Origin of the sequence: Pseudomonas sp. SR18 (assembly GCF_023701505.1) — a bacterium.
GTDB lineage: Bacteria > Pseudomonadota > Gammaproteobacteria > Pseudomonadales > Pseudomonadaceae > Aquipseudomonas > Aquipseudomonas cyclaminis.
Map to the genome: position 1 here is coordinate 287571 of NZ_JAMQAU010000003.1, position 55917 is coordinate 343487.

The 55917-nt window shown below is 60.3% G+C and carries 55 protein-coding genes and 2 pseudogenes (1 of these 57 cut by a window edge); 31 read left to right on the forward strand and 26 right to left on the reverse strand.

Features of this window, described 5'->3' with window-relative positions; genetic code table 11:
* The first annotated feature begins 69 nt into the window (after positions 1 to 69).
* Complete coding sequence (locus NDJ82_RS07235) at positions 70 to 1515, forward strand: mechanosensitive ion channel family protein (RefSeq protein ID WP_191948042.1); 1446 nt, start codon at positions 70 to 72, stop codon at positions 1513 to 1515.
* 66 nt (positions 1516 to 1581) lie between these two features.
* On the opposite strand, the gene lra1 is transcribed toward NDJ82_RS07235, so the two are convergent.
* The 8 genes from lra1 to NDJ82_RS07275 all read right to left on the reverse strand — a co-directional run bounded on the left by lra1 (position 1582) and on the right by NDJ82_RS07275 (position 9496).
* Positions 1582 to 2352, reverse strand: a complete 771-nt coding sequence (gene lra1 / locus NDJ82_RS07240; RefSeq protein WP_122307856.1) for an L-rhamnose 1-dehydrogenase Lra1 — start codon at positions 2350 to 2352, stop codon at positions 1582 to 1584.
* Between the two features lie 28 nt (positions 2353 to 2380).
* Positions 2381 to 3439, reverse strand: coding sequence for an L-rhamnose/proton symporter RhaT (gene rhaT / locus NDJ82_RS07245; protein ID WP_099583148.1), 1059 nt, complete (start codon positions 3437 to 3439; stop codon positions 2381 to 2383).
* A gap of 40 nt (positions 3440 to 3479) precedes the next feature.
* Positions 3480 to 3800, reverse strand: coding sequence for an L-rhamnose mutarotase (rhaM, locus tag NDJ82_RS07250; RefSeq protein ID WP_250925202.1), 321 nt, complete (start codon positions 3798 to 3800; stop codon positions 3480 to 3482).
* Positions 3800 to 4675: an amidohydrolase family protein gene (locus NDJ82_RS07255; RefSeq protein WP_158878311.1), complete on the reverse strand. Its 876-nt coding sequence runs from the start codon at positions 4673 to 4675 to the stop codon at positions 3800 to 3802. Before NDJ82_RS07255 ends, rhaM begins: the two co-directional genes overlap by 1 nt.
* Positions 4676 to 4744: 69 nt before the next feature.
* Positions 4745 to 6178 carry an aldehyde dehydrogenase gene (aldA, locus tag NDJ82_RS07260; protein WP_112195440.1) on the reverse strand — a complete coding sequence of 478 codons (1434 nt, stop codon included), beginning with the start codon at positions 6176 to 6178 and terminating at the stop codon, positions 4745 to 4747.
* 10 nt (positions 6179 to 6188) lie between these two features.
* Positions 6189 to 6989, reverse strand: coding sequence for an aldolase/citrate lyase family protein (locus NDJ82_RS07265; RefSeq protein ID WP_112195438.1), 801 nt, complete (start codon positions 6987 to 6989; stop codon positions 6189 to 6191).
* Positions 6990 to 6999: 10 nt separating this feature from the next.
* Positions 7000 to 8184 carry an L-rhamnonate dehydratase gene (gene rhmD, locus NDJ82_RS07270; RefSeq protein WP_158878308.1) on the reverse strand — a complete coding sequence of 395 codons (1185 nt, stop codon included), beginning with the start codon at positions 8182 to 8184 and terminating at the stop codon, positions 7000 to 7002.
* A 16-nt stretch (positions 8185 to 8200) separates the two neighbouring features.
* Positions 8201 to 9496 carry an MFS transporter gene (locus tag NDJ82_RS07275; RefSeq protein ID WP_250925203.1) on the reverse strand — a complete coding sequence of 432 codons (1296 nt, stop codon included), beginning with the start codon at positions 9494 to 9496 and terminating at the stop codon, positions 8201 to 8203.
* Positions 9497 to 9611: 115 nt separating this feature from the next.
* Here NDJ82_RS07275 and NDJ82_RS07280 point away from each other — a divergent pair, with 115 nt between their 5' ends.
* From NDJ82_RS07280 to NDJ82_RS07295, 4 genes are all read left to right on the forward strand, one after another.
* Positions 9612 to 10553 (forward strand): LysR family transcriptional regulator, encoded by a 942-nt coding sequence (locus NDJ82_RS07280; protein WP_250925204.1) that lies wholly within the window; start codon positions 9612 to 9614, stop codon positions 10551 to 10553.
* A 92-nt stretch (positions 10554 to 10645) separates the two neighbouring features.
* Positions 10646 to 11164, forward strand: coding sequence for a sigma-70 family RNA polymerase sigma factor (locus tag NDJ82_RS07285; protein ID WP_099583140.1), 519 nt, complete (start codon positions 10646 to 10648; stop codon positions 11162 to 11164).
* Entirely contained in the window at positions 11161 to 12069 is a 909-nt protein-coding gene (locus tag NDJ82_RS07290) for a FecR domain-containing protein (protein ID WP_099583139.1), read from the forward strand. The genes NDJ82_RS07285 and NDJ82_RS07290 overlap by 4 nt, the downstream gene beginning before the upstream one ends.
* 152 nt (positions 12070 to 12221) lie before the next feature.
* Complete coding sequence (locus NDJ82_RS07295) at positions 12222 to 12437, forward strand: TOBE domain-containing protein (RefSeq protein ID WP_003173733.1); 216 nt, start codon at positions 12222 to 12224, stop codon at positions 12435 to 12437.
* Positions 12438 to 12482: 45 nt separating this feature from the next.
* Here the strand turns inward: NDJ82_RS07295 and NDJ82_RS07300 are convergent, their stop codons facing one another.
* Entirely contained in the window at positions 12483 to 13628 is a 1146-nt protein-coding gene (locus NDJ82_RS07300; RefSeq protein ID WP_250925205.1) for a MalY/PatB family protein, read from the reverse strand.
* Between the two features lie 217 nt (positions 13629 to 13845).
* Here NDJ82_RS07300 and ggt point away from each other — a divergent pair, with 217 nt between their 5' ends.
* Positions 13846 to 15570 (forward strand): gamma-glutamyltransferase, encoded by a 1725-nt coding sequence (ggt, locus tag NDJ82_RS07305; RefSeq protein ID WP_191958383.1) that lies wholly within the window; start codon positions 13846 to 13848, stop codon positions 15568 to 15570.
* Positions 15571 to 16123: 553 nt separating this feature from the next.
* Here the strand turns inward: ggt and NDJ82_RS07310 are convergent.
* The 3 genes from NDJ82_RS07310 to NDJ82_RS07320 all read right to left on the reverse strand — a co-directional run bounded on the left by NDJ82_RS07310 (position 16124) and on the right by NDJ82_RS07320 (position 18960).
* The gene (locus NDJ82_RS07310; RefSeq protein WP_112195426.1) at positions 16124 to 16648 is read right to left on the reverse strand and encodes an AAA family ATPase; all 525 of its coding nucleotides are present in this window, start codon (positions 16646 to 16648) and stop codon (positions 16124 to 16126) included.
* Positions 16645 to 17208, reverse strand: coding sequence for a nicotinamide riboside transporter PnuC (gene pnuC, locus NDJ82_RS07315; protein WP_032891136.1), 564 nt, complete (start codon positions 17206 to 17208; stop codon positions 16645 to 16647). The genes NDJ82_RS07310 and pnuC overlap by 4 nt, the downstream gene beginning before the upstream one ends.
* A 117-nt stretch (positions 17209 to 17325) precedes the next feature.
* The gene (locus NDJ82_RS07320) at positions 17326 to 18960 is read right to left on the reverse strand and encodes a methyl-accepting chemotaxis protein (protein WP_099583134.1); all 1635 of its coding nucleotides are present in this window, start codon (positions 18958 to 18960) and stop codon (positions 17326 to 17328) included.
* Between the two features lie 232 nt (positions 18961 to 19192).
* On the opposite strand from NDJ82_RS07320, the gene NDJ82_RS07325 reads away from it, so the two are divergent.
* Positions 19193 to 20023 (forward strand): undecaprenyl-diphosphate phosphatase, encoded by an 831-nt coding sequence (locus NDJ82_RS07325; RefSeq protein WP_191958385.1) that lies wholly within the window; start codon positions 19193 to 19195, stop codon positions 20021 to 20023.
* The gene (locus NDJ82_RS07330) at positions 20020 to 20403 is read left to right on the forward strand and encodes a DUF1294 domain-containing protein (protein WP_122305684.1); all 384 of its coding nucleotides are present in this window, start codon (positions 20020 to 20022) and stop codon (positions 20401 to 20403) included. The genes NDJ82_RS07325 and NDJ82_RS07330 overlap by 4 nt, the downstream gene beginning before the upstream one ends.
* On the opposite strand, the gene NDJ82_RS07335 is transcribed toward NDJ82_RS07330, so the two are convergent.
* Positions 20392 to 20748 (reverse strand): MmcQ/YjbR family DNA-binding protein, encoded by a 357-nt coding sequence (locus tag NDJ82_RS07335; protein WP_158878304.1) that lies wholly within the window; start codon positions 20746 to 20748, stop codon positions 20392 to 20394. The two genes, NDJ82_RS07330 and NDJ82_RS07335, sit on opposite strands and share 12 nt — an antisense overlap.
* Positions 20745 to 21653 (reverse strand): LysR substrate-binding domain-containing protein, encoded by a 909-nt coding sequence (locus NDJ82_RS07340; protein ID WP_250925206.1) that lies wholly within the window; start codon positions 21651 to 21653, stop codon positions 20745 to 20747. Before NDJ82_RS07340 ends, NDJ82_RS07335 begins: the two co-directional genes overlap by 4 nt.
* A 125-nt stretch (positions 21654 to 21778) precedes the next feature.
* Between NDJ82_RS07340 and NDJ82_RS07345 the strand changes: the two genes are divergently transcribed.
* The gene (locus tag NDJ82_RS07345) at positions 21779 to 22390 is read left to right on the forward strand and encodes an FMN-dependent NADH-azoreductase (protein ID WP_112195420.1); all 612 of its coding nucleotides are present in this window, start codon (positions 21779 to 21781) and stop codon (positions 22388 to 22390) included.
* A 211-nt stretch (positions 22391 to 22601) separates the two neighbouring features.
* Positions 22602 to 23639 carry an alpha/beta hydrolase family protein gene (locus NDJ82_RS07350; RefSeq protein WP_112195418.1) on the forward strand — a complete coding sequence of 346 codons (1038 nt, stop codon included), beginning with the start codon at positions 22602 to 22604 and terminating at the stop codon, positions 23637 to 23639.
* Here NDJ82_RS07350 and NDJ82_RS07355 read toward each other — a convergent pair.
* Entirely contained in the window at positions 23633 to 24808 is a 1176-nt protein-coding gene (locus NDJ82_RS07355; RefSeq protein ID WP_250925207.1) for an MFS transporter, read from the reverse strand. The genes NDJ82_RS07350 and NDJ82_RS07355 overlap by 7 nt on opposite strands.
* A gap of 163 nt (positions 24809 to 24971) precedes the next feature.
* Complete coding sequence (locus tag NDJ82_RS07360) at positions 24972 to 26558, reverse strand: ABC-F family ATPase (RefSeq protein ID WP_081797888.1); 1587 nt, start codon at positions 26556 to 26558, stop codon at positions 24972 to 24974.
* A 328-nt stretch (positions 26559 to 26886) separates the two neighbouring features.
* Between NDJ82_RS07360 and NDJ82_RS07365 the strand changes: the two genes are divergently transcribed.
* Positions 26887 to 27084 (forward strand): hypothetical protein, encoded by a 198-nt coding sequence (locus NDJ82_RS07365; protein ID WP_099583126.1) that lies wholly within the window; start codon positions 26887 to 26889, stop codon positions 27082 to 27084.
* A gap of 49 nt (positions 27085 to 27133) precedes the next feature.
* Here NDJ82_RS07365 and NDJ82_RS07370 read toward each other — a convergent pair whose 3' ends face one another.
* A complete protein-coding gene (locus NDJ82_RS07370; protein WP_250925208.1) occupies positions 27134 to 28372 on the reverse strand; it encodes an MFS transporter in 1239 nt (412 codons plus the stop codon).
* Positions 28373 to 28530: 158 nt separating this feature from the next.
* On the opposite strand from NDJ82_RS07370, the gene NDJ82_RS07375 reads away from it, so the two are divergent.
* Positions 28531 to 29343 (forward strand): class I SAM-dependent methyltransferase, encoded by an 813-nt coding sequence (locus NDJ82_RS07375; RefSeq protein ID WP_250925209.1) that lies wholly within the window; start codon positions 28531 to 28533, stop codon positions 29341 to 29343.
* A 138-nt stretch (positions 29344 to 29481) separates the two neighbouring features.
* On the opposite strand, the gene NDJ82_RS07380 is transcribed toward NDJ82_RS07375, so the two are convergent.
* Positions 29482 to 29868, reverse strand: coding sequence for a TIGR03067 domain-containing protein (locus NDJ82_RS07380; RefSeq protein ID WP_250925210.1), 387 nt, complete (start codon positions 29866 to 29868; stop codon positions 29482 to 29484).
* Positions 29869 to 30211: 343 nt separating this feature from the next.
* Here NDJ82_RS07380 and NDJ82_RS07385 point away from each other — a divergent pair, with 343 nt between their 5' ends.
* Together NDJ82_RS07385 and lpxO are read left to right on the forward strand one after the other, a co-directional pair.
* Positions 30212 to 31528 (forward strand): Wzz/FepE/Etk N-terminal domain-containing protein, encoded by a 1317-nt coding sequence (locus NDJ82_RS07385; protein ID WP_158878332.1) that lies wholly within the window; start codon positions 30212 to 30214, stop codon positions 31526 to 31528.
* Positions 31529 to 31778: 250 nt separating this feature from the next.
* The gene (gene lpxO / locus NDJ82_RS07390; RefSeq protein WP_250925211.1) at positions 31779 to 32678 is read left to right on the forward strand and encodes a lipid A hydroxylase LpxO; all 900 of its coding nucleotides are present in this window, start codon (positions 31779 to 31781) and stop codon (positions 32676 to 32678) included.
* Between the two features lie 18 nt (positions 32679 to 32696).
* Here the strand turns inward: lpxO and ligD are convergent, their stop codons facing one another.
* Together ligD and ku are read right to left on the reverse strand one after the other, a co-directional pair.
* The gene (ligD, locus tag NDJ82_RS07395; RefSeq protein WP_250925212.1) at positions 32697 to 35168 is read right to left on the reverse strand and encodes a DNA ligase D; all 2472 of its coding nucleotides are present in this window, start codon (positions 35166 to 35168) and stop codon (positions 32697 to 32699) included.
* 24 nt (positions 35169 to 35192) lie between these two features.
* A complete protein-coding gene (gene ku / locus NDJ82_RS07400; protein ID WP_099583120.1) occupies positions 35193 to 36020 on the reverse strand; it encodes a non-homologous end joining protein Ku in 828 nt (275 codons plus the stop codon).
* A 184-nt stretch (positions 36021 to 36204) separates the two neighbouring features.
* On the opposite strand from ku, the gene NDJ82_RS07405 reads away from it, so the two are divergent.
* The 15 genes and pseudogenes from NDJ82_RS07405 to NDJ82_RS07470 all read left to right on the forward strand — a co-directional run bounded on the left by NDJ82_RS07405 (position 36205) and on the right by NDJ82_RS07470 (position 49558).
* The gene (locus NDJ82_RS07405) at positions 36205 to 36519 is read left to right on the forward strand and encodes a hypothetical protein (protein ID WP_099583119.1); all 315 of its coding nucleotides are present in this window, start codon (positions 36205 to 36207) and stop codon (positions 36517 to 36519) included.
* Between the two features lie 11 nt (positions 36520 to 36530).
* Complete coding sequence (locus NDJ82_RS07410) at positions 36531 to 37679, forward strand: PQQ-dependent sugar dehydrogenase (protein ID WP_250925213.1); 1149 nt, start codon at positions 36531 to 36533, stop codon at positions 37677 to 37679.
* Between the two features lie 178 nt (positions 37680 to 37857).
* Entirely contained in the window at positions 37858 to 39267 is a 1410-nt protein-coding gene (gene gabP / locus NDJ82_RS07415; RefSeq protein WP_250925214.1) for a GABA permease, read from the forward strand.
* Positions 39264 to 40340, forward strand: a complete 1077-nt coding sequence (gene gbdR / locus NDJ82_RS07420) for a choline metabolism transcriptional regulator GbdR (protein WP_112195404.1) — start codon at positions 39264 to 39266, stop codon at positions 40338 to 40340. Before gabP ends, gbdR begins: the two co-directional genes overlap by 4 nt.
* Positions 40341 to 41307: 967 nt before the next feature.
* Positions 41308 to 41640: pseudogene (locus tag NDJ82_RS27635) on the forward strand (HAMP domain-containing protein); the annotation flags it as partial.
* Between the two features lie 99 nt (positions 41641 to 41739).
* Positions 41740 to 42498: a methyl-accepting chemotaxis protein gene (locus NDJ82_RS27640; RefSeq protein ID WP_425375722.1), complete on the forward strand. Its 759-nt coding sequence runs from the start codon at positions 41740 to 41742 to the stop codon at positions 42496 to 42498.
* 17 nt (positions 42499 to 42515) lie between these two features.
* Complete coding sequence (locus NDJ82_RS07430) at positions 42516 to 43436, forward strand: substrate-binding domain-containing protein (RefSeq protein ID WP_250925215.1); 921 nt, start codon at positions 42516 to 42518, stop codon at positions 43434 to 43436.
* A 165-nt stretch (positions 43437 to 43601) separates the two neighbouring features.
* Entirely contained in the window at positions 43602 to 44108 is a 507-nt protein-coding gene (locus NDJ82_RS07435) for a CinA family protein (protein WP_158878294.1), read from the forward strand.
* Positions 44108 to 44626 carry a hypothetical protein gene (locus tag NDJ82_RS07440; RefSeq protein WP_250925216.1) on the forward strand — a complete coding sequence of 173 codons (519 nt, stop codon included), beginning with the start codon at positions 44108 to 44110 and terminating at the stop codon, positions 44624 to 44626. The genes NDJ82_RS07435 and NDJ82_RS07440 overlap by 1 nt, the downstream gene beginning before the upstream one ends.
* A 7-nt stretch (positions 44627 to 44633) precedes the next feature.
* Positions 44634 to 45080, forward strand: coding sequence for a DUF421 domain-containing protein (locus NDJ82_RS07445; protein ID WP_054070289.1), 447 nt, complete (start codon positions 44634 to 44636; stop codon positions 45078 to 45080).
* A gap of 95 nt (positions 45081 to 45175) precedes the next feature.
* Positions 45176 to 45403: a PLD nuclease N-terminal domain-containing protein gene (locus NDJ82_RS07450; protein ID WP_112195388.1), complete on the forward strand. Its 228-nt coding sequence runs from the start codon at positions 45176 to 45178 to the stop codon at positions 45401 to 45403.
* A 22-nt stretch (positions 45404 to 45425) separates the two neighbouring features.
* The gene (locus NDJ82_RS07455) at positions 45426 to 46355 is read left to right on the forward strand and encodes a ZIP family metal transporter (protein WP_250925217.1); all 930 of its coding nucleotides are present in this window, start codon (positions 45426 to 45428) and stop codon (positions 46353 to 46355) included.
* 9 nt (positions 46356 to 46364) lie between these two features.
* Positions 46365 to 46631: pseudogene (locus tag NDJ82_RS07460) on the forward strand (M42 family peptidase); the annotation flags it as partial.
* A 331-nt stretch (positions 46632 to 46962) separates the two neighbouring features.
* Positions 46963 to 47847: a manganese catalase family protein gene (locus NDJ82_RS07465; protein WP_112195384.1), complete on the forward strand. Its 885-nt coding sequence runs from the start codon at positions 46963 to 46965 to the stop codon at positions 47845 to 47847.
* Positions 47848 to 47956: 109 nt separating this feature from the next.
* Positions 47957 to 49558: a histidine kinase famiy protein gene (locus tag NDJ82_RS07470; protein ID WP_284738562.1), complete on the forward strand. Its 1602-nt coding sequence runs from the start codon at positions 47957 to 47959 to the stop codon at positions 49556 to 49558.
* Between the two features lie 194 nt (positions 49559 to 49752).
* Here NDJ82_RS07470 and cyoD read toward each other — a convergent pair whose 3' ends face one another.
* The 4 genes from cyoD to cyoA are packed head-to-tail and all read right to left on the reverse strand — an operon-like array spanning position 49753 to position 53610.
* Positions 49753 to 50091 (reverse strand): cytochrome o ubiquinol oxidase subunit IV, encoded by a 339-nt coding sequence (gene cyoD / locus NDJ82_RS07475; RefSeq protein ID WP_250925218.1) that lies wholly within the window; start codon positions 50089 to 50091, stop codon positions 49753 to 49755.
* Between the two features lies 1 nt (position 50092).
* Positions 50093 to 50707: a cytochrome o ubiquinol oxidase subunit III gene (gene cyoC, locus NDJ82_RS07480; RefSeq protein ID WP_250925219.1), complete on the reverse strand. Its 615-nt coding sequence runs from the start codon at positions 50705 to 50707 to the stop codon at positions 50093 to 50095.
* A gap of 3 nt (positions 50708 to 50710) precedes the next feature.
* A complete protein-coding gene (gene cyoB / locus NDJ82_RS07485; protein ID WP_158878290.1) occupies positions 50711 to 52684 on the reverse strand; it encodes a cytochrome o ubiquinol oxidase subunit I in 1974 nt (657 codons plus the stop codon).
* 2 nt (positions 52685 to 52686) lie between these two features.
* Positions 52687 to 53610: a ubiquinol oxidase subunit II gene (cyoA, locus tag NDJ82_RS07490; protein ID WP_250925220.1), complete on the reverse strand. Its 924-nt coding sequence runs from the start codon at positions 53608 to 53610 to the stop codon at positions 52687 to 52689.
* A gap of 419 nt (positions 53611 to 54029) precedes the next feature.
* Between cyoA and NDJ82_RS07495 the strand changes: the two genes are divergently transcribed.
* Together NDJ82_RS07495 and NDJ82_RS07500 are read left to right on the forward strand one after the other, a co-directional pair.
* A complete protein-coding gene (locus tag NDJ82_RS07495) occupies positions 54030 to 54344 on the forward strand; it encodes a hypothetical protein (protein WP_250925221.1) in 315 nt (104 codons plus the stop codon).
* 365 nt (positions 54345 to 54709) lie between these two features.
* Entirely contained in the window at positions 54710 to 54979 is a 270-nt protein-coding gene (locus NDJ82_RS07500) for a DUF6555 family protein (RefSeq protein ID WP_099583095.1), read from the forward strand.
* Between the two features lie 48 nt (positions 54980 to 55027).
* Here the strand turns inward: NDJ82_RS07500 and NDJ82_RS07505 are convergent, their stop codons facing one another.
* A complete protein-coding gene (locus NDJ82_RS07505; protein WP_099583093.1) occupies positions 55028 to 55243 on the reverse strand; it encodes a hypothetical protein in 216 nt (71 codons plus the stop codon).
* A 137-nt stretch (positions 55244 to 55380) separates the two neighbouring features.
* Positions 55381 to 55917 carry the 3' portion of an ATP-dependent Clp protease proteolytic subunit gene (locus tag NDJ82_RS07510; RefSeq protein WP_099583091.1) on the reverse strand. The gene runs 15 nt beyond the window's last position, so only the last 537 of its 552 coding nucleotides appear in the window; the start codon falls outside the window, past its right edge; its stop codon occupies positions 55381 to 55383.

The following is a 55917-nucleotide window of genomic DNA, read 5'->3' on the forward strand; positions in this document are numbered from 1 at the left end:
TTTTCGCGCCCTATACCCGCCACCCCCATTTCATGCGATCTTCCCGTCATTCGCCCTGGAGTCGCCTGGATGCCCTCATTTATCTCCGATCACCCGATGCTCTGCGCCCTGGCGCTGATCCTCATCGACATCGCCGTGTGGCGGCTTATCTCCGCCAACCTCGCCAATTGGAAGCTCGCGGCGCGGTTGGTGATCTTCGCTGTCTTCAGTGCCGTGCTGTTCAACGACGGCATGAATCCCATGCTCGTCGCGCCCTATGCCGACAACACCGCGTTGCACATGGCTGCCACGGCGTTGCAGATTGGTTGGTGGTTGTTCGCTGCGCGTACGCTGACGGTGTTGCTCGGGGCGTTGATGATGCAGCGGGTCGGGCATACCGGGCGGTTGTTGCAGGATTTGATGGGCGCGGTGATTTTCCTGATTGCGATCATCGCGGCGCTGGCCTACGTGCTCGACTTGCCAGTCAAAGGCGTGCTTGCGACGTCCGGCGCGGTGGCGATCATTGTCGGCCTGGCGTTGCAAAGCACGTTGAGCGATGTGTTTTCCGGGATCGTGCTCAACACCACCAAGCCCTATCAACTGGATGACTGGATTTCCATCGACGGCACCGAAGGCCGGGTCACCGATATCGACTGGCGCGCCACGCGCCTGCAAACCTCCCAGGGCAGCATGGCGGTGATTCCCAACTCCCTGGCGGCGAAGGCCAAGATCATCAACTTCTCGCGCCCGGCGGACATGTTCGGCCTGGCAGTCAGCTTGCAGGTCAGCCCCCATGCGCGCCCGCAAACGGTGATCGAAGCGCTGGAGCGTGCCATGCAGGGGTGCCGGCCGTTGTTGGCCAAGCCCGCGCCGAGTGTGGCGTTCAAGACTTCCGCGAGCGGTGGCGTGGAGTATGAAATCAGCGGCTTCGTGCCGGCCATGCCCCTCAAGCGCGAAGTGCGCAACCAACTCTACGACCTGGCGTTCCGGCACCTGCAAGCGGCGGGTGTGAGCCTGCTGTCTCCTGGCGAAAGCGCGACCCCGGTGCCAACTTCCCGAGCACGGGCGTTGCTGGACAGTTCTTCGATTTTCTCGACCCTGCGCCAGGAGGAAAAAGACACCTTCAGCCAGAACATGACCCTGCACAGTTACCGCTCCGGCGAGATGATTTTGCCGGCGGGGGAGGTCAGCGATCATTTGTTTATCGTGGAGTCGGGTGTGGTGTCGGTGATGCTGATCAAGGGCGGCCATACCTTCGAGGCCGGGCGCATGGGCCCTGGAGAGGTCATCGGCGAAGCGGGGATTTTGACCGATCAGGCCGCGTTGGCGGACTTCACCGCCAAGACGTTCTGCACCCTGTACCGCATTGAAAAGGAATACCTGACGCCGTGCCTGGACGCACGACACGACATCGCCGACGCCATGAAAACCCTGCTGGACTTCCGCTTGCACGCGGCCCAGGCCCTGACCCAGGACGCGCCCGTGGTGCCGGTCAAGAAGGGCTTTCTACAGTGGCTGCGCAAGCGCGGTCTTTGACAGACCGCACAGGCACACAGAGATCCCCTGTGGGAGAGGGCTGTGATGTTTGAGGGAGAGCGGGGGTTACTGCAGGTTTACGTAAAGGCCGCCATCGACGAGCAACGAAGCGCCGGTGACGTAGCGCGCCATATCCGAAGCCAGGAACACAATCGGCCCAGCCACATCATCCGGCTCACCCAACCGCCCCAACGGCGTACGCGAGGTCATGTAGGCGAGTTTTTCTTCGTCGGCCAGGTCGTCCTTGTTGATGTCGGTGGCGATGGTCCCCGGCAGTACCGAGTTGCAACGAATGCCATAGGGCCCCAGTGCAATGGCGCAGGACTGCATCAACGAATGCAGCCCGGCCTTGGTTGGCGTGTAGTGGGTTTGCATGCCGCCGCCCACCAGCGCGCTGATGGAGCTGACCGCGATGATCGCGCCGCCACGGCCCTGGTTTTTCATCTGGTTGGCCGCCGCCTGCACGGCGAAGTAGGCGCCGTTGAGGTTGGTGTTGACGGTTTTCAGGTAGACCTCGCGCGGCATGTCGAGGAACGAGTGGAACGGGCAGATCCCGGCGTTGTTGACGAACACGTCGACGCTGCCGAACGCCTTCACCGCGCCAGCCACCAGCTTGTCGCCGGTGTCCGGGTCGGCGGCATCGCCACCCACTTCGATGGCCGCACCGCCAAACGCCTTGATCTCTTCGATCAGCGAATACGCCGCCTCGGTGCCCTGGCCGCTGCCACTGTGGCCGATCACCACGCGGGCGCCCTGGCGTGCACATTCACGGGCGGCGGCGCGGCCGATGCCACGGGAGGCGCCGGTGATGATCACGGTTTTGTCTGCAAGCAACATAAAAACACTCCTTCAAAAATAGGCGGCGTCAGCCGAGGTAATTACCGTAACCGACCATGGCGATGGCGCCGAGGATCACTGCGATACCGGCCACCAGCACGCCCTTGTTCGCGGCGCTGGTGCCGTGCCATTCGCGGAAATACAGGCCCCAGCAGTTGGACACGATGATGATGAATGACATGTGCAGCACCCACGAACTGGCGTCGTTCTGCAGGCGGCTTTCGCCCATGCCGTAGAAAAAGAATTGCAGAAACCACAGCGTGCCGGCGATGGCCACCAACAGGTAATTGCCCAGCAATGGCGTGCTGCGATCGAAATAGTTATGGAAGCTGCGGTTGCGCCAGTTCAGCCACAGGCACCAGATGCCGTTGGTGGTCAGCCCGCCCCACATGATCACCATAAAGGTCACGTTGTTCTGGAACAGGCTGTTGGCGCCGTGCTCCACAGCCGCAGCGGCCAGCGGGCGGCCGGCAGAAATGCCGTAGCTGAAACACGCACTGAGCACCCCGGAAATCACCGCCACCAGCATGCCCTTGCCCAGGGAAAACTCGCTGACACTGGCGAACTTCACCGCCTCGGACACTTCCCGTTCCTTGATCAGCCCAGCCTTGCCGCACACCGCTATACCCACCAGCGACACCGCCACGCCCCACAACACCCAGTGCCCGCCCTGAGAGGCCAGCATCGAAGTCAGGGTGCCTTCGGTGGCATCGGTGAACAGGTCGCGGTACAGCGCCGGCATCAGCGCGCCGAGGGCCGAGGTCAGGCCCATGATCAGCGACATGCCCAGGGACAGCCCGAGGTAGCGCATGGTCAAGCCGAAGGTCAGCCCGCCGATGCCCCACAACACGCCGAACAGATAGGTCCACAGCAGGGTGCTGGTGTCGGCGTTGCGCAGGATGTCTACCCAGCCCGGCACCGTCAGTTGCGCCGCGATCAACGGCACGATCAGCCAGGACACCAGGCCGCCGGTGATCCAATAACTTTCCCAGGCCCAGCCGCGGACCTTCTTGTAGGGGATGTAGAAACTGCCGGAGGCGAAGCCGCCGATAAAGTGCAGAATCACACCAAGGAGAATGATTTCCACGTAGTCGAATCCTTTTTATTGTTGTTGTGCATCGGTGGGTTCAGGGCCGGGACAGGTGGAACATGGGCAGCAAATCGACGCTGGCCGGCGAGGCGTCCGCATGGCTGGGCATGATGTCCTGCATGTAGCTCCACCAGCGTTGCATCAGTGCGGTGCCGGGCAGTTCGTCCAGGCCGTGGGCGTCTTCATGGGTCAGCACGGCGAACAGCGCGTTGGCCGGTTCGTCGAGGAAAATCCGATAGTCCACCACACCTGCGTCCAACAACGCTTGGGCCAGTTCGGGCCAGATCTCGTCGTGACGCCGGCGATATTCATCGGCCTGCCCGGGGTTGAGGTTCATGCGAAAGGCACGGGTCTGCATCACTGCGCTCCATGGGTCGGGGTGTAGATTCGCACTGCGTTGTGCAGGAAAAACTGCGCCTGCACGGCTTCGGGTTTGTGCGCCAAACAGCTTTTTACGAGCCCCAGCGTGGTGGCGAAATCCGCCAGGTGATCGCTGTTGGGCCAGTCGCTGCCGAAGAAACAGCGCTCGTCGCCAAACGCTTCCCACAACACCGCCAACCGGTCGTTGTAGAACGCGGTGTCGACGATCAGGCCGTGCGGGCCGACCTGGGGGATTTCCGCGAGTTTGGCGAATACATTCGGCCGCTCCGCCAGGCGCAGCAGGTCGGCGTGATAAGCGGCCTCTTCACCGGCCGGCACTTGGGCATTGGGCAAATGGTCGACGATGATGCGCAGCTCGGGCAGTGCATCGCTGAGCTTCAACAATCCCTTGATCAAACGCGGGTTCGGGTTGGCACTGTCCAGGCTGCGCCCGCTGGCGGCCAGTTGGCGCAGGCCGTTGATAAAACCGGGGCGCGTCTGATCCAGCAGCAGGTCGCGGTCCCACAGGTTGCCGTAGCGCAGGCCGAGGAACAGTGGCTCTTGCACCAGTGCAGCGAGGTCGGCGGCGAAGTCGGCGTGCAGCGGGTCCAGGTTGCCGACAAACCCGAGCATGCGCGGGTCGCTGCGCAGGGTTTCGAGGATCCAGCGGTTGTCGTCGCGCCATGGGCTGGCTTCCACCGCGATGGCGCCGACCACATTGTGCGAGCTGGCGACGGTCCAGTAATCGCGGGGTAAATGCGCGGCATACAAGCGGTTGCCCGGCTCGGGCCACGGGATGCCCTGGGGGCGACGCGGATCGAACAGGTGCAGATGACTATCGATGATAGGGCCGGTATAGAGCGTCTGGGGCATTGCGCAATCCTTGTGGGACTCTGTCAGGAACGGCCAGCACGCTACCGCGCACCGGCCCATTTCACCACCTCAGCTCTGCAGGTACACCACATGGGTATGGGTGTATTCGTAGAGGCCGTGCTTACCATCGGCACCGCCGATCCCGGACTTACGCACGCCAGCATGGAAACCCTGCATGGCCTCGAAGTTTTCGCGGTTGACGTAGGTTTCGCCAAAGTCGATCTCGCGCACCGCGTGCATGGCCTTGCCCAGGTCACGGGTGTAGATCGACGAGGTCAGGCCGTAGTCACAGTCATTGGCCAGGGCGATGGCTTCGTCGAGGTCGTCGACGATCTGGATCGGCAGCACCGGGCCGAAGATCTCTTCGCGCATGATCTCCATGTCGGCGCGGCAGCCCGCCAAAACCGTCGGCTGGAAGTGAAAGCCCGCGCCAAGGTCAGCGATCTGCCCGCCGCTGACCAGCGTGGCGCCCTGGCTCAACGCGGTGCGCACCTTGCGATTGACGTTGTCCAGGCCCTGGCGGTTGATCAGCGGGCCCATTTCCGCATCGGCCATGGCCAGCGGATCACCGTAGCGCGTGGCCGACATGGCCGCGCTGATGCGCTCGATAAACTGATCCGCGACCTTGCGCTCCACATACACCCGCTCGGCGCAGTTGCACACTTGCCCGGTGTTGATAATGCGCGAGTCGCGGATGGCTTTGACGGCCAGGTCCAGGTCGGCATCCGCCAGCACAATGGCCGGCGCCTTGCCGCCCAGCTCCAGGTTGAGTTTGGTAATGTTCGGCGCGGCGGCGGCCATGATGCGTGAGCCAGTGGCAACGCTGCCGGTGAAGCTGATCATGTCCACGCCTTTGTGAGCGGTGAGTGCACCGCCGACCTGGCCATCACCGCAGACCACATTGAACACGCCGGCGGGCAGGTCGGTCTCGGCCACCAGTTTGGCGAATTCAAAGCAGTTGTTCGGGGTTTCTTCACTGGGCTTGATCACGATGGTGTTGCCGGTGAGCAGCGCCGGGGCCATTTTGCGTGCGATCAAAAAGAACGGGAAATTCCACGGAAGGATGCCCGCCACTACGCCCAAGGGTTTGCGGAACAGGAAGATGTTTTCGTTGGGCCGGTCGCTGGTGATGATCTCGCCTTCGATGCGGCGCGCCCATTCGGCCATGTAGTCGAGGTAGTCGGCGGTGAAATTCACTTCAACTTCGGCCAGCCCGCTGACCTTGCCCTGTTCCAGGGTGATGGTGCGGGCCAGGTGCGCGACGTTTTCCCGCAGCTTGGCGGCGATACGGCGCAGGTGCCCGGCGCGTTCGATGGCCGGTTTGCGCGCCCACTCTTTTTGCGCACCCCGTGCAGCGGCGAGGGCCTGGTCGACGTCAGCGCCGGTTGAGGCGGGCACCTTGGACAGCAAGGCGCCGGTGGCCGGGTTGAGCACATCGAGATGGGCTTCGCTGGAGACGAAGCGGCCATTGATAAAGTTCTGGTACACGGGAACGGATGACATGGGCAGCTCCTTAGTAAGTGCGCGACGGCGCTTTCGCGTCGGTAACCGGGCGATAGCGGGCGAGGGTGGCCAGGGCGCTCTGGCGCAGCAGGCTGATGTCGATGGCCACGGCGATAAAGCGGCAACCCCAGGCCTGGTAGCGGCGTGCGTCGTCTTCGTTGGGCGCCAGGATGCCGCAGACCTTGCCGGCGGCGAGGGTGGCGTCCACCGCGTGCCGGATGCGCTCCTGCACCTCGGGGTGGCCGGGGTTGCCGGCGTGGCCGAGGCCGATGGACAAGTCGGCGGGGCCGATAAATACCGCATCCACGCCTTCGACAGCGGCAATCGCCGCGACGTTTTCCACGCCCAGGCGCGACTCTACCTGCACGATCAGGCACAGCTCTTCGTGGGCGGTTTGCAGGTAGTTCGCCACACCATCCCAGCGGGTGGCGCGGGTCAAACCGCCGCCGACGCCGCGGATGCCGTGGGGCGGGTAACGCATGGCGCGCACCAGGGCCTGGGCCTGTTCGGCGGTTTCGACCATAGGGATCATCAGCGTCTGGGCGCCGACGTCGAGCAGTTGCTTGATCAGGCTGGCGTCGCCATTCACCGCACGCACCACCGGCGCGGTGGCGTAGGGCGCCACTGTCTGCAATTGGTTGAGTACGCTGGGCACGGTGTTGGGCGCGTGTTCGCCGTCGATCAGCATCCAGTCGTAACCCAGGCCTGCGACGATCTCGGCGGCGTAGCCGGTGGCGAAACCGGCCCAGATGCCGTACTGGGTGGCGTCGTGCGCCAGGGCGGCCTTGAAGCCATTGCGGGGCATGTTCATGGCAGGTTCCTTAGCGGTTATACGGACGGTGCAGTTGGCAATCCGGGTTCAGGTCAACGCCGAAGCCGGGCTTGTCGAGCACCGACAGGCGCATGCGGCCATTGATTGGCACCGGTTCGCCGAGCAGTTGCGGGTGGAACATCGGCACCACTTCATCGGCCTTCGGCGCCATCATCAGGAATTCGGCGAACGGGCTGTTTTGCCGCGTGGCGACAAAGTGGTAGCTGTACACCGACGAGCCGTGGGGCACGACCATCGCGTTGTGGGCGTCGGCCAGGGCCGAAATTTTCACCAATTCAGTGAGGCCACCGCACCAGCCGACATCCGGCTGGATAATGTCGCAGCAGCCCATTTCCAGCAGCATGCGGAAACCCCAGCGGGTGGCTTCGTGTTCGCCAGTGGTCACCAGCATGCCCTTGGGCACGTTGTTGCGCAGGGCCGCGTAGCCCCAGTAATCGTCCGGGCTCAGGGCTTCTTCGATCCACTTGAGCCCGTGTTCATGGGCGCCGATCGCCAGTTTGGTGGCGTAGTTGAGGTCCAGGCTCATCCAGCAATCGAGCATCAGCCAGAAGTCCGGGCCGACCCGCTCGCGCATGTCGGCCAATTGTTTGAGGTTTTTGCGCAGGCCTTCTTCGCCTTCGCTGGGGCCGTGGTGCAGGGGCATCTTGCCGCCGATAAAGCCCATCTTCTGGGCCAGGTCCGGGCGGGCGCCGGTGGCGTAGAACTGCAATTCGTCACGCACCGCACCGCCGAGCAGTTGGTGCACCGGCTCCTGGCGGATCTTGCCGAGCAAGTCCCACAGCGCCAGGTCGACGCCGGAAATGGTGTTGATCACCAAGCCTTTGCGGCCGTAGTAGAGGGTGGACTGGTACATCTGGTCCCAGATCTTTTCGATATCGGTGACGCGGGCACCTTCAATAAAGCGCGCCAGGTGCTTTTCGACGATATACGCCGCCGGTTCGCCGCCGGTGGTCACAGCAAACCCGACGGTGCCGTCGCTGGCTTCGATCTCCACCACCAGCGTGCCGAGCACGTTGATGCCGAAACTGCGACGGCTCTGGCGGTACTCGGGGTATTTGCTCATGGGTGTGCAGATGTGATCGTCGATCCAGTGGCCGTCGGCCTGATCGTGGTAATCGGCGCCGCCGCCTCGCAATACAAAGGCGCGCACGTGTTTGATGGTGAGATGACCCATGGTAAGACTCCTGGCGTTAAACAGTGGCCGGCGTGTTCGATGCAGTGCGGCCGGGTGAATGGATGCCCAGTACCAGCAACGCAGCCAGTACCGTAGTGGCGGACAGCAGGTACAAACCGGCTGCCGGGGAATGGAAGGCGCCTTCGGCCCAGTGCTTGATGACCGGTGCGATAAAGCCGCCGAGGGCACCGAAGGAGTTGATCAGCGCAATGCCCGCTGCCGCAGCGCTGCCCGCCAGGTAGCTCGACGGAAAGGTCCAGAACACCGGCTGCACCGCGATAAAACCCGAGGCGGCAAAACACAGGGCGAGCATGCCCAGCAACGGGTTGGTGAAGGTCACCGAGCAGGCGATGCCGGCAGCGGCCATCAATAACGTCAGGCAGGCGGTGCGGCGGCGCTCGCCGGTGCGGTCGGAATAACCGGGAATCCACCACGCAGCAAACAGCGCGCAGATCCACGGAATCGCCGAGACCAGCCCGACCATCAAGCCGACCTTGGTGCCGAGCAGGTCGCCCACTTGGGTCGGCAGGTAAAACACCACGCCGTAGACGCTGGCCTGGATCAGCAAATACACCAGGCACAGGTACAGCACCGATGGCTGGCACAGCACGTTAAGCAGGCTGCGGCCGTGGGAGGTTTTGTGTTGGTCTTCTGCATCCAGCAAGGTCTGGATGTGCTCGCGCTCATCCGCGTTCAGCCACTTGGCATCGGCGGGACGGTTGTCCAGGTACCAGTAGGCCCAGATGCCCACGGCGGTGGCCATCAGGCCTTCCACCGCGAACAGCCACTGCCAGCCATGGATGCCAGCGAAGCCGTCCATCTCCAGCAGCAAACCGGACAGCGGGCTGCCGAAGATAAATGCCAGGGGCGCACCAAAGTAGAAGAAACCCATGGCCTTGCCGCGTACGGCCTGGGGGAACCAGTAAGTGAGGTAGAGGATCACGCCGGGGAAGAAGCCGGCTTCGGCCACACCGAGCAAGAAACGCAGCAGGTAAAAACTGGTTTCGTTGTGGGCAAACACCATCGCCGCCGAAATCAGGCCCCAACTGACCATGATGCGGCACATCCACAGGCGGGCGCCGACACGGTGCAGGATCAGGTTGCTCGGCACTTCCAGCAGCGCGTATCCGACAAAGAACACACCGGCGCCGAAGGCAAACGCGGCATCGCTCAAGCCGGTGTCGGCCTGGAAGGCTTGTTTGGCGAACCCGACATTGGCGCGGTCGAGAAACGCCATGATGTACATCAACAGCAGGAAGGGCAGCAGCCGCCAGGAAATCTTGGCGAGCAGGGGCGCGGGCAGGGTTTTCATGATGGAGTCCGTTGTTTTGTTCTTATGGGACGGACTGTACGGCGACCGAGCAATGCGCTACAAATCGAATCTAGCTTACAAGTGATACCCTCAGGGTATCGATAATGAGGAATTCATGAGTAGTCCCGTCATCTCCCGCAGCCTGTTCAATCGCCTGCGCTACAAGCATCTGCACATGCTGGTGGCGCTCAGTTCCAGCCAGAACCTGCACCGTGCCTCCCAGGCCCTGAACATGTCACAACCTGCGGCCACACGCATGTTGCGCGAGATCGAGGACATGTTCGGTTGCGACCTGTTCGAACGCTTGCCACGGGGCATGCGGCCTACGGCGCTGGGCCAGGAGCTGATCCGCTTCGCCGAGTCGGCCCTCAGCGGCCTGGACCGTTGCGCCGAGGACTTGATGGCGCGCCAGCAGGGCGGCTACGGCTACTTGTCCATCGGCACCATCATGGGCGCCGCGCCGGACCTGGTGATGGACGCCATCGCGCAGATCAAAGCGCTCAACCCGCAACTGCGCATCCGCATCATGGGCGACACCAGCGACCAAGTGATCCAACTGCTCGAACAGGGCCGCATCGACCTGGCCATCACCCGGCGCAACGCCGCCACCGACAGCGAGCACTACAGTTTCGAGCCTCTGGGCAACGAGCGAATGCTGGTGGTCGTGCATGCCTGGCACCGGCTGGCGCAACGTAAACACCTGGACCTGGCGGAACTGGTGCGCGACTGGCCATGGATCCTGCAACCGCAAACCAGCCCGGCGCGCATCGGCTTCGACCAGGCTTTGCAGGACCTGGCACTGCCGAGCCCGGCGGACATTATCGAATGCAGCTCGGTGTACTCCATGCAGCAGTTGATCCAACTGACCGACGCAGTGATGGTGCTGTCGGAAAGTGCCCTGCGCGATTACCTGAAGATGGGCCTGGTGGTGGCGCTGCCGGTGGCCCTGGATGTGCGCCTGGCACCGTTCGGCATGTTGCTGCGCAAGGGCGAGGGGGTGAGCCGGGAATTGGGGCTGTTTATGGATTTGCTGCGACAGAAAGCGGCGATGCTCTAAACGCAATGTTGAAAAGGGCATGGTGTCGCGGCAGGATATTAAATAGAATGAATCTCATTTGAGACTCACTCGCGCCGTGCAGGTTGCTTGCCATGAATGATGCTGTTGTCCCGACGCATGCCCCTGAACTGACGCTGTCAAGCTTGTACCGTGACCATCGCAGTTGGCTGGAAAGCTGGCTGCGCCGGCGCCTGGGCAATGCCTGGGATGCGGCGGACCTGAGCCAGGATACGTTCCTGCGCGTACTGGCCAGTGCCCAGCCGATTGCACAGATGCAGGAGCCGCGGGCGTATCTAGTGACGGTGGGTAAGCGCCTGTTGGTGAATTTTCATCAGCGTCGCAGCCTGGAACAGGCGTATATGAACGCCCTGGCCAGCTTGCCCGAAGCCTGTGTGCCGTCCCCCGAACAGCGCTGGCTGATGCTGGAAACCCTGCAAGCCCTGGATGAATTGCTCGATGGCTTGCCCGTGCTGGTTCGCCGCGCCTTTTTGTGGAGCCAACTGGAGGGCCTCGGGTACCGCGAGATTGCCGAACGGCTGGACGTGTCCGAGCGCACGGTCAAGCGTTACATGGCCCAGGCCTACGAACATTGCCTGCTGGTGGAACTGTGAGCCGCGACGTCGCCCGTGCTGCCGCCCAGTGGCTGGCGCTGCTGGAGTCCGGCGCGGCCACCGAGCGTGATCACGCCGCGCTGCAGCACTGGCGCGACAGCCATCCGCAACATGAACAGACCTGGCAGAAAGCCCAATCCCTGCGTCAACGCTTCAGCGGTTTGCCCCAGGCACTGGCGATGGCCAGCCTCGACCGCCCGCAACCGGGCCGGCGTGCGGTGCTCAAGCGCGCATTGGGCGTGGCGGCGCTGCTGCCGACGGCTTGGCTGATCAGCCGCCAGTTGCCCATCGACACTTGGCGGGCCGACCTGCATACCGCCACCGGCGAGCGAAAACGCCTGCCGTTGGCCGACGGTGCCAGCCTGCAGCTCAATACCGCCACGGCAGTAGACGTAGACCTGGCGCAGCGCCGCATCAGTCTGGTCGACGGTGAACTGGCGCTGACGGTGCCGGGCACGGCGGCGATGACCGTGCACACCCGCTACGGTGAACTCCGGCTCAGCCAGGCTGAACTTTGTGTTCGGCAACTGGCGTCCGGTTGTCTGGTGTCGGTGCTCAAGGGCATGGTGCAGGTGCGCGACCTGAACGGCCAGACGGCGACCTTGCAGGCAGGCCAGCAAGCGCCGCTCAAGGCCAGTGGACTTGGCGCCTGGGCGCCGTTTGATGTGTTGCAACTCGGTTGGCGCGACGGTGTGCTGACCGCGCAGAACCAGGCGTTGGGGGATTTTCTGCGGGAATTGGAGCGCTATCGTCCGGGTGTGTTGCGCTGGGAGCCTCGGCTTGAAGCGTTGCGGGTGACCGGCAGTTTTCGCCTGGACGACACTGATCGCATCCTCAACCTGCTGGCCTCGACCCTGGGCTTTGAGGTGCAGGCGCGCACGCGGTATTGGGTCACACTCAGCTGAAAGCGAGCTTGCCCGCTCACCACAACAGTTTTTATATACCCATATCGAATAAATAAAGAGTTATATATTCCTTTTAATGTCTCTACCGATAGCGCACTTTGAGGGCCTGCGCATTCGTGCGGATTGACCCAACAACCAAAAGGAAAGCCGACATGACTATTAAAGCGATCAACGTGCGCAACCAGTTCAAGGGCGTGATCAAGGAAATCCTGCTGGGCGAAGTGGTGTCGGAGATCGACGTGCAAACCGCGTCCGGCATCGTGACGTCGGTGATCACCACCCGCTCGGTGCGCGACCTGGAATTGAAAGTGGGCAGCGAAGTGATTGCCTTTGTGAAGTCCACCGAAGTGTCTATCGCCAAGCTGTAGACCCTAGCCCCCGCCATTGCAGCGGGGGCCATTTTTTTGCGCGTTTCAGCGGTTGCGCAAACTGCGCTCCATACGCTGCAAGCCTTCCTCCAGCATCACCCGTGGGCAACCGAAGTTCAGGCGCACGAACTGCTGGCTGTCATCACCGAATTCGATCCCTGCGCTCAACCCGACCTTGGCCTGTTCGAGGAAAAATTGCTGTGGGTCATCCAGGCCCAGGGCGCTGCAATCGAGCCAGGCGAGGAAGGTGCCTTGGGGGGCATGCATCACCACACCCGGCAAGCGCGTTTGCACAGCGTCGAGCAGGTAATCGCGGTTGGCTTGCAGGTACTGTTTCAACGCTTCCAGCCATTCGCCGCACTGGCTGTAGGCGGCGCGGGTGGCTTCCAGGCCCAGGGGGCTGACGCTGTCGACCATGCCGCAACGGGCGTGGTTGAAACGCTCGCGAATCTCGGTGTTCTGGATCACCGCAAAACAGGTCTTCAAGCCTGCCACGTTATAGGCCTTGCTCGCCGACATCAGGGTGATGGTGCGCTGGGCAATCTCGGGGCTGAGGCTGGCGGTGGGGATGTGGCGGCGGCCGTCGAAGCACAGCTCTGCGTGGATTTCGTCGCTGATGATCAGCGCGCCGTTGTCCAGGCAGGCCGTGGCCACGGCCAGCAGTTCTTCACGGGGGAAGACCTTGCCCATCGGGTTGTGCGGGTTGCTCAACAGCAGGGCGCCGGCGCCGGTCAAGGCTTCGCGCATGGCGGCCATTGGCGTGATGTATTCACCGTCGATCAATTCGAATGGGACTTCGATGCGCGGCAGGTTCCAGTGCCCCGGCGCCAGGCGAATCGGCCGGTAGTTGGGCGTTTGCAGCACCACCGGCTGGCCCGGTTGTACAAAGGCGTGCAGCGCCATGTTGAAGCCGGGCTCGACGCCGGGCAGGAACAGCAATTCCTCAGGTTGCACGCGCCAGGCGTACTTGGCCCACAGGTCGGCGACGATGGCTTCGCGCACATCCGGGCCGGCCACGCTGTAGCCGAGGATCTGCTGGTCCAGGCGCTCGTGCAGGGCTTGCAGAATGGCCGGCGGCGCGGCGATGTCCATGTCGGCGATCCACATTGGCAGCACATCGGCCGGGTAGCGGTTCCACTTGGTGCTGCCGGTGCCGAGGCGGGGGTGGATCGTGTCGAAATCAAAACTCATGGAGGGGCTCGTATCAGGAGGGGTGCGGGGGCAGGGATGGCGCTGATTCTAGCGCCATCCCGTAGCTGGGGTTGTAAAAAACCAGCTCTTTGGCAGGGGGCCCATATTTTCGGCCCGTTCCATGACCGACAAGTTCTGTAATAAAAACGCCATCGCGCTGGGGATTAAATCTCCAGCGGGCTATTTTGGTGCATCTCAACAACTAGAGTAGCCATGGATGAAATACCAACCCTTCAGCCGTACCTTGATTGCCACTGCCCTGGTGTTGACGGTCAGTGGTGTACAGGCCGCTTCCCAGGCCCCGGTGGCCGGTGAAAATGGCATGGTGGTGACGGCCCAGCATTTGGCAACGCATGTCGGCGTGGATGTACTCAAGGCCGGCGGTAATGCAGTGGATGCGGCCGTGGCCGTGGGCTACGCGCTGGCGGTGGTGTACCCGGCGGCGGGTAACCTGGGCGGCGGCGGTTTCATGACCGTGCAACTGGCGGATGGGCGCAAGACCTTCCTCGACTTCCGCGAAAAAGCTCCGCTGGCAGCCACCGCCAACATGTACCTGGACAAGGACGGCAACGTCATCGAAGGCCTGAGCGCCAAGGGCCACCTGGCTGTCGGCGTGCCCGGCACCGTGTCCGGCATGGAGCTGGCGCTGAGCAAGTACGGCACCCTCAAGCGCGCCCAGGTGATTGCCCCGGCGATCAAGTTGGCAGAAAACGGCTTCGCCCTGGAACAAGGCGATATCGACCTGCTGCACACCGCCACCGGCGAGTTTGAAAAAGACCAGGACCTGCGCGGCATCTTCCTGCACAACGGCCAACCGATGCAGGTCGGGCAGAAACTGGTGCAGAAAGACCTGGCCAAAACCCTCAAGGAAATCTCTGCCAAAGGCACAGACGGTTTCTATAAAGGCTGGGTCGCCAAGGCCCTGGTGGACTCCAGCCAGGCAGGGAAGGGCATCATCACCCAGGCTGATCTCGACAAGTACAAGACCCGCGAACTGGCGCCCATCGAGTGCGACTACCGTGGCTACCACGTCGTTTCCGCGCCGCCGCCGAGCTCGGGCGGTGTAGTGATCTGCCAGATCATGAATATCCTCGAAGGCTACCCGATGGCCGACCTGGGCTATCACTCGGCCCAGGGCCTGCACTACCAGATCGAAGCCATGCGCCACGCCTATGTGGATCGCAACAGCTACCTCGGCGACCCGGACTTCGTGAAGAACCCGATCGAGCATCTGCTGGATAAAAACTACGCCGCCAAACTGCGCGCAGCCATCGAACCGCAAAAGGCCGGGGATTCCCAGGCGATCAAACCGGGCGTTTCGCCCCATGAAGGCAACAACACGACCCATTACTCCATCGTCGACAAGTGGGGCAATGCGGTCTCCGTCACCTACACCCTCAATGACTGGTTCGGCGCGGGCGTGATGGCAAGCAAGACCGGTGTGATCCTCAACGATGAAATGGACGACTTCACCGTCAAGGTCGGCGTGCCGAATATGTACGGGCTGGTGCAGGGTGAAGCCAACGCCATCGCCCCAGGCAAAGCGCCGCTGTCGTCGATGAGCCCGACCATCGTGACCAAGGATGGCAAGGCCGTGATGGTGGTGGGTACGCCGGGTGGCAGCCGCATCATCACTGCGACCTTGCTGACCATCTTGAACGTGATCGACTACAAGATGAACATCCAGGAAGCCGTGGACGCTCCGCGTTTCCACCAGCAGTGGATGCCGGACACCACCAACCTTGAGACCTTCGCGGTCAGCCCGGACACCCAGAAGCTTCTGGAAAGCTGGGGTCACAAGTTTGCCGGGCCGCAGGATGCCAACCATTTGGCGGCGATCCTGGTGGGCGCGCCTGCATTGGGCGGCAAGCCGGTGGGGAATAATCGTTTCTACGGGGCGAACGACCCGCGTCGCAATACGGGCCTGTCCCTGGGCTACTGAAGCCTGACGCGGTTAAAAATGTGGGAGGGGCGGTGCGACGATTCGACTTGCCCGCGATGGCGTCCTGTCAGTCAACCAATGTGTTTTCTGATACGCCGCCATCGCGGCATGGGTATCTACACATCTTTGGTGAAAACGTACCCTTAGCGAACGAGGCTCTTGTGGTGAGCGGGCTTGCCCCGCGCTGGGCTGCGAAGCGGCCCTAAAACCAGACGCCGTGGTTTACTGGGTTATCGCGATGGCCTTCCTTATTGGGGCCGCTTCGCGCCCCAGCGCGGGGCAAGCCCGCTCACCACAGGGTTTTATGCCAGCCTTTAAGAGTTGTGTAGATACCTATGGCCATCGCGGGCAAGCCCTAATGCCGGTCAGTTAAGAGATAAAAGGGCAAAAAGTAACCTGTGGCGAGGGAGCTTGCTCCCGTTGGACTGCGCAGCAGTCCCATTTTTGGGACCGCTTCGCGGCCCAGCGGGAGCAAGCTCCCTCGCCACAGGTACGGTGTTCGTCCTTAACTGACTGGCATTAGGGCAAGCCCCCTCCCACAGTAAGGGCAGTGTTAAGGTTCAAGCAGGTGTTCCACTGCCGCAAACGCCGCAGCGCGGCGCGCCTCCCAATCCCCACGAATCACCACCACCGGCTGCTGATGCTGCTGCATCCAGTCCAGGCTTTGCTGGAAAAACGCGCGGCGATCTTCCAGCTCCGGCTGGCAGCGTTGGCCATCGGCTGTCCACTCCACATCTTCCGGCGAGAGCAGTAGGTGCAGGTCGTAATGACGGGCCAGCAGCTCATCGTCGAGCCACGCCGGGTAGTCGCCGAACAGGGTCTTGCTCCACAGCGTGTTGGTGAGCAGGTGGGTGTCGAGAATCAGCAGGTTGGGTTGCTGTTTGCGGGCGGCATCTTCCCAGGCCAGTTGGCCGTGGGCGATGGCCGGGATGTCCGCCAGGGTGGTATCGCGCTGATGGTGGTCGATGAAATGGCGTACATATTCACCGACCATCAACCCGCCGAAGTGTTTGTTCAACTCGGCAGCCAACCAGCTCTTACCGCTGGATTCGGGCCCCGCCAACACCACGACCTTCATGTGCGCAACGCCGGATCGGCGCGCCATTCGCGCCAGCCTTGTACAGCTATCACGGTGAATAGCGCATAGAGACCGGCGGTGAGGTACAGGCCTTTATAGAGGAACAGCCCGACGAAGATGACATCCACGGCAATCCACAGCGGCCAGCATTGCACGCGTTTCTGCGCCATCCACATTTGCGCCACCAGGCTGAAGCCGGTGAGGGCGGCGTCGAGCCAGGGTTGCGCGGCGTCGGTCCAGTGGGCCATGGCGGCGCCGAGCAGCAGGCTGCCCACCGCGCCGATCGCCAGGCTGGTCATGATGGCCGGCACGCCCAGGCTCGTGACCTGGCGGCCCTGCTTGACCTCGCCGGCGCGGGTCCACTGCCACCAGCCATAGACTTGCAGCGCGGCGTAGACCACTTGCAGCAGCATGTCGGAATAGAGTTTCACGTCGTAGAACACCCAGGTGTACAGCAACACCATCACCAGGCCGATGGGCCAGCACCAGGGGTTTTGCTTGACCGTGAGCCAGACAGCGATCACCCCCAGGGCGGCGGCGAACAGTTCAAGCCCGGACATGGCGATTCCTTGGGGGAGTGGGAGAGGGCGGTGATTGTAACCACAGGCCAGCAATCTTCAAAACACAGGAGGGCAAAGGTGCGAGGGGACAGGTCTCCTCCCACCTTTGGAGCAGGGTCAGACCTTGAACTGGCGCAAGAGGCCGTCGAGTTGCTCGCTCAAACCGCGCAAATGCACGCTGGCCACGCTGGACTGCTCCGCCGCCAACGCCGTGCTATGGGACAACCCCGCCGCCTGGGTGACGTTCTGGTTGATGTCTTCCACCACATGGGCCTGTTGCAGGGTGGCACTGGCGATTGAGGCGTTCAGGCCGTTGAGGTTGTGCAGGGCCTGGCCGATGGCGGTCAGGCTGGCACCGGCCTGGCCCGCTTGCTCGATGGTCAGTTGCGAAGCGCTGTGGCTGTCGCTGATCACCTTGACCGCCGCTTCCGAGTGCCCTTGCAGGCGCTCGATCATCGCCTGGATTTCGGCGGTGGACTTCTGCGTGCGTTGGGCGAGCAGGCGAACTTCGTCGGCTACCACCGCAAACCCCCGGCCTTGCTCCCCGGCGCGAGCGGCTTCGATGGCGGCGTTCAGGGCCAGCAGGTTGGTCTGGTCGGCGATGGAGCGGATCACTTCCAGCACGCCACCGATCTGTGTGCTTTCGCTGGACAGCGTGCGGATCACTTCCACGGCCTGGCTGATGGTGCTGGAGAGCTGGTCGATCTGTTGCAGGCTACCGTCGATATTGACCTGGCCTTGTTGCGCTTGGGCCTGGGCGTCGCGCATTTCGCTGGCGGCGTGTTCAGCGTTCTTGGCCACGTCCTGCACGCCGTAGGTGACTTCGTTGATGGCGGTGGCCACCAGTTCCATCTGTTGCGACTGCTGCTGGCTGCGGTCATGGGCCTGGCTGGCGTTGTTGCCCAGCTCGGTAGAGGACTGGCCCAAGGCGTTGGCGCACACCTGCAATTGGCTCACCACCTGGCGCAGCTTGGCGGTGAAGCTGTTGAAGTGCTGGGACAGTTGTGTGACTTCGTCACGGCCGTGGGTGTCGAGGCTGCGGGTCAGGTCGCTTTCGCCGCTGGCGATATTGCCCATGGCATGCACCGCCGCCTGCAACGGCCGCACGATGCTGCGCGCAATCAGCGACACCAGCAGGCCCATCACCAGCGCAATGACCAGGCCGACCACTGAGGCTTTCCAGACCTGGGCGGTGAACTCGGCCTGGACGTCGTCTATATACACGCCGGAGCCGATAATCCAGCCCCAGGGTTCGAACAACTGGATATAGGAAGTCTTCGCCACGGGCGCCTGTGCGCCGGGCTTGGGCCAGCGATAGTTGACGATGCCGGCACCCTTGGCTTTTGCCAGGTTCACGAACTCGTTGAACACTGCAAACCCATCGGGATCGCGGATGGCCGAGAGGTTCTGGCCATCGAGCTTGGGGTTGGCCGGGTGCATGATCATCACGGGCGTGAGGTCGTTGATCCAAAAATAGTCGTCGTGGTTGTAACGCAACCCGCGCACCGCGCTCAGGGCTTGTTTCTGGGCCGCGTCGCGGGTCATGACGCCGGTGGTTTCCAGGCCGTGATAAAACGTCAGGATGCCACTGGCGGTCTGGACTACATGTTGGGTCTGTTGGCGCTTGGCTTGGTAAAGGTCGTCGTGGATCTGCTTGAGCATCAGTAAACCCAAGGTCAGCAGCATCAGCACGGCGACTATCAGGATCAGCCAGAGGCGTCGGCTAATCGACATATTGCGCAAACTGTTCATCGTCCTGGCACTCCGGGCTTTTTATAATTGTGGGCGTCGCATCGACTTTTACGCCTTGTCTGATAGGCTTTCGGCCTGTAATCGGAAAACCTGAGTACTGCCTGATTTTCACAGCATTTTTGCGGGCCAGTGTTGACCATCATCAACATTGGGCCTTCAGCGCGCGCGTCGTCAGTGAACCATTAAAAAAGACTAGTAAGGCATGCCATGGCGCATGACCTTTGGGGGAAGCATGGATTTTTGGACCGCCATTCAGGCATTGATTCTTGGTGTAGTGGAGGGGCTTACAGAGTTTCTGCCGATCTCCAGTACCGGCCACCAGATCATCGTCGCCGACTTGATTGGCTTCGGTGGTGAGCGCTTCGAAGCATTCAATATCATTATCCAGTTGGGTGCCATTCTGGCCGTCGTCTGGGAGTTTCGCCGCAAGATCCTGGACGTGGTCGTCGGTTTGCCGACTCAGCGCAATGCCCAGCGTTTCACCGTGAACCTGATCATCGCCGTGCTACCGGCCGTGGTGCTGGGGGTGATTTTCGCGAACGCGATCAAGCATTACCTGTTCAACCCGATCACGGTGGCTTCCGCCTTGGTGGTGGGTGGCGTGATCATGTTGTGGGCTGAGCGGCGCGAACATACCGTGCATGCTGAAACGGTCGATGACATCACCTGGAAAGATGCCCTCAAGGTCGGCTTTGCCCAGTGCCTGGCCATGATCCCCGGTACCTCGCGCTCCGGCGCCACCATCATCGGTGGACTGCTGTTCGGCCTGTCACGCAAGACGGCCACCGAGTTCTCGTTTTTCCTGGCCATGCCGACCATGGTCGGCGCGGCGCTGTACTCGGGCTACAAGTACCGCGACCTGTTCCAGCCGGCGGACCTGCCGGTGTTTGCCATCGGGTTTATTACCTCATTCATTTTCGCGATGATCGCGGTCAAGGGCCTGCTCAAGTTCATCGCCAGCCATAGCTACGCGGCGTTTGCCTGGTACCGCATCGGTTTTGGCCTGCTGATCCTGGCGACCTGGCAGTTCGGTTGGATCGACTGGGCGGCGGCCAAGGCATGAGCATCCAGCACCCACGCTTGAAGGCGGCGCTCTTTGTGCTGTTGTGCGCGGCGCCGCTGTTGGGGTCGGTGCTGGTGTGGCAACGCGGCGAAACCGTGGTCCCGCTGGCGGCCTATGGCGTGGTCAGCGTGATCGCGTTTTTCCTGTACTGGAGTGACAAACGCAAAGCGCAGACCGACAGTTGGCGCACCCCGGAAAACATCCTCCACGCCGTGGAGCTGGCGGGCGGTTGGCCGGGGGCGTTGATTGCCCAGCAGGTGTTCCGGCACAAGACACGCAAGGTGTCTTTCCAAGTGCTGTTCTGGGCGATTGTGCTGCTGCACCAGGTGTTCTGGTTGGACCAGCTGTTCCTCGGCGGCACGTTACTGTCAGTCCTCTAGCCACAAGCCGATCTGCGTGCGCTTGGGCAATTTGCTCACCACCAATTGGTGGGAACGCTGCAACAAGCCACGCAGTTCCTCGGCGCCCAGCGGGTAGGGTGTGTTCATGATGATCCACTGCGCACGCGCCAGATACGGCGCCGGGTGGATGCCGGGACGGTCGACGTGGCCCAGGAACAGCTCCTTGTCGACCTTGAACGCCAGCGAATCACCGCGCAGGTTTTGCAGGGCGAACATCTTGTTGCCGGCAATCGAGAACACCCGCACACCGCCCCATTTATAGTCTTCCCGCGCACCCGGCAGGCTCAGGCAGAAGGTGGCGACTTGTGCTTCGGTCATTTTCATAGCAGACGGTCTCCGCAGCTTTTAAAGCCTTCTTCCAGGTAATCGATCCAGGCACGAATGGCCGGCAGCACGCCGCGCCGGTGCGGGTACACGGCCTGTAACCAGCCGCCCGGCAGTGACCATTCCGGCAGCAGCTGCACCAACTGGCCGTTGGCCAATTCTTCCTCGCAATACATCATCGGCAGCACGGTGAAGCCCAGGCCCATGATGGCGCTGGCCTTGCGCACGTTGAAGTCATCAACGCCCAGGCGCGCCTCCATGATCAGGTCATGGGGCGTGCCCTGGGGATCGAGAATACGTTGGTGCACCATGCGGTCCGCCTCCAGCGCGCCGAGTATCGGCAACTGCTTGAGGTCATCGAGGGTGCTGATTTGGCGGCCGTGCAAGAAGTTCGGGCTGGCAACCAGAGCGGTCTGGGCCGGGCGCAGGCGTTTGGTGACGAGCAACGGGTCTTCATCGCCCAGCTCGCGCACGCGCAGCGCGACGTCGATGCCTTCGGCCACCAGATCGACGCGGCGGTTGACCAGGGTCATTTCCAGCTGAACCTGAGGGTGCGCTGCGAGAAATCCAGCGACCACATCCGGCATGATGTTGTTTGCCAACCCCACCGGGCACGTCACCCGCAACCGGCCACGGGGTTCGCTGGACATGCTGGCCACGGCCTCGTCGGCCATCTCGGCTTCCAGCAGCATTGCCTGGCAGTGACGCAGGTAGCGCTCGCCGACGGCGGTGAGGGTCAGCTGGCGCGTGGTGCGTTGCAGCAGGCGCGCGCCCAGGCGTTCCTCCAGCTCGGCAATCCGCCTCGATAGGCGTGATTTGGGAATGCCCAGCAGCCGACCAGCGGCAGCGAAACCGCCGGCTTCGACGACTTTGGCGAAATAGTAGAGATCGTTGAGGTCTTGCATGGCGCGCCCATTGTCCTGTCAGTGGGACAAACTATCGCATTGCAGGCGGCTTATCGAGTATTGGTTTCATGCGTAGCATCACCACCATCTGATCGCCCTAGTCGATCCCACCTCGGAGATTCATCATGAAACTGTTGCATATCGATTCCAGCATCCTCGGCGACAACTCCGCTTCCCGTCAGCTCAGCGCCGGCGTAGTGAAGGCCTGGCAAGCGGCTGAGCCGAGTGTGGAAGTGACTTACCGTGACCTGGCCAGCGACGCGATCAACCACTTCTCCGGCGCCACCCTGGGCGCGTTGGGCACCGCCGCCGACCTGCGTGACGCTGCGCAAAAGCACGAAGCTGAACTGAGCGCTTCGTCCCTGGCTGAATTCCTCGCTGCTGACGCCATTGTGGTCGGTGCGCCGATGTACAACTTCACCATCCCGACCCAACTGAAAGCCTGGATCGACCGTATCGCGGTCGCTGGCCAGACATTTCGTTACACCGAAGCGGGTCCGGAAGGCCTGTGCGGTAACAAAAAAGTGATCATCGTATCCACCGCCGGCGGCTTGCATGCCGGTCAAGCCTCGGGCGCGGCCCATGAAGGCTATCTGAAACTGCTGTTCGGCTTCCTCGGCATCACCAACATCGAAATCGTGCGGGCCGAAGGCCTGGCTTACGGTGATGAAGTTCGCAGCAAGTCCCTGAGCGACGCTAACGTACTGATCCAAGAGCAATTGTTCGCTGCCGCGTAAGGCTTGTGTAAATAACGCCTTCTCTCGGTTTCAATCTGAAACCGAGCGCCTAAACTCTGTATTCTGTTCGCCTGAACGCGACCGGACTACGGAGTTTTTTCGTTTACCCGCTGTCTCCTTTGATGTGGCCCAGGTTGTGCAAGCATGGGTTCAATACCCTGGACTTTTCATTCGACATGTCGGTTCTCACGCAGCAAAGGTGGACATCCCCATGATGCGTCTTTGTGCTGTTCTGGTTCTTTCCCTGCTCGGCGGCCTGATTTCAGTGCACGCCGCGCCCGCGCCGCACCCCCATTGGAGTGTCGGCTTTCATCGCATGACGTTTCTTGATCCGCTCGACCTGCAGCCCATGAAAGCCGTGGCGTTCTACCCATCTACCGGCCTTGAGCACACCACGCAGTTGGGTGCCTATCACGTCGCCGCCACCGAAGATTCCAGGATTGCCATTGGCCGTTTCCCGATGCTGATGTTGTCCCATGGCAACACCGGCACGCCGCTGGCCCTGCATGACCTGGCCACATCCCTGGCGCGCAAAGGTTTTGTGGTGGTGGCGGTGCTGCATCCCGGCGACAACTACAAGGACCACAGCCGCCTGGGCACGCTGAGCAATCTGTATGGGCGGCCGATCCAGATTTCCGAAGCGATCACCGCTACCCTGGCGGACCCGATGCTGTCGCCGTTTGTGGATATTGACCAGGTGGGCGTGATCGGCTACTCCGCCGGGGGTGAAACCGCGTTGATCCTCGCCGGCGCCAAGCCTGATTTCGACCGCCTGCGCCGCTATTGCCAGGAACGCCCGGAAGACCGCGACGCCTGCACTACCAAAGGCGAGTTGGTGGTGGACCGTGACGACTTGCAGCCGCAATCCGACCCGCGTATCCATGCGTTGATGCTGATGGCGCCATTGAGCCTGATGTTTGGCCGTCACACCTTGGCCGATGTGCATGTGCCGGTGCTGCTCTACAGCGGCGACGGTGACAAGCTGGTGGCCGTGGACAAGAACGCCGAAGCCCTCGCGCGCAAATTGCCTGAGCCGCCGAATTTCAAGCTGCTGGCCGGCGCAGGGCACTTCGTGTTCATGGCGCCGTGCGACAGCGATCAACTGGCCGCCATGCCGGCCATCTGCACCGACGCGGACGGTGTCGACCGCGAAGGCATCCACCGCGACTTGATCTCAGAGGCCGGGCGCTTTTTCGCTCACGCCCTCAGTGAGCCTTCTCGCGCGGGCTTACAGACCGCCGATCAGTAAGCCTTGCGCTTCAGCAGCAAGGTCACGCCCAGTGCCGTGACCGAAAGCAGCGCCGCGCAGAAGAAGATCCAGCCATATCCCAAGTTCAGCGCCACAAAGCCCATCAACGGCCCGGCAATCGCCAGCGCCAGGTCAAAGAACACTGCATACGCACTCAAACCAGCGCCACGGCTGCTATTGGGCACTTGTTTGATGGCTTCTACACCCAGCGCCGGATACACCAGCGACAGACCAAAACCCGTCAGTCCAGCGCCGATCAACGCGACGCCGGTGGACGGCGCCAGCCACAATAAGGTGAGGCCGAGGGTTTCGATAACCATGCACGCGATGGCGGCGTTGAACCCGCCAAAGCGGCTGATCGTCGAGATAAACACCAGGCGCGACAGGATAAAGCACACGCCAAACACCGAGAGGCAGTATGCCGCGCCTTCCCAGCCACGATTGAGGTAGTAGAGGGTAATAAAGGTGGTCAGCGTGCCGTAGCCAATCGAAGACAGGCACAAACTGGCCCCAAATGGCGCGATACGCCCAAACACTGCCCAGAATGGCAGGCGTTCGCCGCGCACCACCGGCACCGAGGGCTTGTTGCGGATCAGCATCAGGCCAAGTGCCGCGAGCACGGTCAGGGCATTCCCGAGGCTGTTGTAGCCATACTCGGCCACCATCACCACGCCCAGCGGTGCACCGATGGCGATGGCGCCGTACGACGCAATGCCGTTCCATGAAATCGACCGGGCCGTGTGCTCTGCGCCGACCTGGCCCATGCACCAACTGATGGTACCCACGCCGATCAGGCCTTGGGCCACGCCCAGCAACAGCCTTGCGACGATCAGAATGCCCAGGCTCAAGCTGGGCGTACTTTCCAGCAGCGTCGCGAAAAATGTCAGTACACCGCTGACCAAAATACCCGCCAGCCCCAGCACAATCGCACGTTTGGTGCCGACGTTGTCTGACATCCGCCCAGCCATGGGGCGGCTGAGCAGGGTCGCCAGATACTGCGAACCGATGGTGATCCCAGCCACCACGGCGCTGAAACCCAATTGTTCGTGCACGTAGCCGGGGATGACCGCAATCGGCAGGCCGATGCAGATAAAGGCGATAAAGGTGTAGAAGACGATGGAGACGATCTGCAAGGTGATCGACAGAGAGGAGGGGGCGGCGGTTGACATGGGCACTCGTTCGCGGGCGGGCGGTGAGGGCATCATGGCAAGGGCGTGGGGGAAAAGGAAGCAGCCTATCTATTAATTCCCATATTCCACCAGATGCAAAAAGCCCCATCACAGTGGATGGGGCTTTTACTCGCCGCTTGCAGCTAAACGCTAGTCACCGCTCTTAAAACACCACGCCTTGGCTGCGCAGGTAGTCATCATAGGTGCCGCTGAAGTCGATCACGCCGTCGGCGCTCAACTCGATGATGCGGGTAGCCAGGGACGATACGAACTCGCGGTCGTGGCTGACAAAGATCAGCGTGCCCGGGTAGTTTTCCAGCGCCAGGTTCAGCGCCTCGATGGATTCCATGTCCAAGTGGTTGGTCGGTTCGTCCATGATCAGCACGTTCGGCTTTTGCAGGATCAGCTTGCCGAACAGCATGCGACCTTGCTCACCACCGGAGATGACCTTGACCGACTTGAGGATCTCGTCGTTGGAGAACAGCATGCGGCCCAGCGTTCCGCGAATCATCTGCTCGCCCTGAGTCCACTGGCCCATCCAGTCGAACAGCGTCACGTCGTCTTCGAAGTCGTGCGCGTGATCCTGGGCGTAGTAGCCCAGTTCTGCCGCGTCGGTCCACTTGATGCTGCCTGCGTCCGGGGTCAACTCGTTGACCAGGGTGCGCAACAGGGTGGTCTTGCCGATACCGTTCGGGCCGATGATCGCCACGCGCTCGCCGGCTTCAACCTGGAAGCTGAAGTCCTTGAACAGCGGCTTGCCGTCGAAACCCTTGGCCATTTTTTCGACCATGACAGCCTGGCGGTGCAGTTTCTTGTTCTGATCGAAACGGATGAACGGGCTCACACGGCTCGAAGGCTTGACCTCGGCCAGCTGGATCTTGTCGATCGCCTTGGCCCGGGAAGTCGCCTGCTTGGCTTTCGAGGCGTTGGCCGAGAAGCGGCTGACGAAGGATTGCAGCTCGGAGATCTGCGCCTTCTTCTTGGCGTTGTCCGACAGCAGTTGCTCGCGGGACTGGGTCGCCACGGTCATGTACTCGTCGTAGTTGCCCGGGAACAGGCGCAGCTCGCCGTAGTCCAGGTCAGCCATGTGGGTGCACACGCTGTTCAGGAAGTGACGGTCGTGAGAGATGATGATCATCAGGCTGTTACGCTGGGTCAGGATGTTTTCCAGCCAGCGGATGGTGTTGATGTCCAAGTGGTTGGTCGGTTCGTCGAGCAACAGCACTTCAGGATCGGAGAACAACGCCTGGGCCAGCAACACGCGCAGCTTCCAGCCTGGGGACACTTCGCTCATCGGGCCGAAGTGCTGTTCCAGGGGAATACCCAGGCCCAGCAGCAGCTCGCCGGCACGGGACTCGGCGGTGTAGCCGTCCATCTCGGCGAACTCGGTTTCCAGCTCGGCCACGGCCATGCCATCGTCTTCGCTCATTTCCGGCAGCGAGTAGATACGGTCGCGCTCGGCCTTGACCTTCCACAGCTCCTCGTGGCCCATGATCACGGTGTCGAGCACGGTGAATTCTTCGTAGGCGAACTGGTCCTGGCGCAGTTTACCCAGGCGTACATTCGGCTCCAGCATGACCTGGCCGCCCGACGGGTCGAGATCGCCGCCGAGGATTTTCATGAAGGTCGACTTGCCGCAACCGTTGGCACCGATCAAACCATACCGGTTGCCGGCGCCGAACTTGACCGAGACGTTCTCAAAGAGCGGCTTGGCGCCGAACTGCATGGTGATGTTAGCTGTGGAGATCAATTACTTTACCTATCAATGGGTTGCGAGCGTGGCAGCAGGCGCCGTCAGGCATGCATCAACAGCGACATCAAGGCGCGAAACCCGGTCGCTGAGCAAAAAATGGGGATGTGTGTTGGAATTTGGCGCGCATTGTCGCATATGTGAGGCGACAGTTGTATGGCAGAGAACGACGGGTGTTCAGAGCCTTGTAAAGTCGGGCTCCACTCCTCGTGCAGGTCGGATGCCTGGCGGTATTTTTCGCCATTCGTCTAATGCCCGGCACTTGCACCGGCCTGCCGCCTCACATCATTAAGCGCGGATACCCCGAGCCTAAGAACGGAGAGCCAGCATGGACATCAATGAGAACGCCCCAGGCAATCTTTCACAGCAGGCCGTAACGCGCGGCACAGATAATGAGACAGGGCACGACCCGAGAAATGATGAGGACCATATCCCTCTACCGCCGGACGATGATGCACCGCTGGATGAGGACATGTCCGATGTCGATGCTGCCGATTCGGTCGCCAGCGAGCATCCCGACAACTGAACATGTGTAGCGTAAGGAACCCGGCCAGGCGCCGGGTTTTCTGTATCCATCATGCAGCCGGTGCATGAGTCGCAAAGTGCGGTTTGTCCAACGTCTCCGGCATCGCCACCCACAACAGCGCCAACGCGACACCCGCAACGCCGGCCAGGGTCAGGAAGGCCGCGTTGTAACCCGCCTGTTGCACCACGAACCCCGCGAGGCTGTTGCTCAATGCCGCGCCCAAGCCAAACACCGTGGACAGCGCGCCCAGGCTCACGTTGAAACGGCCGGTGCCTTGGGTCAGGTCTTTGACGATCACCGGGAACAGCGCGCCGAAGATCCCCGCGCCGATGCCGTCGAGCATTTGCACGGCCACTAGCCAATAGGGGTCGCTGGACAGGGTGTAGAGCACGCCACGCAGCGGCAGAATCATGAAGCCGAACATCAGCAGCGGCTTGCGCCCCCACACGTCAGCCTTGACGCCTACCAGCCAGGCCATCGGCACCATCACCAGTTGTGCGGCGACGATGCAGGCTGAAGTCAGCGGGGTGGCCATCTGCAGGTTGATTTGTGACAGTTTCTGGCTGACCAGCGGCAACATGGCGGCGTTGGCCAGGTGGAAGAGGGCGCAGCAAATGGCGAACAGCAGCAGCGGGCGGTTGGCCAGCAATACTTTCACGCCCGAGGGATGTTCGTGGTCGGTGGCGTGGGCCGGATCGAAACCGCGGGCGACGTCATGGTCGATGGCCTTGGCGGACACGCAACTGACCGCGACGATACTGGCCACCGCCATAAACGCCATCAGGTAGAACACCACGACTGGTCCATACAGGTAAGCCAAGCCACCGGCCAGCAGTGCGGCCACGGCGTTGCCGGCGTGGTTGAAGGTTTCATTGCGCCCGGTGCGGCGAGTAAAGGCGCGCGGGCCGGTGATCCCCAGCGAAATCGCGGAGATTGCCGGGGCAAACACGGACGCGGCGACGGCGCTGGCGGCCTGGGTCAAGGCCACCAGGCTGAACGCGCTGACGAAGGGCAGCACCAGGCAACTGGCAGTCACCAGGATGGCGGCGAGGGCAACCACGGCGCGCTTGCTGCGTGTGCGGTCAATCAGTGCACCGGCCGGGCCCTGGGTCAGCAGCGCGGCGATACCTGCCAGGGTCATGACCACGCCGATGCTGGCCGGGTCCCACTTGTGCACGGCCAGCAGGTAGATAGCCAGGTACGGGCCGAGGCCGTCCCGCACATCCGCCAGGAAGAAGTTCAGGCTGTCCAAAGACAGGGCATTACGCAGGTCGGAGTGGTTGGCCACGATGAAGGCTTCGCTGAGGCGGTGTTCAAGGGCTGAACACGCACTGCGTTAGTGACCTGCAAGGCGTGCGTTAAGTTTCGCCGGTTGCCCGGGGTTTTAATCTGCGGGCATCTGCCGTATTTTTTTGTGCCCCGCCGTATGACTTATCTGGAGACGCAATGGACATGCCCTCAGCTCAACAGGCAATTGCCTGTAACAAGGACGCTTGGGATCAATCTGCCAGCCTGCATAAAACCACCGACACCTGGCACGCGATGCTCAAGCGTGTCGGCAATGCGGATTTTTCCTGCCTGGACCCCACCATTACCGGGGTGCTGCAAGACATCGGTGTCGCCGGCAAGGACGTGGTGCAACTGTGCTGCAACAACGGTCGTGAAAGCTTGTCGCTGTTCGCCCTGAACGCACGCTCGGTGGTGGGGGTGGACCAATCCGCGGCGTTTCTCCAGCAGGCGCGTGAGCTTGCCGAGGTGTCGCCCCATGCGCCTGAATTTATCGAAAGCGATATCCACCACTTGCCGCAGCGTTTGCATGAGCGCTTCGACATCGCGCTGGTCACCATCGGCGTGCTCGGCTGGATGCCGGATGTGGCGCTGTTCATGCGCCATGCCGCCAGCACGCTGAAGCCCGGCGGTACGCTGGTGATGTATGAAACCCATCCATTTCTCGAAGTGTTCGACCCCAGGGCGCAAAACCCGTTGTTGCCGGCCAGCTCATACTTTCAGCGCGAGCCGTTTGTGCTGCAAGAGTCGATTGTCTATGAAGGCCAGGGCGCGGTAGCCGGGCCGACGTCGTACTGGTACGTGCACACCTTGGGCGACCTGGTGAACGCCGCGATTGGCGCCGACTTGCAGATCAGTCACTTGCAGGAATATGCACACTCCAATCGCGAAGAACTCTACGACCAGTACGAGCACCAGCCGGCGCAATTGCCGCTGTGCTTTACCCTGACCGCCACCAAACGGCCAGCCTGACCCGGTGGTGTCCAGGCAAAAAAAAGCCCGCGAAGACAGGCGGGCCAAGGGATTCACTGGAGTAGGTAGGCCTCACCTTATTGCGTTGAAAGTGAAGGCGTGGTGAAAACGCTGTCGCAATTTCGGATGGCCTACGGTTCAAGCGCGCCGTATGAAGCTGCGCATGGTCTGGCCTGCACCCGTCCTGAATGAAACTGGCCTGGGCATGCCTTCATCCGCCGCGATGAACACAAATGTATCGCCTTCGAGGCGGTAGCTGGCCGGCAGGTGTTTGCCGGCGTCTTCTCCGATGGAGTCCACCCAGGTGATGCTTTTGGGGACGGTAGTGCGGTCGAGGAAAAACTGGCCCTCCAGCAACACCTCACCACAGAGGGTCTTTACTTCGAAACGGTCGCCGGTGATTAGGGTAATTGCCCCCGGAGCACTGTGCGCATCGGGGGGGTTGAGTACGCCATTGTCCTCCAGCGAGGTTTGTTCCCAGGCTCCTTGGAGCGCTTGAACATCTGGGTCTGAAATGGCTGACATACAAATTCCTTTTTGCTGAAGGGTTAATTGCCGGCTGGCATGGAGGATGCTGATTTTTTTTGCCCGCTTGACGCGAAAGGTATGTAGGAATCGTCCTGTTTTTTGCTTTTTTTGTAACTTTTCCTTTGTCGAAGGGTCATTAACGTTACTTTACCAGCCCGCCGCATAACTTAACTTCTATGCTCGTGGACAACCGCGTAACTGAAATGAAACTTCTCGCTGCTTATCATTGGGTGTGAGGATTCAGTCACTCGGGTGGTGGACGTTGCCCCCTGTTTATACGGTTGTTATTCAGGGCTGTGTTTTTAGGCGCTGGATTTCAACTCATCAGGGTGTACTACATTTGAACAACACTCCTCAGCTTCGCCTACCTTCGACATCGGATGAAATTGATCTCGTTGAACTCCTCCACGCAGTATGGAAGCAAAAAAAACTGGTCATCGGTTGCACGATACTGGTTGGCCTTCTGGGAGTAGGTTACGCATTTCTTGCGCCCAGGGTTTACCAGGTCAGCAGTGTGCTGCGGCCAGCGGCGATCAATGAGCTGGATGCCCTCAATCGTTCCGAGGTCTACGAGTTGCCGCCGGCCGAGGCGTTGGCCAAGGTCGGCGCACAACTGGACTCCTACGAGGCCCGGCTGGGCTTTTTCAGGGCCAACCCGGCACTTTTCGAAGCCTTCCAGCGCCCTGGGCAAAGCCTGGAGCAGAGCTTTGAAGCCTTCAACCGCGATGGCATTAACCTGGTGATGCCAGATTTGAAGAAGGCTGACGCAGTCAACGCTTACGTTCGCCTGGAAATGCAGTACCCCAAGGGGGTTGATGGCGCGGCCATTCTTAACGGATTTGTCGACTACGCCATTGCACAGGAGCGCAACCAGGTAGGTGCCGACCTCAAGGTTATTGTCAATAACCGCCTCAACGAACTCAAGGGTAAGATCGACGCCGCACGTGCCAACTACGAAGCGGCTAAAGAATCGAAGATCGCCATGCTGCTGGAGTCGGATCAAGTCAAACGCGCACGTTTGCAGGATGAACTCACGGCGTTGCGTTTGCAGATGAAGATCGAGCGCACCAATCACCTTGCGGAACTGGCCGAGGCCATCTCCATTGCCAAGTCCGTTGGCTTCAAGACCCCCACCGCCCCCTCATCCATGGGAGGGAGCTCCCTGAACGGCTCGAACCCGACCATGCGCACCGTGGTAACTAATCAGAAGACCCCGTTGTACTTCATGGGCACCGAAGTGCTGGAAGCGGAGCGGGCAGCGCTGCAACAGCGTACCGATGACGATTTCACCAACAGCAGGGTGGCCGAGATCTCCAAGGAACTGCGCATGCTCGACACAAACCGTGAAGTCGAGGTTCTCAACAATCGTAAAAATGGAGATATTTTCCTGCGGGACGTTGAACGGCTGTGGGCGGAAGAGGCGCGGCTGCGCGGCCTGAATATCGATATGACTGGGCTGAAACTGGTCACTGTGGATCGTCGGGCACAGCCGCCGCTGTACCCGATAAAACCAACGGTGGGCATCATCATCGCACTGAGCGTATTGGCGGGGCTGCTACTGGGAGTGTTCGTGGCATTGATCCGGCATTTCGTGCAGGCTCGGCGTGCGGTCGGGCAGTTTTCGGTGTTCGATGATCGCCAGTCGCCGCGCCAATAGGGCGAGCCGTTACACGGGCAGCCTGTCGAGGCAGCTGCCCAGGACACTCTGTAGACAGCTTTTCACAATTCTCGGTTAACTTTTAGTTACAGAATATGGCTAAATAACTGTCAGTGGCCATGGAACTGCTTGTCATCAAGCCGCTCCTGGTGCCTGTCTGTGAATTGTGATTTCAGTTGCTGCTATCCATCCTCGGCCGTCGTGGGCACGCAGGAGCAGCCTGTTCTCTACTGACGTGTGACGAAATCCCTTGAAACTGATCATTGTTGTCCTCTATGTCGCCTCCATAGCGTATGTACACCTGCGTGGCCGGGTTCGGCACAAACTGGGTCGCCAACTGAGTGATCATTCGACCTTCCTGGCACCCATCAACTGCTTTCTGTATCTGTGCTCCAAACTGCCCGGCCGACCGTATCTTTCGACCAGCGATTTCCCCGACCTGAGCCCCTTGCAGGAGCACTGGGAGGAGATTCGTGAAGAGGGCCAGAACCTGATGCGAGCAGGGGCGATCAAGCGTTCCGACCAGTACGATGACGTTGGTTTCAACTCGTTTTTCAAGTCGGGCTGGAAGCGGTTCTACCTCAAGTGGTATGGCGACAGTCACCCGTCGGCAATGAAACTGTGCCCGCGCACCACCGAGTTGGTGCAGAGCATCGGTTCGATCAAGGCCGCGATGTTCGCCGAGCTGCCGCCGGGTTCCAAGCTGGTGCGCCATCGCGATCCCTACGCCGGGTCCTACCGTTATCACCTGGGCCTGGATACGCCGAACGATCCGGGCTGCTACATCAACGTGGACGGGGAAAACTATTACTGGCGCGACGGTGAGCCGGTGATGTTCGACGAGACCTTTATCCACTACGCCGAAAACGTTACGCAGCAGAACCGACTCATCCTGTTCTGCGATGTCGAGCGCCCGATGAAGTACCGCTGGGCGGCGGCATTCAATCGCTGGTTCAGCCGCACGGTGATGGCGGCGGCGGGTTCGCCCAACGACTCGGGCGACAAGACCGGCGGGCTTAACCGCGCGTTTACGCAGCTGTACAAGATCCGCCTGCGCGGCAAAGCGCTAAAAAAACGCAACCGCACGCGTTATTACCTGGAAAAATGGGCAATTTTCGCGGCCTTGGCGCTGATCTTCGTGCTTATCTAAAGCTCGCTCCGGGCGCGTTCACTGCGGTGGCTGGGCGCCCAATTTGTGCCACATTTTCTTGCTGATCTTCTGCCGATGGGCATAACCCGCCCACGGGTCTTCCTTCAGCCCCTGCAAGCGTTGGTGCAGATTAGCCACCGTCCACTGCTGCGCGCCGCGCAATTGCGGCAATTCCTTGCGACTGACCGGCACCGACACCGGCAGCCCTGGGCGTGCCCGTACCGAATACGCCGCCACGGTACTCGCGCCCCGTGCGTTGCGCAGGTAGTCGATAAAGATCTTGCCGACACGGTTTTTCGGCCCGGACGTGGCGGTAAAGCGTTCGGGCAATTGCTGGGTCATGAATTGCGCAATGGCCTTGGCGAACGCTTTTACCGTCTCCCAACCGTCCCGACGCGCCAGCGGCACTACCAGGTGCAGACCTTTGCCGCCGCTGGTTTTGACGAATGCTTCAAGGCCCAGATCGTCCAGTACCGACAAGGTCAGTTGCGCCGCTTCCAGCATGCTTTTCCAGGGCAGCGCCGGGTCCGGGTCGAGGTCGAGTACAAACAGGTCAGGGGTCTCGATCTTGTCCGAGGTGGCGCCCCAGGTATGGAATTCGACGCTACCCATTTGCACGGCGCCGACCAGGGCCTGGGTGCTGTCGATCTCCATCAGCCGCGCATGGCCGGGGTCCAGCGCGGCGTCCAGTTGCTTGATATGGGGAATCGCCAGGCGCTCCGAGTGTTTCTGGAAGAACTGCTCGCCCTCGATGCCTTCCGGGGCCCTGAGTAAAGACACCGGGCGATGGCGCAGGAAGGGCAGGATCCATTCGCTGATACCTTCATAGAACTGCGCCAACTCCTGCTTTTGCGTGCCGCTGTGTGGGTCGATCACCCGCTCAGGATGGGTGATCTTCAATACGCTGCTGGCTTTGGGGGCTTTCAAGGATTTGGACTCCTGCGGCTGCTCGTGCACGATCTGCGCGGCCGGCTTATCGCTGCGCATGCCCATAAAGGCGGCATGGCGCACCACACCTTCACGGGTCCACTCGGCAAACTGTACTTCGCCTACCAGCGTCGGCTCCACCCACTGCACGCCTCGCGCCTGGGCACTGGTCAAGGCTTTGTGCAAAGGGGAGGTCGTGCGGGCCCGCGCCTTGAGCTGCGCGTAGATAGTGTCGAGCGAGGCCTGATCAAAACCGGTGCCCACGCGCCCGGCGTACCTCAGCCCGCTGTCGTCATTCACCGCCAGCAACAAGGCGCCAAAACCGCTGCGCGAACCCTGGGGGCGGGTATGCCCGACAATCACGAATTCCTGTCGCAACCGGCATTTGAGCTTGATCCAGTCGGCACTGCGCGTGGATGTGTAGGGGCTGCCCATGCGTTTGCCGATCACGCCTTCCAGGGCGAGGTTGCAGGCACTCTGCAAAATGTCCTGATGATGGGCAGTGAAGGCTTCGGAAAACCGCAGCAGTTTACTTTTGCTACCGGCCAGCGCGGCCTTGAGTTCGGCCCGTCGATCTTCCACGGGCGCCTGGCGCTGATCGCGGCCCTCCAGAAACGGCGCATCGAACAAGTAATAGACAAGGTCCAGGCTGCGGCCGCTGTCAAAGGCATTTTGCAGGGCCTGGAAGTCCGGTAACCCTTCAGGGTTGAGGCTGACCACTTCGCCATCCAGCCAACTGTCCTTGAGCTTGAGAGCGTGAAGGGCCTTGACCTGGCGGGGCAGGCGCTCGGTCCAGTCATGGCCGTTGCGGGTAAACAGCCGGACCTCGCCGTCGCGGATACGCGCCAGCATGCGGTAGCCATCAAACTTGATTTCGTACTGCCAGTCGCCGTCGGGTGCGCGGTCTACCAGGGTTGCCAATTGCGGGGTGAATTGCTCAGGCACAGCAGTGGCTTTTTTTTGCTTGGTTTTCGCATTGGCCTTGGCCTTGGGGGGCGCGATGGAGGCATCGCTGAGCACGCTTCCCGGCTCGGCTTGCACGATGTCGTAGTCGGCAGCGGGGCGGGCCTGTTGGTCGTTCTCTTTGATCAACAGCCATTGCTCCTTGTCCCCGCTGCCTTTCAAGCGGGTGCGCACCAGTGCCCAATCTCCCGAGAGTTTTTCGCCCACCAGCGTGAACTTGAGTTTGCCGGCGGCGTAGGCCTTGTGTGGGTCGTCATGGGGTTGCCAGACTCCACGGTCCCAGACAATCACATCGCCAGCACCATATTGACCGGCGGGGATGCTGCCTTCGAAACTGCCGTAGCCCAGTGGGTGGTCTTCGACGTGCACCGCCAGGCGTTTCTGGCTGGGGTCGAGGCTGGGGCCCTTGGGCACGGCCCAGCTTTTGAGCACGCCGTCGAGTTCCAGGCGAAAGTCATAGTGCAGGTTGCGCGCGTCGTGCTTCTGGATCACAAATGACAGCGCCGACACCTTGCGCTTGCCGGTGGGCGCTTTGCCCGAAGGTTCTGCGGTGATCTTGAAATCACGCTTGCGGTTGTATTCATTCAGGGGCTTTGTCATGGGGTTCTCCGCGTGCTGGCGGGCTCAAGAGGCCTTTTTCTTGGTGGTTTTCTTCGCCGCCGGCTTGCCGGCCAGGCTGCGCTTGAGCAGTTCGGTCAGGTCGATCACGTCGGCCGACTTGCGCTCTTCGCTGCCTTCCTGGGATTCCACGTCTTCGATCTTGCCGGCCTTGGCCTTCTTCGCCACCAGCGCCATGATTTTTTCCTGAAAGCTGTCGCGGTAGTCCTCCGGCTGCCAGTCGGCGCTCATGTCCTCCACCAGCCGCTTGGCCATGTCCAGCTCACCCTTGGCCAGGGACGGCTTGGTCACGTCGCTGCCCAGTTCCAGTTCATCCAGGCTGCGCACCTCGGCGGGCCAGCGCAGCATCACCAGCACCAGAGCCGAGTCCAGCGGCATCAGCGCCGCGAGGTGCTGCTTGGTGTGCAGCACCACATTGGCCAGGGCGACCTTGCGGGTTTTCTTGAGGGTTTCCCGTAGCAATGCGTAGACCTTGCCACCGCGTTTGTCCGGCGCGAGGAAGTAAGGCGTGTCGATGTTCTGCAAGGGGATCTGGTCGCTGGCGACAAAGGCGATGATGTCGATGGTTTGGGTGGATTTGGGGTGGGCCGCACGAATCTCTTCTTCGCTGAGCACCACATAGCGACCCTTCTCGAACGCTACGCCCTTGACGATGTGCTCTTTGGTGACTTCCTTGCCAGTGGTCTTGTTGATGCGCTTGTAGCCCACCGGGTCCATGCTGCGCTTGTCCAACCAATCGAAATCCACGCCCTGGGCGGACGTGGCCGAGACCAGCGAAACCGGGATATGAACCAAACCGAAGCTGATGGCGCCTTTCCAGATAGCCCGTGGCATATGAGCGATTCCTTGATCAGAGACTGTGTTCGGGTGACTCGCAGGCGCTGGAAAAAGTTTCCCCGGACAGATGCGCGGACAGATCGTGTTACACCTGATCAGGAAGTATTTAGTTACCAAAGCCGAACCCCAGGCGTAGCGTGGTATCGAACGCAGGTACTCCTCGCCCCAGAGAGGCTTTGTCATGATCACCCGAGTGCATCAACTTGCAGCGCTGGCGTTGGGCCTGGCACTTGCAGCCACCGCCCAGGCGCAGAACTTGCCTGGCAGCAACAGCACTAACAACGGCCCCATCCACCGCGCCAATCCCAACAGCATGCAGGGCACCCAGCCCAATGCGCCGGCGATTCGCGGCACCCAGACCGTGCCGACCCCGCGCACGCCGACCCTGGAAAACGGCGGCATCGGCAACCGCTATCCCCAACGCGAGGCCGCGCCCAGTCGCCCGGCCACCGAGACCAAAGCCCCCACATTTGATGCCAACGGCAATCGCCGGTAAGGACTTGTCTTATGTTTATACGCAAAACCCTGTTAGCCGTTATGTGCGCGACGACCCTGACCTCGGTTTACGCCGCCGGTTCGCAGCAATTTCCCAGTGAGCAAGGCAGCCTGAGCGTCACGGCGGTCGCCAAAGGCCTGGACCACCCCTGGGCCGTGGCGTTTCTGCCGGACCAGCAAGGTTTCCTGGTGACCGAACGCCCAGGCCATCTGCGGGTTGTCAGCCCGGACGGCAAGCTCTCGGCCCCTCTGAGCGGGGTGCCTGAGGTGTGGGCCAAGGGGCAGGGCGGTTTACTCGATGTGGTGCTCTCGCCTGATTTCAAAGAGGACCGCACGGTCTACCTGTCGTACGCCGAAGGCGGCGGCGAAGGTGGTACGGCCGGCACGGTGGTGGGCCGTGGACGGTTGGCAGCGGACCTCAGCGGCCTGAGCGATTTCAAAGTCATCCTGCGCCAGGAGCCGAAGCTGTCCACCGGCAATCACTTCGGCTCGCGCCTGGCCTTTGACCAGAATGGCTACTTGTTCGTGACCCTGGGCGAAAACAACGACCGGCCCACCGCCCAGGACCTGGACAAGCTGCAGGGCAAGGTTGTGCGGATCTACCCCGATGGCCGCGTGCCGGATGACAACCCCTTCGTCGGTCAGCCGGGCGTACGGCCCGAGATCTGGTCCTACGGCCAACGCAACCCGCAGGGCCTGGCGCTGAATCCCTGGAGCGGCACGATCTGGGAAAACGAGCACGGGCCACGGGGCGGTGACGAGATCAATATCATCGAGCGGGGCAAAAACTACGGCTGGCCCCTGGCGACCCACGGCATCAACTACTCCCTGACGACGATCCCGGAGGCCAAGGGCAAGACGGCGCAAGGCACCGTGGCGCCTCACCATGTGTGGGAGAAGTCACCGGGCATCAGTGGCATGGCGTTTTATGACAGTGACCGCTTCAAGGCGTGGCAGCACAACGTGTTCATCGGCGCGCTGGCCAGCCAGGAACTGATCCGGTTGCAGTTCGACGGCGACAAGGTCATCCATGAGGAGCGTTTGCTGGGCGGTTTGAAGGCGCGCATTCGCGACGTGCGGCAGGGGCCGGATGGCTACCTGTATGTGCTGACGGATGAAGATCGCGGCGTTCTGTACCGTGTCGGGCTGAATCAGGACTGAAGGGTGGCGCCCAGCCCCCACAGCCCTGCGTCATTGTCGGTATCAGGCGATTGTATGACGCAATGAGGCTATTTTTGCGGTCGGCATGCCGCGTACTGTGACCCGTCATTAAGAAATGATGATCGCCTGACCCTCCAGTCAGTACGTTTAATGTCGATCACAGAGAATAAAAACAACGATGAATAGCCCGATTTCCAAGGATTCAAACGGCCAACTGGCGCAAGGCTTCAAGCCGCGCCATGTGACCATGCTCTCGATTGCCGGGATTATCGGGGCGGGGCTGTTTGTCGGCTCCGGCCACGCGATTGCGGCAGCGGGGCCGGCGGTGATGCTGGCCTATCTGTTTTCCGGGCTGCTGGTGGTGCTGGTCATGCGCATGCTGGGGGAAATGGCCGTGGCCAATCCGGACACCGGCTCCTTCTCGACCTACGCCGACCAAGCCATTGGCCGCTGGGCCGGGTTTACCATTGGCTGGCTGTATTGGTGGTTCTGGGTGCTGGTGATTCCCATCGAAGCCCTGGCCGCCGGGCATATCCTCAATCAGTGGTTCCCGCAGATCGACGCTTGGCTGTTTGCCTTGTTGTCGATCTTTTTGCTGGTGATCACCAATTTGTTCAGCGTCTCCAAATACGGCGAGTTCGAGTTCTGGTTTGCCATGGCCAAGGTCATCGCGATCATCGGGTTTATCGGCCTGGGTGGTGCGGTGTTGATGGGCTGGATACCCGAGCGCGAAGCCAGCGGCTTGAGCCGTCTGATGGAAGACCATGGCGGTTTCGCGCCCAATGGGCTGTCTGCGGTCGTCGGCGCCTTTATCACCATCATGTTCAGTTTTATCGGCACTGAAGCCGTCACCATTGCCGCCGCCGAGTCCAGCAACCCGGCGCAGAACATCTCCCGTGCGACCCGTTCGGTGATGTGGCGCATCGGTGTGTTCTACGTGCTGTCGATCTTTGTGGTGATTTCCGTGGTGCCCTGGAATGACCCGCTGTTGGCATCGGTCGGCTCTTATCAGCGCGCGCTGGAGCTGATGAACATACCCCATGCCAAATTGCTGGTGGACGTGGTGGTATTGATCGCCGTGGCCAGTTGCATGAACTCCTCGATCTACATTGCTTCGCGCATGCTGTATTCACTGGGCAAGCGTGGAGATGCGCCAACGCTGATGAAAAAGACCTCGGCCGCCAGTGTGCCACGGGCCGCCGTGATCGCCAGTACGGTGCTTGGGGCAGGTGTGACCTTGCTCAGTTACTTCATGCCGGCCGGGCTGTTTCAGTTTCTGCTGGCCAGCTCGGGGGCCATTGCGTTGCTGGTGTACCTGGTGATTGCCGTATCGCAACTGCGCATGCGCAAGATCCTGCAAAGCCGAAACATCGCGCTGACGTTCAAGATGTGGTTGTTTCCATGGCTGACTTGGGTGGTGATCGTGTTCATTTGCGCGGCCTTGGCGGTGATGCTGTTGAGCCCTGAACATCGCCTTGAAGTGTCGTCGACCATCTGCCTGGCGTTGCTGATTTCCCTGGCCGGCGTGATCACGGCGCGGCAACCCGAGCGGGTGCAGAAACCGATAGCGGTCGCCTCGCGCCCATGAAAGTCCGGCCCGTCACCGCTGTTGTGTTTGTGCTGCTGGATCAGTTCACCTTGATCTCGTTGGCGTCTGCGGTAGAACCGTTGCGCATGGCCAATCAACTCTCGGGCCAGGAACTCTATCGTTGGCACACCGCCAGTTGCGACGGTAATCCGGTGTGGGCCAGCGATGGCATGCCGATCACGCCCGACGGTTCCATAGCCAGCGTACCCTCGGCCGATATCGTGTTTGTGTGCGGCGGAACGGGTATCCAAAGCACCGTCACCCGCGAACTGGTGAAGTGGCTGCGTACCCAGGCGCGCTATTGCAGGCAACTGGGTGGCATCTGCACCGGCAGCTGGGTGCTGGCGCAGGCGGCGCTGCTCGACGGTTTTGAGTGCAGCGTGCATTGGGAATGGCTGGCAGCGATGCAGGAGGCCTTTCCACGGGTAACCGTCAGCGCCAGCCTGTTCACCCTCGACCGGGATCGCCTCACCAGTTCCGGGGGCACCGCGCCCATGGACATGATGCTGCACCTGATCGGCCGTGAGCATGGGCACGAGCTGTCGGCGGCCATCTCCGACATGTTCGTGTACGAGCGTATGCGCAATCAGCAAGACCATCAGCGCGTGCCCCTCAAGCACATGCTGGGCACCCAGCAACCGAAGCTGCAGGAAATCGTCGCGTTGATGGAGGCCAACCTGGAAGAGCCGATCAACCTGGATCAGTTGGCGGCATATGTGGACCTTTCACGCCGCCAGCTGGAGCGTATGTTCCAGAAATACCTGCACTGCTCACCGTCGCGCTACTACCTCAGGTTACGGCTGATCCGCGCGCGTCAGTTGCTCAAGCAAACCCCCATCTCCATCGTCGAACTGGCGGTGCTCTGTGGCTTTGTGTCCACCCCTCACTTCTCCAAATGCTACCGCGAGTATTTTGGCGTGCCGCCCAGCGACGAGCGGCTGGTGACGGCCAGCGAGCAGGGTGTTGGTACGAAACCGACCCTGCCCGCCATGCCGATGCCCATGCCGATGAGTGCGTTGGATCAGGCACGGGGCGAGGCGACATTTGCCAGTGTTAAAAACCTCAAGTCCTGAGCGTTGTCGAGCGCCAGCCTTGCGTTAAAGGCTGACACATGACTCTGTGCTGTGCTTTACCCTCAAGTTTCCCGCTGCCCGGCCGATGAAAGACTTAGCGTTGCGAGCTTTCTCCCTCGATGTACGCCCATGCTTCAGACAGCCTCACCCATAACAATTAAAGAGGGTAGCCATGACGATTTTACAGAGGGTGATCGGAGGCTTTGCCGTGCTTGTGCTGTTGCTGCTGACAATGGCCGGGATCAGCTATCAAAGCACGCATTCCATCAGCGAGCGCCTGGGCATTATTACGGGCCAATCGGCGCCGTTGAGTCGGGCCGCCAGTGAGTTGTACGTGCACATCCTGCGCGCGAACCAGGCGTTGCTGGCCATACTGATCAGCAACGATCTCAAACAGATCGACGCTGGCAAGCAACCGTTCACTGACAGCGTTGACCAGTTCAATCGTTTACTCGAAAGCACCGCGGTGTATGTCGTCGACCGGGACGAGCTGAAGGCCAGTCTCGCTCAACAGCGTCAGTTAGTGAATGCCTACACCGAACAGGCGCAAGCCCTGATGGCCTCGCATCGTGAGCATGTGCAGCAGCTCGCGCTGACGCGTGTGCTGCAAGGTTACAGCAGTGGCCAGGGTTCGCAGTTGACGGGTTTCTTGCGTGACGAGATTGCTCGTGCACGCGGTGCCGGCGACAACCAACAGGTCGCGGCAGCTGAAAAGCTGCTGTTGGAAGTCAATAAATCCTATGACGGACTGGCCGCCCATGCCGCGACGCCCGCCATCGAGAACCTGCAACGGGTGCTGAACCTGCAGGACGAGGTCATCAGCACACGCCTGCAGGCGTTATTGGCCGTCGACCCCAGGGGTGGACGGATTGCTGCCGTGATGGTCAATCGTCTGCTCACGGACCTGACCGGAGCCGACGGTGTATTCCATGCCTACCAGGCAGAGGCAAAACTGGGCGCCCAGGTCATGCAGCAACGCAATACGGTGGAAGCCGCACTGCAATCGACCCTTGGCAAGATTGGCGAGTTTGGCAGCCAATCCCTTGAGGTCGCCAATCAGGCCCGGGACGCTGCCAACGCCACCATCGGCACCAGCCGCAGCCTGTTGTTGATCGCTTGTGTACTGGCGGTGCTCGCCGCTGTGCTGATCGGGCTCTGGGTGGCTTTCAGCCTGCGCCGGCCGCTGGCCGCGTTTCGCGAGGTGCTCAAGCAACTGACGGCGGGTGATATGCGCGTCAGTTTCGACGTCTCGCGCAAGGATGAGTTTGGAGAGCTGGGCGGTTACCTGAACGAGCTGACCATTGCCCTGCGCAAAACCTTCCGCGAGCTGATCAGCTCCGCCGATGCCCTGGCGACCACGGCAGACAACAATGCCCTGAACAGTGAGCAGACCACCCGCGTGGTCGATGAACAAAAAGACCGGCTGCAATCGGCGGCCTCGGCCATGACTGAAATGGAAAGCACCGTGGAAGAGGTTGCACGGCGCGCCCAGGACACCCGCAAGGCGGTGGATGACACCAGTGACCTCACAGATGAGGTGCAGGAGCGTGTGGCCGAGACCATCGACAATATCCGGCGTCAGGCGGAGCAAGTAAACAAAGCCACGGAGGTCACCGACGAGTTGCAGAAGTACGGCCACACTATCGAGGGCATCGTGGTTGCCATCCGTACCATCGCCGAACAGACCAACTTGCTGGCGCTCAATGCCGCCATCGAAGCCGCGCGTGCGGGCGAGCAGGGCCGAGGTTTTGCCGTGGTTGCCGACGAGGTGCGCTCCCTGGCGAGTCGCACCCAGTCCTCAACCAGCGAAATCCAGGACATGATCGGCCGGATGCAGGAAACGATTCACTCCGTCGTCCAGGTGATGAACGAAAGTCAGGCGCAATCGAGCCAATGCGTGACCCTTGCCTCCGGTGCGGGGCAACTGCTGCACTCGATGAGCGCGGCGGTGGGCACGATTCGCGACATGAATATTCAGATCGCCGCCGCCACCGAGCAGCAGAGCGCCACCGTCGCGGAGACCAGTCGCATGGTCATCCAGATCAATGACTCAGCACAGCAGACCGCGCAAGGTGCCGAAGAATCGGCCAGCAGCAGCCAGCGCCTGTCGAGCATGGCCAAAGTACAGCGTGAATTGCTTCATCAATTCAGCGTTTGATCCTCAGGAGCTAGAAAATGAACGCATGGTTGAAATGTTTCCTGGGGTCGGCGCTCTTAACCACGGGCCTGGCCCAGGCGGCCACACCGCTGGTGGGCGTGGCCATGGCCAAGTACGACGATAATTTCCAGGCGTTGCTGCGCAATGGCGTGCAGCAAAAGTCAGCGGCGATGGATATCGATATCTTTATGGAGAATGGGCAGGACAATGCTGAACTGCAGATGCGCCAGTTCCGCAACCTGATCCACTCCAAAGTCGACGCGATCATCGTGGCGGTGGTCGATGGCAAGAGCACGCCACAGATGATGCGCCTGGCGAGCGAAGCGAATATTCCACTGGTGTTCGTCAACCGTAATCCATCGCCCGAAAAACTCACCGCCCGTGCGGCGTTTGTCGGTTCCAACGAACTGGAGTCAGGCACGTTGCAGATGGAAGAGTTGGCGCGCCGTGCCGGCTACAAGGGCAACGTGGTGATTTTGGTCGGCGACCCCGCCAACGCGTCCTCGCTGATGCGCACGGAGGACGTCGAAAAAGTCGTCGCCAAGTACCCGGACATGAAAATCGTGCAGAAAAAAGTCGCCAACTGGGAGCGCAGCCAGGCCGCCACGGTGGTCATGGACTGGGTGAAGCAAGGCGTCGACTTTTCGATTGTCGCCGCCAACAACGATGAGATGGCGATCGGCGCGATCATGGGCCTGGAGAAGGCGGGCAAACAGGCCAAGGATTACTGGGTCGGCGGCATCGACGGCACGTCGGATGGGCTCAAGCTCATGGCGGATGGAAAAATGGCCGTCAGTGTATTCCAGGATGCCGTGGGGCAGGCCAATGGCGCGGTTGAGGCCGCTGTTCATCTGGCGCTTGGCGAAGGGTTGGAGGCGCCGATTATCTGGGTGCCGTTCCAACTGATTACCCCGGAGAATCGCCAGCAGTTCGAGTGACAGGGTGGCGGAGCAGGCGGTCAATGCGCTGGGCTGGGCTTGTGGCGACACGGGGTGCAGGGGAGGTCGGGCGCCCCATGGCGCTCTAATCCTATTCGTGGAAAATCGTTGGAATGTTTGGCTTCTATAGCGGTCGATCAAACAATACCCCGATGAGTTCAGCACATGCCCATCGCAGATGAGATCGTCCAATACTTGCGTGAGCACGCTTTGGTAGTGACCACGGCCGAGTCCTGCACCGCAGGCAGAATCGTCACGCTGTTGTCTGAAGTGGAAGGCAGCGGCGAATTTATCGAATGTGGTTATGTGGTCTATTCGCCACAGGCCAAGCAACGATTGCTCCATGTCAGCCCCCAGACTATCGAGACGTTCAACCTGACGAGCGTCGAAGTTGCTGAGGAAATGGCCAGAGGGGCGTTACGAGACAGCACTGCAAATGCCGCCATCGCGACTACGGGGATACTCGGCCCCGACGCTGTGGACGGTATTCCCGCGGGCACAATTTGTTTTGCCTGGGCGTTTCAGTCCGATGACAAGTGCTATCTCTTCAGTCACGAGCACCGGTTCTTCGGCGGACGTTGTCAGGTTCAAGAGCAAGCCACCGAATACGCCTTGCGCCAGCTTCCCCATTTTCATCGCCGCGCGCAGCTCGGCGATACAGGTGAAGCCTGATGAGCGAAGACACCGATCATCCAGACTTGAAAAGCCGAAACCATCCCGTTCGTGAGGACATGGCCTATCAATTGAAGGTCTGGCGTTTCGAGCGGGTCGGCTGGTACGTGTTGGTTCTGATTTTGGTGATGGCACTCGGGGGCGTGTTTTCCAGAGGACTGCTCAGTTCGAGAGAGGTGCGTAGCGACGATGGGAAGGTCAGGGTCGAATACGAGATGTTTCATCGAAACGGCTCCACCAACTCAATGAAAATCACGCTGACAGAAACGCCAAACTCACCCGTTGAACTGGAGCTGGCTGGGCAGTTGCTGGAGGGTTTCAGCATTGAAACCTTACAACCCGAACCGTTGCGCTCACGAAGCTCTTCTCAGGGCATGAAACTCTGGATGCAAACTGACGCTGACGGACAGGCAACCCTGTACATCACCTTACGCGGCGACGCGGTCGGTCTCTTGCGCAGCAAAATCATCTCAGCCGGCACTTCAAGCGTAAGGCTTGTTCAATTCATTTTTCCTTAGGTGACCTATGGACTCTGTCTTGCGTGCAGGAGCAATGTATTTAGCCCTTATGGTGCTCTTCAAGATTGCTGGGCGGCGCTCATTGGCAGAGCTGACGACCTTCGATTTCGTCTTGCTGATGATGATCGGCGAAGCCACCCAGCAAGCGCTGCTGGGCGATGATTTTTCCATCACCAACGGCGTGCTCGTCATCGTGACGCTGATCGCCATTGACGTTGGCCTATCGCTGCTTAAACAGCGTTCTGGTTGGGTATCAAGGCTGATCGATGGTGAGCCAACGATCATCGTCGAGAATGGCAAGCTCCTGCACAGACGCCTGCGTCACGCTCGATTAATCGAAGCCGATGTAATGGAGGCTGCGCGCTCCAGCCAAGGTATCGAGAGGCTGGAAGAGATCAAGTTCGCGATAATTGAGCGCAACGGAAAAATCTCCATCATTGCCAAAGAAAATTAAAACGCAGACCTGTACTAGCTGCAGACCCGTGATTTTCTTGGAACGTCCGTATTCGCACGGAGCCTAAGGGTTAACACCCTAAGGAGGGCTAAACCATGTCTGAAGCCACCAGCTATTTTGCGATTGCTGTCGCCGTGTTCATTCTGCTTGTCGATCTATTGGCCATTGTCAGCGTGTTTCGGAGCGACAAAACCGTAGGGATAAAATCAGCGTGGGCGCTTGCTCTGATTATATTCCCGGTAGTGGGTTTGGTCGTCTGGGGAGTCGCCGGACCACGGGGCGTCAAGGAGGGGCCTTCCTCGCCCGAGCACAGTAAAGGCTGACGCTTAAAGCTACGGAGGAAGAATGACGGAACCTTCTTCATCTTTTGGAGTGCACTTGCGCGGTTGGTTGGCACGCGTTTCCCGCTCAGGATGGGGAGGACTGTCCTTTTGGGCGTTGCTGTTGTGTGTCACTGTTTTCCTCTTGGTCAGCGGTTATGGATCGTTTGTCGGTGCCAACAAGGCGAATCTCCACTTTGCTTTTCTGGGTGGGCTATCCGGGTTCGCCGCGACAGGACTTGGAGCCATTGCAGCAGTCGCATTGCGTGACATAACCGCCCGTACGCAAGACATCATGCTTGGCTTTGCCGCCGGCATGATGCTGGCCGCCAGTTCCTTCTCGCTCATTCTCCCTGGTATCGAAGCAGCTCAGGCCCTTTGCGCAAACCAGTTGCTCGCAGCATGCGTTGTTGTTGCGGGATTGGGATTGGGCGTAGCGCTGATGGTTGGCCTTGATCGTTTCGTCCCTCACGAACACGAGAAAAGCGGACGCAGGGGGCCGGACGCGCAGCGTATCAATCGGGTCTGGTTGTTCGTCTTGGCAATCACGCTGCATAACCTGCCAGAAGGGATGGCTATTGGAGTGAGCTTCGCCAACGGCGATATGAAGGTGGGGCTGCCGCTGACAACCGCGATTGCCATACAGGACATTCCGGAAGGGTTGGCAGTCGCCCTGGCATTACGGGTGACAGGCATCTCTGCGCTACGAGCCGCGCTGATTGCGGTTGGTTCGGGGCTGATGGAACCCTTGGGGGCAATTGTCGGTTTAGGGATTTCCAGTAGTTTCGCCTTGGGGTATCCCATCGCTCTAGGCTTGGCAGCTGGCGCCATGATTTTTGTAGTGTCCCATGAGGTCATTCCCGAAACACATCGCAATGGTCATGAGACACCCGCGACCTTAGGCCTGATGCTGGGTTTCGCAGTCATGATGTTTCTTGATACAGCCCTGGGTTAGTTCTGAACCATCAATACCGGCGATGAAAAGGGTTATTACACACGCGACATCTTGACGTCCTTAGCCGCTGCAGCAGAGCGCTGTGGTTACAGCCCTCAATATGCGTTACTCGTCGATTTTGCTTCAGATGCGAGCGCCGTATTAAGCAATGGCTCGTCGGCCAGAGCGGGGTGCATAGCAATACCTACCGAAAACACTCATGGTTATGAGCTGATTGTGGACGGCGCAGTTCGGGCTTGTTCGGCGACGCTTTGCGAGTACCTGGCCACTTGCTAAAGGCTGAAAGCCTTCCAGCGAGTAGCTTGTTCAAACTGATGAGGCTACAGGCGCGGGAACGTGCATGCTCGCTTCAACATAAGTTTCGGCTCACCACATGACTTTGCGCTTCGCTTGCCAGTCGCGCCTTTCATCGCCTGAGCCGAACGAGGACGCCGGGAAGTGAGCCACAAGTGCTCTGCGTCGCGGTTTCGCTTGATGCGTAACCCCCGACCGCTGGTCGCACTGCAACGGTTTATTTTGAAATTTATGAACAGGGAAGCGCCTCACAAAAAGGTAGGCAGTGCTCCAGGCGGGCGCTGCCCCTTCTTAAGCCTGAGGAGATTTGTTCATGTTTCTACATAACAAGCGACTTCAATACACAGTCCGTGTCGCCGAACCTAATCCAGGTCTGGCCAACCTGCTGCTGGAACAGTTTGGCGGCGCTCAAGGGGAGCTCGCGGCAGCGTCCCGCTACTTCACCCAGGCCTTGGCTGAAGACGATCCGGGCCGCAAGGATCTGCTGATGGACATCGCCACCGAAGAGCTCAGCCATCTGGAGATCGTCGGGTCCATCATCGTGATGCTCAACAAGGGTGCCAAGGGGCGCCTGGCCGAAGGCGTGGAAGAGGAGGGCGAGTTGTATCGCTCCCTCAACGGTGCCGGCAATGACTCTCACATCACCAGCCTGCTGTACGGTGCCGGTGCGCCGTTGACCAACTCCGCCGGCGTGCCCTGGACAGCGGCTTATATCGACACCATCGGTGAGCCCACCGCAGACATGCGCTCCAATATCGCCGCCGAAGCCCGCGCCAAAATCGTCTACGAGCGACTGATGAACGTCACGGATGATCCGGGCGTAAAAGAGGCGCTGGGCTTTTTGATGACCCGGGAAATCGCGCATCAACTGTCTTTTGAAAAGGCGCTGCATTCGATCCAGCCGAACTTCCCTCAAGGCAAGCTGCCGGGCATGCCGGAATTCACGCAGGTCTATTACAACATGTCCCAAGGCGCGCAAAGTCTGCGTGGCCCGTGGAACCAGGGCGAAGGGTGGGAGTTCGTGGAGAACCCGCAACCGGCGGTCGATGGTGGTGATGGCTTGGCCACTGTGCAACTGGATGCCGATGACGAAGCGACGTTGAGCGCGATGAAGATCCGCACCGCCTCGGACGCGACGAGCGACCCCGTCACCGGCGCTGACCTGGGCTCGGGAATGCAATCTAAACGCGAGATTTGACGTTGGGCGGCGCCCGACCGCCTGCGGCGGGCGCCAATTCAGTGCAGGGTGGCACTGTGCGACGTTTTCACGGTCCATGGAACACGCGCCACGTAACTGGAGGTGAACCTTGGCAAGCAAGAAAAAGCCCGTGGTCGACCGTGTCGACCCGGCTCGGCTCTCTTCCAGCCGCAAAGACCTGTTTTTCGCGGCCATGGAAACCAGCCAAAGCGCGATGATCGTTTGCGACCCCGCCCAACCCGACAACCCGATCATCTTCGCCAATCAGGCGTTCCTGAGGCTGACGGGGTATGAACAGGATGAAGTCATCGGGCGCAATTGCAGGCTCCTGCAAGGACCTGAAACCGATAAACGTGCGCTGCGGCAAGTGCAGCAAGCGATGACATGCCGCCATGAGGTGTGTGTGGAAGTACTCAACTACCGCAAGGACGGTTCGACGTTCTGGAATGAACTGTTTATTTCGCCGTTGTTCAACGAAAGCGGCCAACTGGTGTACTTTTTCGCCTCCCAATTGGACGTGAGCCGGCGCCACGACGCTGAACTGCGCGTGCGCCGCGTCCAGGACCTGGAGGCCCTGGGGCAACTGACCGGCGGCATCGCCCATGACTTCAATAACCTGCTGCAGGTGATGGTCGGTTATCTCGAACTGATCCAGCAGAGCGTCAAGCGCCCCGGCACCGACCCGCAGCGCATCTTCAACAGCGCCAGCCGCGCCAGGGCCGCCGCCGAAAAAGCTCAAACCCTGACCCAACAACTACTCGCGTTCTCGCGCAAGCAACGGCTCGACAGTCGCGTGATCAACCTGAACACCTTGCTGAGCCGCACCGATTTCCTGGCGCAGACACTGCAGGATGTTCAGCTGCATGTAGATCTGGCTGAAGACCTGTGGAACTGCCGTATTGACCCTGCGCAGGCGGAGCTGGCCGTGCAGCATTTGTTATCCAACGCCCAGGATGCGCTCGAAGGACATGCCGAGCCGACCGTGACGGTCAAGACGCGCAACGTTCAGGTTCCGGGCGATGCCAACGCGCAACGCGACGGGCTGGCTGAAGGCCGCTACGTGGGCCTCTCGATCAGCGATAACGGCAATGGCATCGATGAGAGCGTCCAGGAGAAAATCATGCAGCCGTTCTTCACCACCAAGGAAGAGGGCAAGGGCTCGGGGCTGGGGTTGTCGATGGTGTATGGCTTCGTCAAGCAATCGGGCGGTACTGCGCGCATCCATTCCTACCCAGGCGTTGGCACGACGGTATGCCTGTATTTTCCGGCGAACGACAGCCAACTCTGGGTCGAGCAAACGCCTGCGGCCACCTCGCTTCAAGGCGACGAGCGCATCTTGATCGTGGAGGACCGGCCCGAAGTGGCCGAGCTCGCGCAGGAGGTTCTGTCTGACTACGGTTATCGCACCGACATTGCGCACACTGCCGCCGAGGCGCTGGACCGGCTCGCCGGCACGAACTATGACCTGGTGTTCAGTGACTTGATCATGCCCGGCCAGATGAATGGCGCGGAGCTCGCGCGCGAGATAGCGCGCCTGTATCCGCACACCAGGGTGCTGCTTACGACGGGCTATGCGAAAGACTCGTTGGAGCGCGCGGATATACAGGTGCATGAATTCGAGCTGATTGCCAAACCCTACCAGCCCGCTGATTTGCCCAGGAAGATTCGCAGCTTGCTCGACACAGCGTGGACAGCGCCAGCATCAGGTTGAGGGCCATCACCAACAGAATCGAGAAGCCGAAGATCGAGCGCGCCCAGCGCGCTGGATCGACCCGGCGCACGCCGCTGTTGGCCAGCGCCAGCCAGTAAGCGCACAAGGCGCTGAACACGGCGAAATACAGTATGCCCATCTGGGCCACCACTCCCAGCAGCAGGGGGCCGACGCAGAAGGCCAGGGTGTACGCCTCAGTGCGCCAGCATGTTGTGGTGAATACTGCCCATGATCCATAGCGAGAGCCCTACCAGCAAAAGAATGATGACCGCCGAAAAAATCAGTGCAATCAGGTTCCAGCGTTGTTCCTCGGCCGTATCCAGATGCAGGAAGAACTTGAGGTGGACCACGATCTGGATAACCCCCAGCGCCACCACCAGCCAGGCGGTGATGGTGCGCGGCAGCGAAGGGAACATCACCAGGGCGAAAGGGATCAGGGTCAGCAGCACCGACAGCAGGAACCCGACCAGGTAGGAACGGCTGCTGCCATGGCTGGTACCGGCGCTGCTGTGAATCGAACTTTGCTTGTACATGTCACACCACTCCCAACAGATAGATCACGGTAAACACGCAGATCCACACCACGTCCAGGAAGTGCCAGAACAGGCTCAGGCAACTGAGCCGGGTGGCGGTGGTGTTGGTCAGGCCTTTCTGGCGAATCTGCACCATCAGCACAGCCATCCAGATCAACCCGGTCAACACGTGCGCGCCGTGGGTGCCGACAAGAGTGAAAAAAGCGGTCAGAAACGCGCTGCGGTCCGGTCCGTAGCCTTCTGCGATCAAATGGCGGAACTCGTTGATTTCCATGGCAATGAAGCCGGCGCCGAGCACGAACGTGAGTCCCAGCCAACGCAGCACCTGGCTTTGCTGGCCACGGTTCATCGCCAGCATCGCGTAGCCGTAGGTGATGCTGCTCAACAGCAGCAGCATGGTTTCAGCGAGCACATAGGGCAGTTCGAAAATATCCACGCTCGAAGGACCGCCGGCCACGCTGTCGCGCAACACCGCATAGCCGGCGAACAAGCTCGCGAACAGGATGCAGTCGGTCATCAGGTAGATCCAGAACCCGAAGACGCTCAGCGAACCCGCGTCTTCATGTCCGTGTTCCTGAATATGAGCGACGTCTTTTTCAATCACGATATTGGACATGGATCAAGCCTCTGCCAGGTCTTTGAGACGTGCCGTTTCGATGCGTGCCACCTCTTGCGCGGGCACGAAGTAATCGGTGTCTTCGTCGTAGCTGCGCACCACGAACGCGACCACCGAAGCCACCAGCCCGAACGCCGCCAGCCACCAGATGTGCCAGACCAGGGCGAAGCTGCAGATCAGCGCAAACAGGCTGATCACCAGGCCCGAGGCGGTGTTGCGCGGCATGTGGATGCTTCGGTAATCGGTATGGCTGAGGGTGCTCACGCCGCGCTCCTTCATGCCCCAATAAGCGTCCAGGTCATTGACCTTGGGTTGCTCGGCGAAGTTGTACAGCGGTGGTGGAGAGGCGGTGGCCCACTCCAGGGTGCGCCCGTCCCACGGGTCGCCAGTGAGGTCGCGGTATTGGTGGCGGTTGCGGATGCTGACGAACAGTTGCAGTGCCTGGGCGGCCACGCCGCAGAGGATGATTGCCACGCCCAGCAGTTCCAGCAGCAGCCAAGGCCGCCATTCCGGGTTGTCGAAGTGGTTGAGACGGCGGGTCATACCCATGAAGCCCAGTACGTACGACGGCATGAAGGCGAAATAAAAGCCGATCAGCCAGCACCAGAAGGCGATGCGGCCCAGCTTGTCGTTCAAGCGGAAGCCAAAGGCCTTGGGGAACCAGTAGGTCAGGCCGGCCATGTAGCCGAACACCGCGCCGCCGATGATCACGTTGTGAAAATGCGCGATCAGGAACAGGCTGTTGTGCAGCATAAAGTCGGCGCCCGGTACTGCCAGCAATACCCCGGTCATCCCGCCGATGCTGAAGGTCACGATAAAGCCCAGTGTCCACAGCATGGGGGTCTCGAAGCGCACCCGGCCACGGTACATGGTGAACAGCCAGGTGAAGATTTTCACCCCGGTCGGCACCGCGATAATCATGGTCATGATGCCGAAGAACGCGTTGACGTTACCCCCTGCGCCCATGGTGAAAAAGTGGTGCAGCCACACGATGAACGACAACACGGTAATCGCAATCGTCGCCCATACCAGCGACACGTAACCGAACAGCCGCTTACTGCTGAAGGTCGCGGCAATCTCGGAAAACACCCCGAACGCCGGCAGGATCAGGATGTACACCTCCGGATGCCCCCAGGCCCAGATCAAGTTGACGTACATCATCGGGTTGCCGCCGGCTTCGTTGGTGAAGAAATGCATGCCCAGGTAACGGTCCAGCGACAGCATCAGCAGGGTGGCAGTAAGAATCGGAAACGACGCCAGGATCAGCACCGAGGTGCACAGCGCATTCCAGGTGAACACCGGCATTTTGAACAACGTCATGCCTTCGGTACGCATCTTCAAGATCGTGACGAAGAAATTCAGCCCCGTCAGTAACGTGCCGATGCCGGATATCTGCAATGACCAGATGTAGTAGTCCACCCCGACCCCGGGGCTGTAGGCCAACCCGGATAACGGCGGATAGGCGACCCAACCGGTTCGTGCGAACTCACCGATCCCCAGTGAGACGTTGACCAGCGCGGCACCGGCCACGAACAGCCAGAAGCTCAGCGCGTTGAGAAACGGGTAGGCCACGTCGCGTGCGCCGATCTGCAACGGCACCACAACGTTCATCAGGCCGACGACGAAGGGCATGGCCACGAAAAAAATCATGATCACGCCATGGGCGGTGAAGATCTGATCGTAGTGTTCCGGCGGCAGATAACCCGGCCCGCCACTGGCGGCCATGGCTTGCTGGGTCCGCATCATGATCGCATCGGAAAAACCGCGGAGCAGCATCACCAGCGCGACGATGATGTACATACAGCCGATCTTTTTGTGGTCCACCGACGTGAACCACTCGCGCCACAAATAGCCCCATTTGCGCTTCCAGGTAATGGTGCCCACTATCGCCGCGCCGATCAGCCCGATGAAGGCCAGCGTATACATCACAATCGGTTCAGTGGTTGGAATCGCATCCCATGAGAGTTTTCCGAACATTGCTATTGCTCCTCGGCCAGTAAACGGCTGTGTTGATCGACGCGCTCTCCGTTGCCGCTCAATGGCGCTCGCCTGGTTTTATTGGCCTTGTTCATGCCTTCGTATTTATCGACGATGTCCAGGAACAGCCGCTCCTGCACTACCGAGTAATAGGTCACCGGGTGCTTGATGGTGGGCTTGGCCAGGTGCGCATAGCTCGTTTGGTCAAGGGTTGTGGGGGCGCGCTTGACCTTGTTCACCCAGGCCTGGAAGTCGGTGGGGCTTAATGACAGCGTGGTGAAATGCATGTCGGAAAAACCGGGGCCGTTGTAGTTGGCGGCGATCCCTTTGAACTCGCCGGTCTCGTTGGCGATCAGGTGCAACTTGGTCTGCATGCCTGCCATGGCGTAAATCTGCCCACCCAGCGCCGGTATGAAGAACGACGTCATGGCCGCATCGGAAGTGATGGTGAAACTCACCGGCGTGTGCACCGGCAAGGCCAGTTCGTTGACGCTGGCGATGCCCAGGTCGGGGTAGATGAACAGCCACTTCCAGTCGGTGGCCACCACCTGGACGTTGATCGGTGGCGTGTCCGAGTCGAGCGGGCGATAGGGGTCGAGGGCGTGGGTGGTTTTCCACGTCACCCAGCCCAAGGCGATGATGATCAGCAGCGGCACGCCCCACACTACCGCTTCGATTTTGTGGGAACTGGCCCAGCGCGGCGAATAACGCGCTTTTTTATTGGTCGCACGGTAGCGGTAGGCGAATACGAACATCAGCACGATCACCGGCACCACAACCAACAGCATCAGGCCCGTGGCGAGGATAATCAGGTCGCGTTCATCGGTTGCAATCTGCCCTTTGGGGTTGAACACCACTAAGTTGCAGCCGCTTAACAAGAAGACGCTGGCGAGATATGCCAGGCAATAGCCAATCGCTCGTTTCATGCCTTGCTCCTGTATTGAAAACGTCCGTTGTGACGGTGCCGAAACTCCGGCGCCGGTGTTCGTAAATGACTTAAGCGAAACGCTGGCGCTGCGTTTGTTAGTGCCTGGCGCAGTCAAGTGCCTGACGCCAGGCAATACAGCGCCATCAATGGATAAAACGCATCCACTGCCCGAATCTGTTGGATTTCGCTGCTGCTCTACGGTGGGCGGTTTCACCGCGCTGCCGAATATTTTGAATAGACGTCACGGGGTTGGTTTAACAATTTGTTACTTCGCCTGACGAACGGCTTAACAAGCGAAACGGCAATAGACTTTGATGGGCGCATGACGCAGTTGGCCTTGGAAAAAAGACGGAATCCCTGTTGGGGCATTCAGGTCTTACTTGAGGGTCAACCCACTAACGGCCCGGGAGAATAGTTATGTTTATTCGTGGTAATACCTATAAAGCATGGGCAGAAAAGGCATTGGAAGAGGAATGCTTTACTCAGGAAGTGGAAAACGGTTGCCATATCGAAGTCAGGGCCCGGGAGCGCGAAGACGCCGATATCGAAGTGTTGGTCAGCGTCTATACCGCGACGGGGCAATGCGTGGTCGAACGCACCAAGCAGTTGCCGGGCGCCGAATGGACCATGCACGACGCGCTCAAGCGCGGCATTGATCAGGCGGAACGGATCGCTGGCGGGGAATCGGGACGGCTGCCTTGCGCCGACGCGCACCTGCACGAGGACGATTAACGGGGCGCCGTGAAGTTCAAGTTACGCACCGCAGCGCATTCAGACGCAGCGAAATAAGCCGCCGTTGCGTATATAAGTTCGGCGCACTAGTCACCGGCTCGCCGAATAGCGTTACGGCCCTATGTACTGCTCGAAAAAAAGCCCGTACGGAGTACGGGCAAGACAGGAGTTTTTACCAGAGCCTGGAGGGAACAGGCTCAATAGTAAGAAGCGTTAAAGCGAAAACGGTTTTGTTTTTTTTCTGAGGTGCCGACGAATGGTCATATCCCGATAGGGCCGCAAGTGGGCGCAACTAAAAATACACATCAAGAGGAAAAATCTGAACCTTCGCGCTGCTTCAATAACAAAAATCAGAAGGAGGGCATATGAAAAATTCTTTATATATTATCGAGTACGAATACCATCATAAGCCGAGATCTTTCATTATAAGAGCAGAGGTTATGAATAATGCAGAAGCGTGGCATTGGGCATCTTGCGATGCTGGGATCGGTATAATTCCTCGGTCACGCCATGAAAAGATCAAGCGGGTCAGCAGACCCCTTGCAGAACGCTACGGCCTGGAGAATGTCAGGTGGCGTCCTTCTGGCAGTATTCCATTTATTGCACAGCCCTATGTACCGCCGCCCCCTGAATGAGTGCAACTTTTAACAAATGAACTCATTTGAGTGTGGTGTTGGTTTGAGTCAAACCTTACTGTTTTTTCGACGTTCCTGCAGCATGCATAACTTGAGGGCGCTGCGTTGAAGGGCGTCCATCATCAAGTCCGCCAGATACTGTTGCCTGCATTGCGGGCAGAGCATCTCGGCGGCTGTGGACACCAGATAGGAGGGTTCGTCCGTCGTCGGCTCCAAGGGCTGTTTACATTGGGCGCACTGGCCGTTCGCGTGTAGACCAGACATGTTCGACTCCTCCCTGAATTAAAAGCTCACTCACAATCCATGATGAGTTGAACGATTTCAATAAAAAAAAGGAAGAGTTTCAAACAAGCGATTAATTGATGTTAAAACGCCAATATTGGGGTTTCAGTTTAAAAGCGCTAGGAGTGAATGAAGCTGCTTACAAACTCTGCCTGGATGACCGGTAGTTCGATCCCATGGATCAAGCCGGCTGTCATGGCTTGTTGCGGGTCGAGAATGCGCGGCGCCGCGATCAGGTACTTTTCTGTTTCGAGTTTTTCCTTTGCATCCTGGGTACGCTCTTCGACGATGCGTGCATACAACTGCAAGTCGTAGTCAAGGCTCATGGCGTATTCGGACATACGCGAATGGTCGACGGCGCCTTGCACATGCCAGTGAAACGGATGAAACAGAAACTTGCTGTGCTTGCACGCCGTCCTGCGCTCACCGGCCAGAAAGATGATATTGCCCATCGACTCCACGGTGCCGAGGTTGTGGGTGTGCACCGCGATCGGCAGCGCCAGCAGGAAGTTGTACATGGTAAAACCGTAGCTGCATTCGCCGCCCATCGTGGCGATGTTCACTACCAGGCCCGAAGCCTCTTGCTGAACGGCCAACGAGGCTTTTTCGATGAGTTGGCTGCAGGTAGAAGCGGTGACCGGCCCGGTAAAGTTAAT

Excerpts from the sequence above, each read along its gene's own strand:
- NDJ82_RS07235 (WP_191948042.1), top strand. The coding sequence starts at position 70 with ATGCCCTCATTTATCTCCGATCACCCGATGCTCTGCGCCCTGGCGCTG.
- lra1 (WP_122307856.1), bottom strand. The coding sequence starts at position 2,352 with ATGTTGCTTGCAGACAAAACCGTGATCATCACCGGCGCCTCCCGTGGC.
- rhaM (WP_250925202.1), bottom strand. The coding sequence starts at position 3,800 with ATGCAGACCCGTGCCTTTCGCATGAACCTCAACCCCGGGCAGGCCGAT.
- NDJ82_RS07255 (WP_158878311.1), bottom strand. The coding sequence starts at position 4,675 with ATGCCCCAGACGCTCTATACCGGCCCTATCATCGATAGTCATCTGCAC.
- aldA (WP_112195440.1), bottom strand. The coding sequence starts at position 6,178 with ATGTCATCCGTTCCCGTGTACCAGAACTTTATCAATGGCCGCTTCGTC.
- NDJ82_RS07265 (WP_112195438.1), bottom strand. The coding sequence starts at position 6,989 with ATGAACATGCCCCGCAATGGCTTCAAGGCCGCCCTGGCGCACGACGCC.
- rhmD (WP_158878308.1), bottom strand. The coding sequence starts at position 8,184 with ATGGGTCATCTCACCATCAAACACGTGCGCGCCTTTGTATTGCGAGGC.
- NDJ82_RS07275 (WP_250925203.1), bottom strand. The coding sequence starts at position 9,496 with ATGAAAACCCTGCCCGCGCCCCTGCTCGCCAAGATTTCCTGGCGGCTG.
- NDJ82_RS07280 (WP_250925204.1), top strand. The coding sequence starts at position 9,612 with ATGAGTAGTCCCGTCATCTCCCGCAGCCTGTTCAATCGCCTGCGCTAC.
- NDJ82_RS07285 (WP_099583140.1), top strand. The coding sequence starts at position 10,646 with ATGAATGATGCTGTTGTCCCGACGCATGCCCCTGAACTGACGCTGTCA.
- NDJ82_RS07295 (WP_003173733.1), top strand. The coding sequence starts at position 12,222 with ATGACTATTAAAGCGATCAACGTGCGCAACCAGTTCAAGGGCGTGATC.
- NDJ82_RS07300 (WP_250925205.1), bottom strand. The coding sequence starts at position 13,628 with ATGAGTTTTGATTTCGACACGATCCACCCCCGCCTCGGCACCGGCAGC.
- ggt (WP_191958383.1), top strand. The coding sequence starts at position 13,846 with ATGAAATACCAACCCTTCAGCCGTACCTTGATTGCCACTGCCCTGGTG.
- NDJ82_RS07310 (WP_112195426.1), bottom strand. The coding sequence starts at position 16,648 with ATGAAGGTCGTGGTGTTGGCGGGGCCCGAATCCAGCGGTAAGAGCTGG.
- pnuC (WP_032891136.1), bottom strand. The coding sequence starts at position 17,208 with ATGTCCGGGCTTGAACTGTTCGCCGCCGCCCTGGGGGTGATCGCTGTC.
- NDJ82_RS07320 (WP_099583134.1), bottom strand. The coding sequence starts at position 18,960 with ATGAACAGTTTGCGCAATATGTCGATTAGCCGACGCCTCTGGCTGATC.
- NDJ82_RS07325 (WP_191958385.1), top strand. The coding sequence starts at position 19,193 with ATGGATTTTTGGACCGCCATTCAGGCATTGATTCTTGGTGTAGTGGAG.
- NDJ82_RS07330 (WP_122305684.1), top strand. The coding sequence starts at position 20,020 with ATGAGCATCCAGCACCCACGCTTGAAGGCGGCGCTCTTTGTGCTGTTG.
- NDJ82_RS07335 (WP_158878304.1), bottom strand. The coding sequence starts at position 20,748 with ATGAAAATGACCGAAGCACAAGTCGCCACCTTCTGCCTGAGCCTGCCG.
- NDJ82_RS07340 (WP_250925206.1), bottom strand. The coding sequence starts at position 21,653 with ATGCAAGACCTCAACGATCTCTACTATTTCGCCAAAGTCGTCGAAGCC.
- NDJ82_RS07345 (WP_112195420.1), top strand. The coding sequence starts at position 21,779 with ATGAAACTGTTGCATATCGATTCCAGCATCCTCGGCGACAACTCCGCT.
- NDJ82_RS07350 (WP_112195418.1), top strand. The coding sequence starts at position 22,602 with ATGATGCGTCTTTGTGCTGTTCTGGTTCTTTCCCTGCTCGGCGGCCTG.
- NDJ82_RS07355 (WP_250925207.1), bottom strand. The coding sequence starts at position 24,808 with ATGTCAACCGCCGCCCCCTCCTCTCTGTCGATCACCTTGCAGATCGTC.
- NDJ82_RS07365 (WP_099583126.1), top strand. The coding sequence starts at position 26,887 with ATGGACATCAATGAGAACGCCCCAGGCAATCTTTCACAGCAGGCCGTA.
- NDJ82_RS07375 (WP_250925209.1), top strand. The coding sequence starts at position 28,531 with ATGGACATGCCCTCAGCTCAACAGGCAATTGCCTGTAACAAGGACGCT.
- NDJ82_RS07380 (WP_250925210.1), bottom strand. The coding sequence starts at position 29,868 with ATGTCAGCCATTTCAGACCCAGATGTTCAAGCGCTCCAAGGAGCCTGG.
- ligD (WP_250925212.1), bottom strand. The coding sequence starts at position 35,168 with ATGACAAAGCCCCTGAATGAATACAACCGCAAGCGTGATTTCAAGATC.
- ku (WP_099583120.1), bottom strand. The coding sequence starts at position 36,020 with ATGCCACGGGCTATCTGGAAAGGCGCCATCAGCTTCGGTTTGGTTCAT.
- NDJ82_RS07405 (WP_099583119.1), top strand. The coding sequence starts at position 36,205 with ATGATCACCCGAGTGCATCAACTTGCAGCGCTGGCGTTGGGCCTGGCA.
- NDJ82_RS07410 (WP_250925213.1), top strand. The coding sequence starts at position 36,531 with ATGTTTATACGCAAAACCCTGTTAGCCGTTATGTGCGCGACGACCCTG.
- gabP (WP_250925214.1), top strand. The coding sequence starts at position 37,858 with ATGAATAGCCCGATTTCCAAGGATTCAAACGGCCAACTGGCGCAAGGC.
- gbdR (WP_112195404.1), top strand. The coding sequence starts at position 39,264 with ATGAAAGTCCGGCCCGTCACCGCTGTTGTGTTTGTGCTGCTGGATCAG.
- NDJ82_RS07430 (WP_250925215.1), top strand. The coding sequence starts at position 42,516 with ATGAACGCATGGTTGAAATGTTTCCTGGGGTCGGCGCTCTTAACCACG.
- NDJ82_RS07435 (WP_158878294.1), top strand. The coding sequence starts at position 43,602 with ATGCCCATCGCAGATGAGATCGTCCAATACTTGCGTGAGCACGCTTTG.
- NDJ82_RS07440 (WP_250925216.1), top strand. The coding sequence starts at position 44,108 with ATGAGCGAAGACACCGATCATCCAGACTTGAAAAGCCGAAACCATCCC.
- NDJ82_RS07445 (WP_054070289.1), top strand. The coding sequence starts at position 44,634 with ATGGACTCTGTCTTGCGTGCAGGAGCAATGTATTTAGCCCTTATGGTG.
- NDJ82_RS07450 (WP_112195388.1), top strand. The coding sequence starts at position 45,176 with ATGTCTGAAGCCACCAGCTATTTTGCGATTGCTGTCGCCGTGTTCATT.
- NDJ82_RS07455 (WP_250925217.1), top strand. The coding sequence starts at position 45,426 with ATGACGGAACCTTCTTCATCTTTTGGAGTGCACTTGCGCGGTTGGTTG.
- NDJ82_RS07465 (WP_112195384.1), top strand. The coding sequence starts at position 46,963 with ATGTTTCTACATAACAAGCGACTTCAATACACAGTCCGTGTCGCCGAA.
- cyoD (WP_250925218.1), bottom strand. The coding sequence starts at position 50,091 with ATGTACAAGCAAAGTTCGATTCACAGCAGCGCCGGTACCAGCCATGGC.
- cyoC (WP_250925219.1), bottom strand. The coding sequence starts at position 50,707 with ATGTCCAATATCGTGATTGAAAAAGACGTCGCTCATATTCAGGAACAC.
- cyoB (WP_158878290.1), bottom strand. The coding sequence starts at position 52,684 with ATGTTCGGAAAACTCTCATGGGATGCGATTCCAACCACTGAACCGATT.
- cyoA (WP_250925220.1), bottom strand. The coding sequence starts at position 53,610 with ATGAAACGAGCGATTGGCTATTGCCTGGCATATCTCGCCAGCGTCTTC.
- NDJ82_RS07495 (WP_250925221.1), top strand. The coding sequence starts at position 54,030 with ATGTTTATTCGTGGTAATACCTATAAAGCATGGGCAGAAAAGGCATTG.
- NDJ82_RS07500 (WP_099583095.1), top strand. The coding sequence starts at position 54,710 with ATGAAAAATTCTTTATATATTATCGAGTACGAATACCATCATAAGCCG.
- NDJ82_RS07505 (WP_099583093.1), bottom strand. The coding sequence starts at position 55,243 with ATGTCTGGTCTACACGCGAACGGCCAGTGCGCCCAATGTAAACAGCCC.